The organism is Streptococcus mitis, from assembly GCF_946190065.1.
GTDB classification, from domain to species: Bacteria; Bacillota; Bacilli; order Lactobacillales; family Streptococcaceae; genus Streptococcus; species Streptococcus mitis_DE.
This window is the reverse complement of the sequence record NZ_CAMHZD010000002.1, coordinates 113,290-170,960: the sequence shown is the minus strand read 5'-3', so window position 1 is coordinate 170,960 and position 57,671 is coordinate 113,290. Positions and strand designations below refer to the sequence as shown.

Annotated in this window: 53 protein-coding genes, 3 pseudogenes and 1 other annotated feature (3 of these 57 cut by a window edge); of the genes and pseudogenes, 50 read left to right on the top strand and 6 right to left on the bottom strand. The window is 39.9% G+C overall.

Features of this window, described 5'->3' with window-relative positions:
- Nucleotides 1–3, top strand: partial view of a phosphate ABC transporter permease subunit PstC gene (gene pstC, locus OCF96_RS01945; protein WP_001070903.1) — the 3' portion only. It extends 915 nt beyond the left edge of the window; only the last 3 of its 918 coding nucleotides appear in the window; the start codon falls outside the window, past its left edge; it ends in the stop codon at nucleotides 1–3.
- Nucleotides 1–877, top strand: the 3' portion of a protein-coding gene (gene pstA, locus OCF96_RS01940; protein ID WP_000543046.1) for a phosphate ABC transporter permease PstA. Its footprint begins 8 nt before the window's first position; 877 of the gene's 885 nt are visible here — the last part of the coding sequence; its start codon lies beyond the left edge, outside the window; it ends in the stop codon at nucleotides 875–877. The genes pstC and pstA overlap by 11 nt, the downstream gene beginning before the upstream one ends.
- Before the next feature lie 10 nt (nucleotides 878–887).
- Nucleotides 888–1,691 (top strand): phosphate ABC transporter ATP-binding protein PstB, encoded by an 804-nt coding sequence (gene pstB, locus OCF96_RS01935; protein WP_020900241.1) that lies wholly within the window; start codon nucleotides 888–890, stop codon nucleotides 1,689–1,691.
- A gap of 12 nt (nucleotides 1,692–1,703) precedes the next feature.
- The gene (pstB, locus tag OCF96_RS01930; protein WP_000133484.1) at nucleotides 1,704–2,462 is read left to right on the top strand and encodes a phosphate ABC transporter ATP-binding protein PstB; all 759 of its coding nucleotides are present in this window, start codon (nucleotides 1,704–1,706) and stop codon (nucleotides 2,460–2,462) included.
- Nucleotides 2,463–2,473: 11 nt separating this feature from the next.
- Nucleotides 2,474–3,127, top strand: coding sequence for a phosphate signaling complex protein PhoU (gene phoU, locus OCF96_RS01925; RefSeq protein ID WP_000946458.1), 654 nt, complete (start codon nucleotides 2,474–2,476; stop codon nucleotides 3,125–3,127).
- 158 nt (nucleotides 3,128–3,285) lie between these two features.
- The gene (locus OCF96_RS01920; RefSeq protein ID WP_261445610.1) at nucleotides 3,286–4,101 is read left to right on the top strand and encodes an ABC transporter substrate-binding protein; all 816 of its coding nucleotides are present in this window, start codon (nucleotides 3,286–3,288) and stop codon (nucleotides 4,099–4,101) included.
- Between the two features lie 174 nt (nucleotides 4,102–4,275).
- On the opposite strand, the gene OCF96_RS01915 is transcribed toward OCF96_RS01920, so the two are convergent.
- The gene (locus OCF96_RS01915) at nucleotides 4,276–5,547 is read right to left on the bottom strand and encodes an aminotransferase-like domain-containing protein (protein WP_261445609.1); all 1,272 of its coding nucleotides are present in this window, start codon (nucleotides 5,545–5,547) and stop codon (nucleotides 4,276–4,278) included.
- A 141-nt stretch (nucleotides 5,548–5,688) separates the two neighbouring features.
- Here OCF96_RS01915 and budA point away from each other — a divergent pair, with 141 nt between their 5' ends.
- From budA to alaS, 10 genes are all read left to right on the top strand, one after another.
- The gene (gene budA, locus OCF96_RS01910) at nucleotides 5,689–6,420 is read left to right on the top strand and encodes an acetolactate decarboxylase (RefSeq protein WP_261445604.1); all 732 of its coding nucleotides are present in this window, start codon (nucleotides 5,689–5,691) and stop codon (nucleotides 6,418–6,420) included.
- A 9-nt stretch (nucleotides 6,421–6,429) separates the two neighbouring features.
- On the top strand, nucleotides 6,430–7,182 hold the full coding sequence (locus OCF96_RS01905) for a YhfC family intramembrane metalloprotease (RefSeq protein ID WP_261445602.1): 753 nt from the start codon (nucleotides 6,430–6,432) through the stop codon (nucleotides 7,180–7,182).
- Nucleotides 7,183–7,294: 112 nt separating this feature from the next.
- A complete protein-coding gene (gene murB / locus OCF96_RS01900; protein WP_261445600.1) occupies nucleotides 7,295–8,200 on the top strand; it encodes a UDP-N-acetylmuramate dehydrogenase in 906 nt (301 codons plus the stop codon).
- 159 nt (nucleotides 8,201–8,359) lie between these two features.
- A complete protein-coding gene (locus OCF96_RS01895; protein WP_020903185.1) occupies nucleotides 8,360–9,517 on the top strand; it encodes an ABC transporter ATP-binding protein in 1,158 nt (385 codons plus the stop codon).
- Nucleotides 9,498–10,304, top strand: a complete 807-nt coding sequence (locus tag OCF96_RS01890) for an ABC transporter permease (RefSeq protein ID WP_261445598.1) — start codon at nucleotides 9,498–9,500, stop codon at nucleotides 10,302–10,304. Before OCF96_RS01895 ends, OCF96_RS01890 begins: the two co-directional genes overlap by 20 nt.
- Nucleotides 10,301–11,074, top strand: a complete 774-nt coding sequence (locus tag OCF96_RS01885) for an ABC transporter permease (RefSeq protein ID WP_000712740.1) — start codon at nucleotides 10,301–10,303, stop codon at nucleotides 11,072–11,074. The genes OCF96_RS01890 and OCF96_RS01885 overlap by 4 nt, the downstream gene beginning before the upstream one ends.
- Nucleotides 11,071–12,141 (top strand): ABC transporter substrate-binding protein, encoded by a 1,071-nt coding sequence (locus OCF96_RS01880; protein ID WP_261445597.1) that lies wholly within the window; start codon nucleotides 11,071–11,073, stop codon nucleotides 12,139–12,141. The genes OCF96_RS01885 and OCF96_RS01880 overlap by 4 nt, the downstream gene beginning before the upstream one ends.
- A gap of 147 nt (nucleotides 12,142–12,288) precedes the next feature.
- Nucleotides 12,289–12,540 carry a hypothetical protein gene (locus tag OCF96_RS01875; protein WP_261445596.1) on the top strand — a complete coding sequence of 84 codons (252 nt, stop codon included), beginning with the start codon at nucleotides 12,289–12,291 and terminating at the stop codon, nucleotides 12,538–12,540.
- A gap of 273 nt (nucleotides 12,541–12,813) precedes the next feature.
- Complete coding sequence (locus OCF96_RS01870; RefSeq protein ID WP_261445594.1) at nucleotides 12,814–13,299, top strand: LURP-one-related/scramblase family protein; 486 nt, start codon at nucleotides 12,814–12,816, stop codon at nucleotides 13,297–13,299.
- 21 nt (nucleotides 13,300–13,320) lie between these two features.
- The gene (gene alaS / locus OCF96_RS01865) at nucleotides 13,321–15,939 is read left to right on the top strand and encodes an alanine--tRNA ligase (RefSeq protein WP_261445592.1); all 2,619 of its coding nucleotides are present in this window, start codon (nucleotides 13,321–13,323) and stop codon (nucleotides 15,937–15,939) included.
- A 196-nt stretch (nucleotides 15,940–16,135) separates the two neighbouring features.
- Here alaS and OCF96_RS01860 read toward each other — a convergent pair whose 3' ends face one another.
- Nucleotides 16,136–17,590 carry an alpha-amylase gene (locus OCF96_RS01860; protein WP_261445591.1) on the bottom strand — a complete coding sequence of 485 codons (1,455 nt, stop codon included), beginning with the start codon at nucleotides 17,588–17,590 and terminating at the stop codon, nucleotides 16,136–16,138.
- 178 nt (nucleotides 17,591–17,768) lie between these two features.
- On the opposite strand from OCF96_RS01860, the gene OCF96_RS01855 reads away from it, so the two are divergent.
- Both OCF96_RS01855 and OCF96_RS01850 read left to right on the top strand, forming a co-directional pair.
- Nucleotides 17,769–18,518: an ABC transporter ATP-binding protein gene (locus OCF96_RS01855; RefSeq protein ID WP_261445587.1), complete on the top strand. Its 750-nt coding sequence runs from the start codon at nucleotides 17,769–17,771 to the stop codon at nucleotides 18,516–18,518.
- Complete coding sequence (locus OCF96_RS01850; protein WP_261445586.1) at nucleotides 18,499–20,133, top strand: hypothetical protein; 1,635 nt, start codon at nucleotides 18,499–18,501, stop codon at nucleotides 20,131–20,133. The genes OCF96_RS01855 and OCF96_RS01850 overlap by 20 nt, the downstream gene beginning before the upstream one ends.
- A 69-nt stretch (nucleotides 20,134–20,202) precedes the next feature.
- Here the strand turns inward: OCF96_RS01850 and OCF96_RS01845 are convergent, their stop codons facing one another.
- On the bottom strand, nucleotides 20,203–22,320 hold the full coding sequence (locus OCF96_RS01845) for an LTA synthase family protein (protein ID WP_261445671.1): 2,118 nt from the start codon (nucleotides 22,318–22,320) through the stop codon (nucleotides 20,203–20,205).
- Between the two features lie 150 nt (nucleotides 22,321–22,470).
- On the opposite strand from OCF96_RS01845, the gene OCF96_RS01840 reads away from it, so the two are divergent.
- The 18 genes and pseudogenes from OCF96_RS01840 (at nucleotide 22,471) to tarQ (ending at nucleotide 40,298) form a co-directional block, all read left to right on the top strand.
- On the top strand, nucleotides 22,471–23,634 hold the full coding sequence (locus OCF96_RS01840; RefSeq protein ID WP_261445582.1) for a class I SAM-dependent rRNA methyltransferase: 1,164 nt from the start codon (nucleotides 22,471–22,473) through the stop codon (nucleotides 23,632–23,634).
- Nucleotides 23,631–24,308 (top strand): type I 3-dehydroquinate dehydratase, encoded by a 678-nt coding sequence (aroD, locus tag OCF96_RS01835; protein WP_175880859.1) that lies wholly within the window; start codon nucleotides 23,631–23,633, stop codon nucleotides 24,306–24,308. The genes OCF96_RS01840 and aroD overlap by 4 nt, the downstream gene beginning before the upstream one ends.
- Nucleotides 24,298–25,152, top strand: coding sequence for a shikimate dehydrogenase (locus OCF96_RS01830; RefSeq protein ID WP_261445574.1), 855 nt, complete (start codon nucleotides 24,298–24,300; stop codon nucleotides 25,150–25,152). The genes aroD and OCF96_RS01830 overlap by 11 nt, the downstream gene beginning before the upstream one ends.
- Nucleotides 25,153–25,170: 18 nt before the next feature.
- On the top strand, nucleotides 25,171–26,238 hold the full coding sequence (aroB, locus tag OCF96_RS01825; RefSeq protein WP_261042325.1) for a 3-dehydroquinate synthase: 1,068 nt from the start codon (nucleotides 25,171–25,173) through the stop codon (nucleotides 26,236–26,238).
- A 9-nt stretch (nucleotides 26,239–26,247) separates the two neighbouring features.
- Nucleotides 26,248–27,414 carry a chorismate synthase gene (gene aroC / locus OCF96_RS01820; protein ID WP_101784628.1) on the top strand — a complete coding sequence of 389 codons (1,167 nt, stop codon included), beginning with the start codon at nucleotides 26,248–26,250 and terminating at the stop codon, nucleotides 27,412–27,414.
- Between the two features lie 9 nt (nucleotides 27,415–27,423).
- Nucleotides 27,424–28,527 (top strand): prephenate dehydrogenase, encoded by a 1,104-nt coding sequence (locus OCF96_RS01815; RefSeq protein ID WP_261042343.1) that lies wholly within the window; start codon nucleotides 27,424–27,426, stop codon nucleotides 28,525–28,527.
- 10 nt (nucleotides 28,528–28,537) lie between these two features.
- Complete coding sequence (locus tag OCF96_RS01810; RefSeq protein ID WP_261445569.1) at nucleotides 28,538–28,876, top strand: YlbF/YmcA family competence regulator; 339 nt, start codon at nucleotides 28,538–28,540, stop codon at nucleotides 28,874–28,876.
- A gap of 91 nt (nucleotides 28,877–28,967) precedes the next feature.
- On the top strand, nucleotides 28,968–30,251 hold the full coding sequence (gene aroA / locus OCF96_RS01805) for a 3-phosphoshikimate 1-carboxyvinyltransferase (RefSeq protein ID WP_261445566.1): 1,284 nt from the start codon (nucleotides 28,968–28,970) through the stop codon (nucleotides 30,249–30,251).
- Entirely contained in the window at nucleotides 30,244–30,720 is a 477-nt protein-coding gene (locus tag OCF96_RS01800; RefSeq protein ID WP_261445561.1) for a shikimate kinase, read from the top strand. The genes aroA and OCF96_RS01800 overlap by 8 nt, the downstream gene beginning before the upstream one ends.
- The gene (gene pheA, locus OCF96_RS01795) at nucleotides 30,717–31,565 is read left to right on the top strand and encodes a prephenate dehydratase (protein ID WP_261445560.1); all 849 of its coding nucleotides are present in this window, start codon (nucleotides 30,717–30,719) and stop codon (nucleotides 31,563–31,565) included. Before OCF96_RS01800 ends, pheA begins: the two co-directional genes overlap by 4 nt.
- On the top strand, nucleotides 31,562–32,857 hold the full coding sequence (locus tag OCF96_RS01790) for an LCP family protein (RefSeq protein ID WP_261445554.1): 1,296 nt from the start codon (nucleotides 31,562–31,564) through the stop codon (nucleotides 32,855–32,857). The genes pheA and OCF96_RS01790 overlap by 4 nt, the downstream gene beginning before the upstream one ends.
- A 125-nt stretch (nucleotides 32,858–32,982) precedes the next feature.
- A pseudogene (locus tag OCF96_RS01785) lies at nucleotides 32,983–33,315 on the top strand (LicD family protein); the annotation flags it as partial.
- 141 nt (nucleotides 33,316–33,456) lie between these two features.
- Nucleotides 33,457–34,668 carry a CDP-glycerol glycerophosphotransferase family protein gene (locus OCF96_RS01780; protein ID WP_261445548.1) on the top strand — a complete coding sequence of 404 codons (1,212 nt, stop codon included), beginning with the start codon at nucleotides 33,457–33,459 and terminating at the stop codon, nucleotides 34,666–34,668.
- Nucleotides 34,668–35,633, top strand: coding sequence for a glycosyltransferase (locus OCF96_RS01775; protein WP_261445546.1), 966 nt, complete (start codon nucleotides 34,668–34,670; stop codon nucleotides 35,631–35,633). The genes OCF96_RS01780 and OCF96_RS01775 overlap by 1 nt, the downstream gene beginning before the upstream one ends.
- Nucleotides 35,634–35,640: 7 nt before the next feature.
- On the top strand, nucleotides 35,641–36,744 hold the full coding sequence (locus tag OCF96_RS01770) for a glycosyltransferase (protein ID WP_261445541.1): 1,104 nt from the start codon (nucleotides 35,641–35,643) through the stop codon (nucleotides 36,742–36,744).
- A gap of 11 nt (nucleotides 36,745–36,755) precedes the next feature.
- Nucleotides 36,756–37,775 carry a hypothetical protein gene (locus OCF96_RS01765; protein ID WP_261445538.1) on the top strand — a complete coding sequence of 340 codons (1,020 nt, stop codon included), beginning with the start codon at nucleotides 36,756–36,758 and terminating at the stop codon, nucleotides 37,773–37,775.
- A 31-nt stretch (nucleotides 37,776–37,806) separates the two neighbouring features.
- The gene (locus tag OCF96_RS01760; protein ID WP_261445669.1) at nucleotides 37,807–39,261 is read left to right on the top strand and encodes an O-antigen polysaccharide polymerase Wzy family protein; all 1,455 of its coding nucleotides are present in this window, start codon (nucleotides 37,807–37,809) and stop codon (nucleotides 39,259–39,261) included.
- Complete coding sequence (gene tarQ / locus OCF96_RS01755; RefSeq protein ID WP_261445531.1) at nucleotides 39,261–40,298, top strand: teichoic acid biosynthesis protein TarQ; 1,038 nt, start codon at nucleotides 39,261–39,263, stop codon at nucleotides 40,296–40,298. Before OCF96_RS01760 ends, tarQ begins: the two co-directional genes overlap by 1 nt.
- A 73-nt stretch (nucleotides 40,299–40,371) precedes the next feature.
- Here tarQ and OCF96_RS01750 read toward each other — a convergent pair.
- Nucleotides 40,372–40,722, bottom strand: a pseudogene (locus OCF96_RS01750) (transposase); the annotation flags it as partial.
- Between OCF96_RS01750 and OCF96_RS01745 the strand changes: the two are divergent.
- Nucleotides 40,705–41,311: pseudogene (locus tag OCF96_RS01745) on the top strand (transposase); the annotation flags it as partial. The pseudogenes OCF96_RS01750 and OCF96_RS01745 sit on opposite strands and share 18 nt — an antisense overlap.
- 78 nt (nucleotides 41,312–41,389) lie before the next feature.
- On the opposite strand, the gene OCF96_RS01740 reads toward OCF96_RS01745, so the two are convergent.
- Entirely contained in the window at nucleotides 41,390–42,874 is a 1,485-nt protein-coding gene (locus tag OCF96_RS01740) for an oligosaccharide flippase family protein (RefSeq protein ID WP_261445526.1), read from the bottom strand.
- A 124-nt stretch (nucleotides 42,875–42,998) separates the two neighbouring features.
- Here OCF96_RS01740 and mecA point away from each other — a divergent pair, with 124 nt between their 5' ends.
- The 12 genes from mecA to OCF96_RS01680 all read left to right on the top strand — a co-directional run bounded on the left by mecA (nucleotide 42,999) and on the right by OCF96_RS01680 (nucleotide 55,276).
- Nucleotides 42,999–43,736 carry an adaptor protein MecA gene (gene mecA, locus OCF96_RS01735; RefSeq protein ID WP_261445518.1) on the top strand — a complete coding sequence of 246 codons (738 nt, stop codon included), beginning with the start codon at nucleotides 42,999–43,001 and terminating at the stop codon, nucleotides 43,734–43,736.
- A gap of 150 nt (nucleotides 43,737–43,886) precedes the next feature.
- The gene (locus tag OCF96_RS01730; protein WP_261445517.1) at nucleotides 43,887–45,173 is read left to right on the top strand and encodes a homoserine dehydrogenase; all 1,287 of its coding nucleotides are present in this window, start codon (nucleotides 43,887–43,889) and stop codon (nucleotides 45,171–45,173) included.
- A 1-nt stretch (nucleotide 45,174) separates the two neighbouring features.
- Nucleotides 45,175–46,044 (top strand): homoserine kinase, encoded by an 870-nt coding sequence (gene thrB, locus OCF96_RS01725; RefSeq protein WP_261445516.1) that lies wholly within the window; start codon nucleotides 45,175–45,177, stop codon nucleotides 46,042–46,044.
- Between the two features lie 75 nt (nucleotides 46,045–46,119).
- On the top strand, nucleotides 46,120–46,266 hold the full coding sequence (locus tag OCF96_RS01720; RefSeq protein WP_261445513.1) for a hypothetical protein: 147 nt from the start codon (nucleotides 46,120–46,122) through the stop codon (nucleotides 46,264–46,266).
- Between the two features lie 28 nt (nucleotides 46,267–46,294).
- On the top strand, nucleotides 46,295–47,233 hold the full coding sequence (gene msrB, locus OCF96_RS01715; RefSeq protein WP_261445509.1) for a peptide-methionine (R)-S-oxide reductase MsrB: 939 nt from the start codon (nucleotides 46,295–46,297) through the stop codon (nucleotides 47,231–47,233).
- 60 nt (nucleotides 47,234–47,293) lie between these two features.
- Nucleotides 47,294–49,018: an ABC transporter ATP-binding protein gene (locus OCF96_RS01710; RefSeq protein WP_261445495.1), complete on the top strand. Its 1,725-nt coding sequence runs from the start codon at nucleotides 47,294–47,296 to the stop codon at nucleotides 49,016–49,018.
- 1 nt (nucleotide 49,019) lies between these two features.
- On the top strand, nucleotides 49,020–50,768 hold the full coding sequence (locus tag OCF96_RS01705) for an ABC transporter ATP-binding protein (protein ID WP_261445491.1): 1,749 nt from the start codon (nucleotides 49,020–49,022) through the stop codon (nucleotides 50,766–50,768).
- A gap of 113 nt (nucleotides 50,769–50,881) precedes the next feature.
- The gene (locus tag OCF96_RS01700; protein ID WP_261445488.1) at nucleotides 50,882–52,141 is read left to right on the top strand and encodes a TRZ/ATZ family protein; all 1,260 of its coding nucleotides are present in this window, start codon (nucleotides 50,882–50,884) and stop codon (nucleotides 52,139–52,141) included.
- Nucleotides 52,142–52,215: 74 nt separating this feature from the next.
- Nucleotides 52,216–52,351 (top strand) — a sequence feature (ribosomal protein L10 leader region).
- Nucleotides 52,352–52,389: 38 nt separating this feature from the next.
- A complete protein-coding gene (gene rplJ, locus OCF96_RS01695; protein ID WP_001287277.1) occupies nucleotides 52,390–52,890 on the top strand; it encodes a 50S ribosomal protein L10 in 501 nt (166 codons plus the stop codon).
- 72 nt (nucleotides 52,891–52,962) lie between these two features.
- Nucleotides 52,963–53,331, top strand: a complete 369-nt coding sequence (rplL, locus tag OCF96_RS01690) for a 50S ribosomal protein L7/L12 (protein ID WP_001196965.1) — start codon at nucleotides 52,963–52,965, stop codon at nucleotides 53,329–53,331.
- Between the two features lie 279 nt (nucleotides 53,332–53,610).
- A complete protein-coding gene (locus OCF96_RS01685; RefSeq protein ID WP_261445486.1) occupies nucleotides 53,611–54,615 on the top strand; it encodes an NADP-dependent oxidoreductase in 1,005 nt (334 codons plus the stop codon).
- 16 nt (nucleotides 54,616–54,631) lie between these two features.
- The gene (locus OCF96_RS01680; protein ID WP_020901488.1) at nucleotides 54,632–55,276 is read left to right on the top strand and encodes a TetR/AcrR family transcriptional regulator; all 645 of its coding nucleotides are present in this window, start codon (nucleotides 54,632–54,634) and stop codon (nucleotides 55,274–55,276) included.
- Between the two features lie 93 nt (nucleotides 55,277–55,369).
- Here OCF96_RS01680 and gdhA read toward each other — a convergent pair whose 3' ends face one another.
- A complete protein-coding gene (gene gdhA, locus OCF96_RS01675) occupies nucleotides 55,370–56,716 on the bottom strand; it encodes an NADP-specific glutamate dehydrogenase (protein WP_050108763.1) in 1,347 nt (448 codons plus the stop codon).
- Nucleotides 56,717–56,960: 244 nt separating this feature from the next.
- Here gdhA and OCF96_RS01670 point away from each other — a divergent pair, with 244 nt between their 5' ends.
- Nucleotides 56,961–57,671: the 5' portion of a dihydroorotate oxidase gene (locus OCF96_RS01670; protein ID WP_261445479.1), read on the top strand. 225 nt of this gene lie beyond the right edge of the window; 711 of the gene's 936 nt are visible here — the first part of the coding sequence; it begins with the start codon at nucleotides 56,961–56,963; its stop codon lies beyond the right edge, outside the window.

Genomic DNA, 57,671 nt, shown 5'->3' with positions numbered 1-57,671 from the left:
TAAGAAATTAGATAAAATTGCAACAGCTGTCCTCTACTCGATTGCAGGGATTATTGTGGCCATCTTGGCATCCTTGATTCTCTATATCTTGGTTCGTGGTTTGCCCCACATCTCTTGGTCTTTCTTGACTGGCAAATCATCTTCCTACCAAGCAGGCGGAGGGATTGGAATTCAGCTTTATAATTCCTTCTTCCTCTTAGTTATTACCTTGATTATCTCTGTGCCCTTGTCTATGGGAGCTGGGATTTTCCTAGCTGAATACGCCAAAAAAGGTCCTGTGACCAACTTTGTCAGAACTTGTATTGAAATCTTGTCTTCACTCCCATCAGTGGTTGTGGGTCTCTTTGGTTACTTGATCTTTGTAGTTCAGTTTGAGTATGGATTTTCAATCATTTCAGGTGCCTTGGCCTTGACAGTCTTTAACTTGCCTCAGATGACTCGAAATGTTGAGGACAGTTTGAAACACGTTCACCATACGCAGCGTGAGGCTGGTTTGGCCCTTGGGATTTCTCGTTGGGAGACAGTTGTCCATGTGGTCATTCCAGAAGCCCTACCAGGTATTGTGACGGGGGTTGTCTTGGCCTCTGGTCGTATCTTTGGTGAGGCGGCTGCTTTGATCTATACAGCAGGACAATCTGCTCCAGCCCTTGACTGGTCTAACTGGAATATTCTCAGTGTGACCAGCCCAATCTCTATCTTCCGTCAAGCAGAAACCTTGGCTGTCCACATCTGGAAAGTCAATAGTGAAGGTACTATTCCTGATGGAACCATCGTGTCAGCAGGTTCTGCGGCCGTGCTCCTCATCTTTATTCTCATCTTTAACTTTGGAGCTCGTAAACTCGGAAGTTACCTACATAAGAAATTAACCGCTGCCTAAAGGAGAAGCCATGTCAAAATATAATTGGGATGAAAAGCATATCATCACCTTTCCTGAAGAGAAAGTGGCCCTCTCTACTAAGGATTTACATGTTTACTACGGTAAAAAAGAATCCATCAAGGGCATCGATATGCAATTTGAAAAAAATAAAATTACGGCCTTAATTGGCCCTTCTGGTTCAGGTAAATCAACCTACCTCCGCAGTCTAAATCGTATGAATGATACCATTGATATTGCCAAGGTAACAGGTCAAATCCTCTATCAAGGGATTGATGTTAACCGTCCAGAAATCAACGTTTATGAAATGCGCAAGCACATCGGAATGGTCTTCCAACGCCCAAATCCCTTTGCCAAGTCTATCTACCGCAACATCACTTTTGCTCATGAACGTGCAGGGGTTAAGGACAAGCAAGTCTTGGATGAAATTGTGGAAACCTCTCTTCGTCAGGCTGCCCTTTGGGACCAGGTCAAAGACGATTTGCACAAGTCAGCCTTGACCCTATCAGGTGGTCAGCAGCAACGTCTTTGTATTGCTCGTGCTATCTCTGTTAAACCAGATATCCTCTTGATGGATGAGCCAGCGTCTGCCTTGGATCCGATTGCGACAGCCCAGCTGGAAGAAACTATGTTGGAACTGAAGAAGGACTTTACTATCATCATCGTGACCCACAGTATGCAGCAGGCTGCGCGTGCTAGTGACTACACAGGCTTTTTCTACTTGGGTGACTTGATTGAGTACGATAAGACCTCTAATATTTTCCAAAATGCCAAACTACAGTCAACCAATGACTACGTAACAGGACACTTTGGATAGAAAGGAAACAGTATGACAGAAGCGATTTTACAGGTGTCAGACCTGTCCGTTTACTACAATCAAAAAAAGGCCTTGAATAGTGTTTCCCTATCTTTCCAACCTAAGGAAATTACAGCCTTAATCGGTCCATCTGGATCAGGGAAATCAACCCTCCTAAAGGCTATCAACCGCATGGGGGATCTCAATCCAGAGGTGACCACAACTGGTTCGGTGGTTTACAACGGTCACAATATTTATAGCCCGCGTACAGATACAGTTGAATTGCGTAAAGAAATCGGTATGGTTTTCCAACAGCCCAACCCCTTCCCTATGTCTATCTACGAAAATGTTGTTTACGGGCTTCGTATCAATGGAGTTAAGGACAAACAGGTTCTGGACGAGGCAGTAGAAAAAGCCTTGCAGCGTGCTTCTATCTGGGATGAGGTCAAGGATCGCCTACATGATTCAGCTATCGGGCTTTCAGGCGGACAACAGCAACGTGTCTGTGTTGCCCGTGTCTTGGCAACTAGTCCTAAAATCATTCTCTTGGATGAACCGACTTCAGCCTTGGACCCTATCTCAGCTGGTAAGATTGAAGAAACCTTGTATGGTCTAAAAGATAAATACACCATGCTCTTGGTTACGCGTTCTATGCAACAAGCCTCTCGTATCTCTGACAAGACAGGATTTTTCCTAGATGGAGATTTGATTGAGTTTAACGATACCAAGAAGATGTTCCTAAACCCACAACACAAGGAAACAGAAGATTATATTTCAGGAAAATTTGGATAAGGAGATAAATGATGTTACGTTCTCAATTTGAAGAAGATTTAGAGAAATTGCACAACCAGTTCTATGCCATGGGACAAGAAGTGCTATCCCAAATCAATCGTACAGTGCGTGCCTTTGTCACGCATGACCGTGATTTGGCCAAAGAAGTCATCGAAGACGATGCAGAAGTAAACGAATACGAAGTGAAATTGGAGAAGAAATCATTTGAAATGATTGCCCTCCAACAACCGGTTTCTCAGGACTTGCGTACAGTTCTAACAGTCTTGAAGGCTGTATCTGACTTGGAACGTATGGGTGACCATGCCGTTTCCATTGCCAAAGCGGCAATTCGTATGAAGGGTGAGCAACGTATCCCAGCTGTTGAAGAAGAAATCAAGAGAATGGGGCGCGATGTCAAGAACTTTGTCGAAGCAGCCCTTGAACTCTATCTCAATGGTTCAGTAGACCAGGCCTATGAAGTAGCAGCTATGGATGAAAAAATCAACCATTACTTTGATAGCATTCGTGACTTGGCTACGGAAGAAATCAAGAAAAATCCAGATGCCATCGTTACGGGTCGTGATTACTTCCAAGTGATTGCCTTCTTGGAACGTATTGGAGACTATGCAAAAAATATCTGTGAATGGGTTGTTTACTTTGAAACAGGTAAGATTGTCGAACTATAAAATAGGTTCATTCTGTATAAAAAGGAGCTTGAAATCAACTGGAAGCTCCTTTTCTTGAATGAAAAAAATATTTTTAAGATAAAAATTCAAAAAAACACTTGACAAGTATCTTGAATAGCGTTATAATTATACAAAATTAACAGAGAGGTTGTTTATTTATGAAATCAAAAAAATGGATATTTGTTTTATGTAGCTTTCTTGCAAGTTTCTTCTTAGTGGCTTGCCAGTCGGGTTCTAATGGTTCTCAGTCAGCTGTTGAGGCCATTAAGCAAAAGGGGAAATTAGTTGTGGCGACTAGTCCTGACTATGCACCTTTTGAATTCCAATCCTTAGTTGACGGAAAAAACCAGGTAGTCGGTGCGGATATTGATATGGCCCAAGCTATCGCTGATGAACTTGGGGTGAAGTTGGAAATTTCAAGCATGAGTTTTGACAATGTTTTGACCAGTCTTCAAACAGGTAAGGCTGATCTAGCGGTTGCGGGAATTAGCGCTACTGACGAAAGAAAAGAAGTCTTTGATTTTTCAATCCCTTACTATGAAAACAAGATTAGTTTCTTGGTTCGTAAGGCTGATGTAGAAAAATACAAGGATTTAACTAGTCTAGAAAGTGCCAATATTGCAGCACAAAAAGGGACTGTTCCAGAATCTATGGTCAAGGAACAATTGCCAAAAGCTCAATTAACTTCCCTAACCAATATGGGTGAAGCAGTCAATGAATTGCAGGCTGGAAAAGTAGATGCTGTTCACATGGATGAGCCTGTTGCCCTTAGCTATGCTGCTAAAAATGCAGACCTAGCTGTTGCAACTGTCAGCTTGAAGATGAAGGACGGCGAAGCCAATGCAGTTGCCCTTAGAAAAAATAGTACTGATTTGAAAGAAGTGGTGGACAAGGTTATCCAAAAACTCAAGGATGACGGTACCTACCAAAGCTATCTTGAAAAAGCGGCAAGTCTAACTGAAGTTGAAGAATAATACTCAATGAAAATCAAAGAGCAAACTAGGAAGCTAGCCGCAGGTTGCTCAAAGCAGTGCTTTGAGGTTGTAGATAAGACTGACGAAGTCAGTTACATATATCTACGGTAAGGCGACGCTGACGTGGTTTGAATTTGATTTTCGAAGAGTATAAGAAAAAAGCAGAGTTGGAAGTCAATCCAATTCTGCTTTTAAATAGTTTAAAACATTTTCCAGGTTTTCTAAGGACACCTTGGCAAATTGATAAGGGCAGGCATCCAAGTAAGCCTTCTCAAAGAAGTCCAATTTCAGCTGACTGTGTTTGAGACTAGCAATTTTAGGATACTGTCTGAGGTCTAGCAATAAACCATCATGAAGCGGAAAGTGAGGAAGGGGACAAGGTGTTTTAGCTAGTCTTTCCTCAATCTGTTTTTGGTAAGCTTCCTGATTGGATAAGCGAGCTAGCCGGTTTTTCTCAAACAGTTGACTATCAATATAAAGTGACAGGGCCTTTTGCATGATAAGGTTGCTATCGTAATCTAGGATATTTTTGTAGGCGACAAAGGCTTCTTTGATAGCATTTGGAAGGATGAGTGCCGTTATCCGCAGGGCTGGAAAGAGGCTGGTTGAGAAGGATTTGATATAAATGACGCGCTCCTCTGTATCTAGATAGTGGAAGGTCTGGCCCTTCTTGGAGTCTAAATCACCTAGATAGTCGTCCTCTACGATATAGACACCATACTTGGCAGCTAAGTCAAGAATAGCCCGTTTGTCCTGCTCTGAATAGGAATGCCCCAGAGGATAGTGAAAACGAGGAATGGTGTAGAAAAACTTAATTTTTCCTGTTTTGAAGTGACCTTCCAGCTCCTCCAAGTCAATCCCATCAATGCCTCGTTCAATCGTTTGATAGTCTAATCCTTGAGCAATCAAGAGACGATTCATCCGATGGTAGGTCGGCTGTTCCACCAAGATTTCCTTGGCTTGGCTAGGAAAGGAAATTTGAGAGAGGATAAAAAGAGCTTGCTGGGTTCCAGAAGTCAGTACTAGTTGGTCAGCCTTGCAGTAGAGAGCTTGGTCAAAGAGAAGTTTATGAATAGACTGTCTTAGGTCTTCTAAACCTTCTTGGTTGTCATAGTAGTTAAAAAGGTAGTTTTCTCGTCCAATCAAGGTTTCATTGACACAGAGTCGGAAATCGTCATAGGCACTGGCATGTTCGTCCGTAACCTCGATTTCTAGGTCTTGGTGTTGCCCTTGTTCTAAGACATAGTAGCCACTCTGGGGCTTGGCATAGAGGTATTGTTCGTGTCGTAATTCCAGCAGGGCTCGTTGAATGGTATCTTTGCTACAGTGGAAGTCAAGGCTCAGTTGACGGATAGAAGGCAGGCGGCTACCCGTTGGAAAGCGTCCAGACTCGATACTGTTTTTCAGATAGGAAACAACCTCTTGGTACTTGCTTTGTTTCTTCATTCCATACCTCCCTTGATTTTGTTACATTGTACCTTTTTTTTTCCTTCTTGGCAATGTCTATAGTGTTTCTCTCGTTCACATCTAGGGGCAAATGTGGTATACTTAGGAGTAAGATTTATAGAATAACAGACAAGAAAGTGAATGGATAAGAACGTGCAGGAACCAGTGAAATTATTTCAATACAATACCCTTGGAGCCTTGATGGCTGGCCTTTATGGTGGGACCATGACAGTAGGAGAATTGCTAGAGCATGGTGACCTTGGTTTGGGAACCTTGGATTCTATTGATGGGGAATTGATTGTCTTAGATGGCAAGGCTTATCAGGCAAAAGGGTCTGGAGACAAGCCAGAGATTGTGGAAGTGTCACCAGATGCCCTTATTCCTTACGCAGCAGTAGTACCGCATCAGGCAGAGGTTATTTTCCGCCAGAGATTTGAGATGACAGATAAGGAATTGGAAGAGCGAATTGAGTCTTATTATGATGGGGAAAATCTTTTCCGCTCTATCAAGATTCGTGGGGAATTTTCGCATATGCATGTGCGCATGATTCCCAAGTCGACACCAGATACCAAGTTTGCTGATGTCGCAACCCATCAACCGGAATATAGTCGTGACAATGTGGCGGGAACTATCGTTGGTTTCTGGACTCCTGAGATTTTCCATGGGGTCAGTGTGGCAGGCTACCATCTGCACTTCATATCAGATGACTTGACCTTCGGTGGGCATGTCATGGACTTTGTCATCAAGGAAGGCATTATCGAGGTGGGAGCAGTTGACCAGTTGGATCAACGTTTCCCAGTCCAAGACCGTCAATACTTGTTTGCTAAGTTCAATGTTGACGAGATGAAAAAAGATATTGAAAAGGCAGAATAGGAGAAGAAAATGACCATTCATATCATTATTACCATGGTGCTGTTGCTAGCTTTCTTGATAGGGAGCATTTGGTATGCCAAAAAGAAATACCAGATTAATTTAGCTGTCTTGGGCTTGGGGGCTGTTGCCTTCTTTGTCTCTTCGCAGATTTTAGAAAAACTAGTGCATATCTTGGTTTTGCATCCTCAAAAAGACGGCAGTATTGCCCTCTTGCAGGATCATCCACTTGTCTATATCATCTATGGCCTAGCCATGGCAGCCTTTTTTGAGGAAACAGCTCGTCTTGTTTTTTTCAAATGGTTGGAGAAAAAGAGAAATTTGGAAAAGGCAGACGCCTTGGCCTATGGACTGGGGCATGGTGGCTTGGAATTGATTTTCCTAGGCCTTACCAGTTTGATTAATCTCTATATCGTGCTTTCGGCAGTTCAAACTCAGAATCCACAGGTTATGCAATTGCTGTCTGAAAATATGTTAAAAACCATTCAGTCACTTTCTGTCTGGCAGATTTATTTGCTTGGTTTTGAGCGAATTTTGGCTCTAGGTTTCCAATTGCTTTTGACTGTTTGGGTTTACCAAGCTGTTCGCCAGAAGAAATGGATTTATCTCCTAGCGGCCTATGGACTACATGCCTTCTTTGACCTGGCACCATCTCTAGCCCAAGTTGGCTGGCTGACAAGTCCAGTCTTAGTCGAAGTCATTCTACTAGTTGAACTGATCCTAGTTGCCTATGGAACAAAGGCAATCTTTTGTAAAAAATCATAAGAAAAGGGGGGAAACCTCTTTTTTGTTTAAAATAAGCCCAAGGTCTTTTTAGGGTCGTCAAATGGTCATAAAAATGGTATAATGGAATGAATTTTGTAAAAGGAAGAGTACCATGTCAGTAAGAGAAAAAATACTTGAAATTTTAGAAGGAATTGATATCCGTTTTAAAGAACCCTTGCATAGCTATAGTTATACAAAAGTAGGTGGAGAGGCTGATTATCTGGTCTTTCCACGAAATCGTTTTGAGTTGGCTCGCCTTGTTAAATTTGCTAATCAAGAAAAGATCCCTTGGATGGTGCTTGGAAATGCCAGCAACATCATCGTTCGTGATGGTGGAATTCGTGGATTTGTCATCTTATGTGACAAGCTTAATAACGTTTCCGTTGATGGCTATACCATTGAAGCAGAAGCTGGTGCCAACTTGATTGAAACAACTCGCATTGCCCTTCGTCATAGTTTGACTGGCTTTGAGTTTGCTTGTGGCATTCCAGGAAGTGTTGGTGGTGCTGTCTTTATGAATGCGGGCGCTTATGGTGGCGAGATTTCCCATATCTTACAGTCTTGTAAGGTCTTGACCAAGGATGGAGAAATCGAGACTCTGTCTGCCAAGGACCTGGCTTTTGGTTACCGCCACTCAGTCATTCAAGAGTCTGGTGCAATTGTCTTGTCAGCTAAATTTGCCCTTGCTCCAGGAAACCATCAGGTTATCAAGCAAGAAATGGACCGCTTGACGCATCTACGTGAACTCAAGCAACCTTTAGAATATCCATCTTGTGGTTCGGTCTTTAAGCGTCCAGTCGGGCATTTTGCAGGTCAATTAATTTCAGAAGCTGGCTTGAAAGGCTATCGTATCGGTGGTGTTGAAGTGTCTGAAAAGCACGCAGGATTTATGATCAATGTTGCTGACGGAACGGCTAAAGACTACGAGGACTTGATTGAGTCTGTGATTGAAAAAGTCAAGGAACACTCTGGCGTCACTCTTGAGAGAGAAGTCCGTATTTTAGGTGAAAGCAAGTAGGAAGCGGTATTTGAAAAGCTGCTACTATGTCATGGAAAGGGGGTGAAAGCCTATCGTTAGTGCAGAAGAATGTAGGCAGTTCAATCTCCTACACGAGGTAGTAGCGGCCTGACAGAGCCTTGATCTGTTAATCTATGAAAAAGAAGGAATAAATGACAATTGAAAAAACCAATTATTGAATTCAAAAACGTCTCTAAAGTTTTTGAAGACAGCAACACCAAGGTTCTCAAAGACATCAACTTTGAGTTGGAAGAAGGGAAATTCTATACCCTTCTAGGCGCATCAGGTTCAGGAAAATCAACCATCCTAAACATCATTGCAGGTTTACTGGATGCGACGACAGGAGATATTTTACTGGACGGTGTCCGCATCAATGACATCCCAACCAACAAGCGAGATGTCCATACGGTCTTCCAATCCTATGCCTTGTTCCCACATATGAATGTGTTTGAAAATGTTGCTTTTCCACTTCGCTTGCGTAAAATTGACAAGAAAGAAATTGAGCAACGCGTTACTGAAGTTCTCAAGATGGTTCAGTTGGAAGGTTATGAAAAACGTTCCATCCGCAAACTTTCTGGAGGACAACGTCAGCGTGTGGCCATTGCCCGTGCTATCATCAACCAACCCCGTGTGGTTTTGTTGGATGAGCCCTTGTCAGCGCTGGACTTGAAATTGCGAACAGACATGCAGTATGAACTGCGTGAACTGCAACAACGATTGGGCATTACCTTTGTCTTTGTCACTCACGATCAGGAAGAAGCTCTTGCCATGAGTGACTGGATTTTCGTCATGAATGATGGCGAGATTGTCCAGTCTGGAACACCTGTGGACATCTACGATGAGCCGATCAATCACTTTGTTGCCACCTTTATCGGTGAGTCAAATATCTTGCCAGGTACCATGATTGAGGACTACTTGGTTGAGTTTAACGGCAAACGATTTGAAGCGGTCGATGGTGGGATGAAGCCAAATGAACCAGTCGAAGTCGTGATTCGTCCAGAGGACTTGCGTATTACCCTTCCTGAAGAAGGCAAGCTACAAGTTAAGGTTGATACTCAGCTCTTCCGTGGGGTGCACTATGAAATTATCGCTTATGACGAACTTGGAAATGAATGGATGATCCACTCGACTCGTAAGGCCATCGTGGGTGAGGAAATCGGTCTGGACTTTGAACCAGAAGACATCCACATCATGCGTCTCAACGAAACTGAAGAAGAGTTTGATGCTCGTATCGAAGAATACGTGGAAATCGAAGAGCAAGAAGCAGGTCTAATCAATGCAATCGAGGAGGAAAGAGATGAAGAAAACAAGCTCTAAACTCTTTGTAGTGCCCTACATGCTTTGGATTGCCCTCTTTGTCTTTGCACCCTTGGTATTGATTTTCGGTCAATCCTTTTTCAACATTGAAGGCCAGTTCAGTTTAGAAAATTATAAGTCCTACTTTGCGTCACAAAACTTGACTTATCTCAAAATGAGTTTTAACTCAGTGCTTTATGCAGGTATTGTGACCTTTGTGACCCTGCTCATCAGCTATCCGACAGCCCTCTTCTTAACCCGTCTCAAGCACCGTCAACTCTGGCTCATGCTGATTATCCTGCCGACTTGGATCAATTTGCTCCTCAAGGCCTATGCTTTTATCGGGATTTTTGGTCAAAATGGCTCTATCAACCAATTTTTGGAATTTATCGGAATCGGTTCGCAACAGTTACTCTTTACCGATTTCTCCTTTATCTTTGTCGCAAGTTATATCGAGCTTCCCTTTATGATTTTGCCCATTTTCAATGTCTTGGACGATATGGATAACAATCTTATCAATGCCAGCTATGACTTGGGTGCGACCAAGTGGGAGACCTTCCGTCATGTCATCTTCCCTCTGTCTATGAATGGTGTGAGAAGTGGGGTTCAATCCGTCTTTATCCCTAGCTTAAGTCTCTTCATGCTGACACGCTTGATTGGTGGGAACCGTGTTATCACCTTGGGGACAGCCATTGAGCAGAACTTCCTGACCAATGACAACTACGGTATGGGTTCTACCATCGGTGTAATTCTCATCCTGACCATGTTCATCACCATGTGGGTGACCAAGGAAAGGAGAGAACGATGAAAAAATTTGCCAACCTTTATCTGGGACTGGTCTTTCTTGTCCTCTACCTGCCGATTTTTTACTTGATTGGCTACGCCTTTAATGCAGGCAACGACATGAACAGCTTTACAGGCTTTAGCTTGAGCCATTTTAAAACCATGTTTGGCGATGGTCGCCTTATGTTGATTGTGACTCAGACCTTTTTCTTGGCCTTTCTGTCAGCCTTGATTGCGACCATTATCGGGACTTTCGGTGCCATTTACATTTACCAGTCTCGTAAGAAATACCAAGAAGCCTTTCTATCACTCAATAATATCCTCATGGTTGCGCCTGATGTTATGATTGGTGCGAGCTTCTTGATTCTTTTTACTCAACTCAAGTTTTCGCTTGGCTTTTTGACCGTTCTATCTAGTCATGTGGCCTTTTCCATCCCTATCGTGGTCTTGATGGTCTTGCCTCGACTCAAGGAAATGAATGGGGACATGATTCATGCGGCCTATGACTTGGGAGCCAGTCAATTTCAGATGTTCAAGGAAATCATGCTTCCTTACCTGACTCCATCTATCATTGCAGGTTATTTCATGGCCTTCACCTATTCGCTAGATGACTTTGCTGTGACCTTCTTTGTAACGGGAAATGGCTTTTCAACGCTGTCAGTCGAGATTTACTCTCGTGCTCGCAAGGGGATTTCGCTAGAAATCAATGCCCTGTCTGCCCTCGTCTTTCTCTTTAGTATTATCCTAGTTGTTGGTTATTACTTTATCTCACGTGAGAAGGAGGAGCAAGCATGAAAAAACTCTATTCATTTTTAGCAGGAATTGCAGCCATTATCCTGGTCTTGTGGGGAATTGCGACGCATCTAGATAGTAAAATCAATAGCCGAGATAGTCAAAAATTGGTTATCTACAACTGGGGAGACTATATCGATCCAGAACTCTTGACTCAGTTTACAGAAGAGACAGGAATCCAAGTCCAGTATGAGACCTTTGACTCCAACGAAGCCATGTATACAAAGATTAAGCAGGGTGGAACGACCTATGATATTGCCATTCCTAGTGAATACATGATTAACAAGATGAAGGACGAAGATCTCTTGGTTCCGCTTGACTATTCAAAACTTGAAGGTCTTGAAAATATCGGACCAGAGTTTCTCAACCAGTCCTTTGACCCAGGCAATAAATTCTCCATTCCTTACTTCTGGGGAACCTTGGGAATTGTCTACAATGAAACCATGGTAGAGGAAGCGCCTGAGCATTGGGATGACCTCTGGAAGCCAGAGTATAAGAACTCTATCATGCTCTTTGATGGGGCGCGTGAGGTGCTGGGACTCGGACTAAATTCCCTCGGCTACAGCCTCAACTCCAAGGATACCCAGCAGTTGGAAGAGACAGTTGATAAGCTCTACAAACTGACTCCAAATATCAAGGCTATTGTGGCGGATGAGATGAAGGGCTACATGATCCAGAACAACGCTGCTATCGGTGTGACCTTCTCTGGTGAAGCCAGCCAAATGCTAGAAAAAAACGAAAATCTACGCTATGTGGTACCGACAGAAGCCAGCAACCTTTGGTTTGATAATATGGTCATTCCCAAAACAGTCAAAAACCAAGATGCCGCCTATGCCTTTATCAACTTTATGTTGAAACCTGAAAATGCTCTTAAAAATGCAGAGTATGTCGGTTATTCAACACCAAACCTACCAGCTAAGGAATTGCTCCCAGAGGAGAAAAAAGAAGACAAAGCCTTCTATCCAGATGCTGAAACCATGAAACACCTAGAAGTTTATGAGAAATTTGATCATAAATGGACAGGAAAATATAGCGACCTTTTCCTACAATTTAAAATGTATCGGAAGTAGGAGAACGTAAGAAAACGAATCAGTCAAGCTGGTTCGTTTTTTTATGTAAAAGTCGATTTTTGTAACTGTATGTTTTTCTATGATAGTTGCTTATTTGCTTACCTAGTAGTATACTAAGCTTAACCTTACAGAAAGCGGTAACAAACAATGAAAGTGTCTACTTTTTTCAAAAAAAGTTTCTGGCCAACCTTTTTGACTGTTCAGCAAACATATATACTATTTTATCTAAAGGATGGTTTGGATCGACAATACCTAACAACTGAGTCTATATATTTGGTGATAGGAAACTTTATATTTGCAAATATTTGCGTAGCTATCTTTAACAATTCAAAACTTTTGGATAAAAGTTGGGATAAAAAGAGTGATAGCAGTAAGAAAAAATATATTCTGAAAAAGTAATCTGAGATGTAGGTAATGGGTTATTTAAATAGGAATCATTCCCAGTTGACGCAGACTTAAAAAAACGATATAATAATAAAGTTGAGAATTGATTTTCAATCATCTTAGTCCAGAGAAATGGCGGTGCTGCGAGCCATCTAAGCGAGGAAGTCATGCTACTCAATTTAACAATTGCATAAGAACAAGAGAATGACAAGTTCATTGAATGAAGGTGGTACCGCGGTTTTTCGCCCTTCGTGATATGAGCTTGTCTTTTGATTTTTGGAGGTGTTGATGAAAACATTTCTTGTCAAACAAAAATTTCGTCTTGGAGGCGAACGCTTCGCTATCAAGGATGACAGGGGAGAAATCGCCTATCAGGTGGAGGGATCATTTTTTAAGATTCCTAAAACTTTTACTATTTATGACGCTAATGGAGAACAGGTCAGTCAGATTAGTAAAGAAATCTTGACCTTGCTTCCTCGTTTTGAGATTCAGCTTAGGGATGGCTCGAGTTTTGTCATTCGTAAGAAGTTGACCTTCTGGCGAGATAAGTATGAGTTTGATAATCTGGGTCTTCGTATCGAGGGCAATATCTGGGATTTGAATTTCAAATTGCTGGATGATCGTGATCAGATGATTGCAGAAATTAAGAAGGAACTCTTCCATCTGACCTCTACCTATACCGTAACGGTTCAGGAGGACGCTTATGCAGACCTAGTCATTTCCCTCTGTGTCGCGATTGACTATGTGGAAATGCTGGAAAGCCAATCACATTAAACAAGTAAATAAGGAGACAACATGAAACAACTATCTAGTGCACAAGTACGCCAAATGTGGCTTGATTTCTGGGCGACCAAAGGTCACTCTGTAGAACCATCAGTGAGCTTGGTTCCTGTAAATGACCCAACTCTTTTGTGGATCAACTCTGGGGTAGCAACCCTTAAGAAATACTTTGACGGAACTATTATCCCTGAAAATCCACGTATTACTAATGCGCAAAAGGCTATCCGTACCAACGATATCGAAAACGTAGGGAAAACTGCTCGTCACCATACCATGTTTGAAATGTTGGGGAACTTCTCTATCGGGGATTACTTCCGTGACGAAGCGATTACTTGGGCTTATGAGCTTTTGACAAGCCCAGAATGGTTTGACTTTCCAGCTGAGAAACTTTACATGACCTACTATCCAGATGATAAAGATTCATACAACCGTTGGATTGAAGTAGGAGTGGATCCCAGTCACTTGATTCCAATAGAGGACAACTTCTGGGAAATCGGTGCGGGGCCTTCTGGACCTGATACAGAGATTTTCTTTGATCGTGGAGAAGCTTTTGACCCAGAAAATATTGGTATTCGTCTTCTTGCAGAAGATATTGAGAACGACCGCTATATCGAAATCTGGAACATCGTTTTGTCACAATTTAACGCAGACCCTGCTGTTCCTCGTAGCGAATACAAGGAATTGCCACACAAGAACATTGATACGGGCGCTGGTTTGGAGCGTTTGGTGGCAGTTATCCAAGGGGCTAAGACAAACTTTGAAACAGACCTCTTCATGCCAATCATTCGTGAAGTGGAGAAATTGTCTGGTAAGGTCTATGATCAAGATGGTGATAACATGAGCTTCAAGGTCATCGCAGACCACATCCGTTCATTGTCATTTGCCATCGGTGATGGTGCCCTTCCAGGAAATGAGGGTCGTGGTTATGTCCTTCGCCGTCTTCTCCGCCGTGCCTCTATGCATGGTCAAAAATTGGGAATCAACGAGCCTTTCCTTTACAAATTGGTTCCAACTGTTGGTAAAATCATGGAAAGCTACTACCCAGAAGTGCTTGAAAAACGTGACTTTATCGAAAAAATCGTTAAGAGCGAAGAAGAATCATTTGCTCGTACCCTTCACTCAGGTCAACACTTTGCCCAAGGTATTGTAGCAGACTTGAAAGAAAAAGGTCAAACGGTTATCGCTGGTTCAGATGTATTCAAACTCTATGACACTTATGGATTCCCAGTTGAATTGACTGAAGAAATCGCTGAAGAAGCTGGTATGAGTGTGGACCGTGAAGGCTTTGAAGCAGCCATGAAAGAACAGCAAGAGCGAGCGCGTGCCTCAGCTGTCAAGGGTGGCTCAATGGGTATGCAAAATGAAACCCTTCAAAACATCACTGTAGAAAGTGTCTTCAACTACAATGCTAGCCAATTGTCTTCTAAATTGGTGGCTATCGTGGCTGACAATGCAGAAGTAGAAGCTGTATCAGAAGGAACTGCCTCTCTTATCTTTGCGGAAACGCCATTCTATGCTGAAATGGGTGGACAGGTCGCTGACCACGGACAAATCTTGGATGAGTCAGGTAAGGTTGTGGCTACTGTGACCAATGTTCAAAAAGCACCAAACGGACAAGCTCTTCATACAGTTGAAGTCCTTGCACCACTTGCTTTGAACCAAGAATACACTTTGGCAATTGATACAAATCGTCGTCACCGTGTTATGAAAAACCACACTGCGACTCACTTGCTTCACGCTACCCTTCACAATATCCTTGGAAACCACGCAACACAAGCAGGATCTCTTAATGAAGTCGAATTCCTTCGCTTTGACTTTACCCATTTCCAAGCAGTAACTGCAGAAGAATTGCGTGCGATTGAACAGCAAGTCAACGAAAAAATCTGGGAAGCTCTTGAAGTGAAGACAGTTGAAACGGATATTGATACTGCTAAAGAAATGGGAGCTATGGCCCTCTTTGGTGAGAAATACGGTAAGGAAGTCCGTGTTGTTACTATCGGTGACTACTCTATCGAGCTTTGTGGTGGTACCCACGTTGGCAACACTTCTGAGATTGGTCTCTTCAAGATTGTCAAAGAAGAAGGTATCGGATCAGGAACTCGTCGTATCTTGGCAGTGACTGGTAAGGAAGCCTTTGAAGCCTACCGTGAACAAGAAGACGCTCTTAAAGCTGTCGCAGCAACCTTGAAAGCACCTCAAGTCAAGGAAGTCCCTCACAAGGTAGAAGGACTACAAGAACAACTTCGTCAACTTCAAAAAGAAAATGCTGAGTTGAAAGAAAAAGCCGCAGCTGCAGCTGCAGGCGACATCTTCAAGGATGTTAAGGAAGTCAACGGTCACCGTTATATCGCTAGCCAAGTATCTGTATCAGATGCTGGTGCCCTTCGTACTTTTGCAGATAACTGGAAACAAAAAGACTACTCTGATCTTCTTGTCCTAGTTGCCGCTATCGGTGACAAAGTCAATGTCCTTGTAGCAAGCAAAACAAAAGACCTTCATGCAGGAAACCTTGTCAAAGAATTGGCACCAATCGTCGATGGACGTGGTGGTGGTAAACCAGACATGGCCATGGCAGGAGGAAGCAATCAAGCTAAGATCCAAGAATTGTTGGATGCAGTAGCAGGTAAATTGTAATCAAGTAATACTCTTCGAAAATCAAATTCAAACAATGTCAGCTTCACCTTGCCGTACTCAAGTACAGCCTGCGGCTAGCTTCCTAGTTTGCTCTTTGATTTTCATTGAGTATAAAGATCTATCCATTTGGGTAGGTCTTTTTTGTGAATAGAAAAAAGCCCAATCCGATTGGATCTGGCTTAATAATCATTGGCAATTAGATTGTATTGGCTGCCCAGACACTTACCGAAGCAGCTGAGACTGGGAATTGTCCATAACCTTCCTCATCAATTGTAACTTGACCTTGGTGTTTTTCAAGTAAATCTACAAAGGTTTGGTTAGCCCATTCTTGGCCGACAAACATTGACTTGCTGTTTTCTTGGTCATTTGAAATCAAGACTGCGATTGGAGATTGATTTTCAGCACCTGAACGTACCCAACCGATGCAGTTAGGATCATCAAAGTAGTCATTTTGTTCTCCATAGGCCAAATCTTTTCGGATGGTTAGGAGGCGGTCAAGGACTTCTTTGAAATCTTGTTGAGCATACTGCCCTGAAATTCCATAGTAGTCTCCGTAAAAGACACATGGAAGGCCGTCTTGGCGTAATAGAATGAGGGCATAGGCTGCTGGTTTGAACCATTCTTCAACGGTAGACTCAAGAGCTTGTCCTCGTTGGGTATCGTGGTTGTCGACAAAGGTTACAGCCTTATCAGGCTTGAGTTCAACCAAGCTATCTGTGAAAATACCACGAAGGTCATAGTTTGCGCCAGCTTGACTAGCTTCAAAGAGATTCTGGTGGAGACGAACATCGACAAGGTCAAAGCGTTCTTCCGTTTTTTCAAGATAGTCCAGATTGGCTTCCTTGTCTGGATTCCAAAATTCACCAAAAACATAGAAATCCTCACCGTATTTTTCCTTCATATCGCGGATAAAATTGCTCATGAAGAAAGAGTCAATGTGCTTAACGGCATCCAAACGGAAACCAGCAATACCAGTCGTCTCCATGAACCAGTCAGCCCAGTCATAGATATTTTGGATGACTTCAGGATGCTTAAAGTCTAGGTCGGCATACATGAGGTAGTCATAGTTACCGTTTTCATTATCGACCAATTCCTCATTTGCCCAACCCTTGTTGTCCCCTTGAATCAGATAAATCCCAGACTTACGGCGTTTTGCATCGTAGTCTGTACCTGTGAAGTGGTACCAGTGCCAGTGGAAGTCATTGTAGGTATCTTGGCGACCATCGAAGGTAAAGCTAGTCCAGCCATTGATGGTGAAGGGTTCCCCAAGTTCAACTGTACGGTCTACAGGATCCACTTCAATAACCTGAAAGGCTTCCATGTGATCAGCAGCAGCCTTGTGGTTGAGAACTACATCGGCCATAGGTTGAATTCCCTGTGCTTTTAGAGCTTGAATGGCTTGAAGATAGTCTTCTTTAAAACCATACTTGGTGCGGACAGTTCCTTTTTGATTAAACTCTCCTAAGTCGAATAAGTCATAGACCCCATAGCCGACATCTTTTTCATTGGTAGCCTTGAAAGCTGGTGGCATCCAGACATGACTGATACCGAGATCAGCTAGGTGTGGAGCATCTTCAGCCAGACGCGTCCAGTGCTGACCGTCGTGGGGCAGATACCATTCAAAGTATTGCATGAGTGTTTGATTTTGCATGATGTTTCCTCTTACTTGTCAATCTTGTTCTTTATTCTATCATAAAGTATTGGTTAGCGCCAACGTTTGCATAAGATAGAAGGAAACTATTTTAACTACTTAAAATAAAGTATTGATTTTTTTGTATCAAAGTGCTAGTATAATAGTATGTAATATAGATAAAGATAGGAGTCATCCCATGATTGAATTTCAAAATGTTAGTAAGTTGTATGGTGATAAAGAGGCTTTGAGCAATCTCAATCTGCAGATTGAAAATGGAGAGATTATGGGTCTGATTGGCCATAATGGTGCTGGAAAATCGACCACCATAAAGTCTCTAGTCAGTATCATTTCGCCCAGCAGTGGTCGTATCTTGGTAGATGGTTTAGATTTATCGGAAAATCGCTTGGCTATTAAACGAAAGATTGGTTACGTTGCAGACTCGCCTGACTTATTTTTACGCTTAACAGCCAATGAATTTTGGGAATTGATTGCTTCATCCTATGATCTGACTAGCTCTGACTTGGAGGCTAGTCTAGCTAGGCTATTGAGTGTTTTTGACTTTGCTGAAAATCGCTATCAGGTTATTGAAACCCTTTCTCACGGAATGCGTCAGAAAGTCTTTGTCATCGGGGCACTCTTGTCTGATCCTGATATTTGGGTCTTGGACGAACCCTTGACTGGTTTGGATCCCCAGGCTGCCTTTGATTTGAAGCAAATGATGAAGGAACATGCACAAAAAGGCAAGACGGTCTTGTTTTCAACCCATGTCCTAGAGGTGGCAGAGCAAGTCTGTGATCGGATTGCCATTTTGAAAAAGGGGCATTTGATTTATTGTGGTAGTGTAGAGGGCTTGAGAAAAGACCACCCAGACCAGTCTTTGGAAAGTATCTACCTTAGCCTTGCTGGTAGAAAAGAGGAGGTTTCAGATGCGTCTCAAGGTCATTAAAAAATTAGTTGATATCAATATCCTCTATTCATCTAAGGAAGCTAATCTGGCTAACCTACGAAAGAAGCAGGCTAAGAATCCTGGGAAAAAAGTAAATGTTTCCGCTAGAGTCCTAAGTTCTTACATTTTTTCCAGTCTTTTATTACTTATCTTTTTTAGTAATATAGCCTTTCGTTTTCCTTTTGAGGAAAGTCCTGTTCATTTTAGTTTCATGGTTGCTATTTTTCTAGTGCTTGCCTTTTCAACTTCTTTCACTGCATTTTACAATGTCTTTTATGAGAGTAAGGACTTGGCATCTTATAGGCCCTATGCTTTTAAAGAATCAGAGATTATAATTGCTAAAGGACTGTCTGTTCTCTTGCCAGCTCTAACTGGAATTGTATCAATCCTAGCTTATTTTCTAGCCCTTTACATTAGGCTAGCTCCTTCTCTTTGGCTGGGCTTGCCTTTGATGCTGCTGTCCTTGGCCTTATTATTTGTCTCTGTTACTTTAGTGATGGTAGTGGCAGTACATTTCTTGGCTCAGACTACGGTCTTCAGAAAGTATCAGTCTATTTTTGCGAATGTGATGATTGGGATAGGAGTTCTCATACCTTTAATATTTGTCCTCTTTCTACAGTCGACTTCTGGAAGTATTGTTGACAGAGTTAGAGACATTCCACCTCTTCTTTATCCTATTCATCTCTTTTACAAAATAGCAGTGGAGCCTTTTTCGACAGAAGCCTTAGTGGGTTTGCTCGCTTGGATAACTCTAACTGTCTTCTTGCTTTACCTGACCAAAAAGAAGGTTCTTCCTCATTTTTATGACGTGATTCTGCTTAATAGTGAGGAGAAGGTCAAAAAAGAACGTCGCAGTAAGGAGAGAATTTCAACTACTAAAAAGGGATTTTTCCGCATGGTTTTGCGCTACAACCTCTCCCTCTTGGGACAGGGAACTGGCGTGGTTACAGTGCTTTTTACAAGTGCTTTCCTTCCTTATCTCATGATGATTGGTCTGATTTCCAAAATCCGAGATTCTCAGATAGTTCCAGACATTCATCCTCCATACTGGTTACCCTTGTTTTTTATAGCTCTCTTTATAGCAGTTGTCAATAACAATATCACCAGCCTGCATTCAATTGCCTTGTCCTTGGAGAGGGAAAATGTTGATTTTCTTAAGAGTTTACCCTTTGACTTTGCTCGTTATGTGAAAGTGAAATTTTGGATTATATTTGTTGTCCAGTCTTTTTTACCAGTTCTGACTTTACTTGGCCTTTCTCTATATCTAGGCTTGCCCATCCTTTCGATGATTTACCTTCTTGTAGTCTGGATCCTTGCCAGTGTCATCCTTTCTTGCCACCATTACCTTAAGGACGTGAAAAATTTGTCAACCAATTGGAGTAACATTACGGACCTGGTGAACCGTTCAAATGGTATAGTCAAAATTGTTTTACTCTTAATTTATTGTGTTATCTTGTCGATTTCATCTCTTGTGAGCATATTCTTGGTTCAGTCTCTCTCTACTATCCTTGCTATCAGCTTGGGAGTAGGAGCTCTTATCCTTCTACTTGGTCTTGTTATTTTTAGCTATCATTACTACCTATCACGGATATTGGTAGAGATAGAAAAAAGATGAGGTAGTTGGTCGCTTGCTTGATAAATTTTATAAAAAGAAATGCTCCTCCAAGACGGAAGAGCATTTCTTTTATTGTGATTTTGATTCGGTTTCTGAAGACTCGGGGTGGAGTTCTTGGTAACTTGGCGCTTTGAAAAGGTCAGTACTGGTTTTACCTTGTCGTTGGCTAAAGAGGCTAGTTGACTGACTACCTTTTTCCTGCTCAATCTTTTGCAGAATTGGTAATGAATTGAGGTAAGAAATACTTTCTGTATCAACTGTTCCAAGATGATCTTTTTGATAGAAACGTATCAAATCGCCAGTTTGAATCTGGTCGCTGATTTTTAGCTGTTGGCTGGCTGCCTGCCGAACGAGTTCTAGTTCAGTTTGAGCTTGTTCATCAAGATTGCTGATTTCAAGACCACTTTCAGTATAGTAGGTTCGTCCGTCATAACTGGTGTATTTTGGTGTGACGAAGGAATTGGCAGTCCGAAAGGCAACGATTTCTTGATGATCTGGTGATAGTAGATCTTGTCCGACTTGAAGGAAGGAATTGAACTCAATACCAAGGAGGTGTTCGAGAGTCGGTAAGATATCGATTTGTCCACCGTAGGTATTGATGATTTGCCCCTTTTCATAGCCAGGCATGACCACCATAAAAGGTACTCGTTGCAACATGGCATTGTCGTAATTCGACCAGTTCTCAGAAGTCTTTCCAATCAAAGGTGCCAGGTCAGGATTGCGGGAATTGGAAATGCCATAATGGTCTCCGTAGATGACGATAATGGATTTTTCATAGAGGCCACTTTCTTTGAGATAGTCAAAGAAGGCCTTAATAGCACTATCCAGATAGTTAGCCGTTTGAAAGTAGCCATTGATTGTTTCATCTTTAGTATTGGCCAAGGGGAAACCAAGCTCGTTGCCTGTCAGATTGCTAGCATAGGGATAGTGATTGGACACCGTGATATACTTGGCATAAAAAGGCTGCTGCAAGTGTTCCAGATATTGGATAGAATCTTTCATCATGATTTTATCATTCAAACCATATTGGAAAGAATTGCTACTGTCTTGCTTAGTAAAATAGGAAGCATCAAAGAAGTACTGGTAACCCCATTGTTTGTAGGTTGTATTTCTGTTCCAGAAGGTACCGATATTACCGTGAAAGACAGCACTTGATTGATAGCCGTTTTTTGATAGGATAAAAGGCGCAGCTTGCTGGGTATTGGTACCTCCATAGTTGACCATAAAGGAACCTTGGTTAAGTCCAAATAAACCAGTTTCCAACATAGTTTCTGCATCAGAAGTTTTACCAGCCTTGACTTGGTTAAAGATATTAGAAAAGGCTAGGGTTGATTGCGAATGGTAGAGGGAATTAAGGAAGGGAGTGACTTCGTGCTCAGTTCCATCTATGTTGAGTTTATAGTCAAGTAGGAACTGCTGGAAACTCTCCAAGTGGAGATAAATCACATTTTTCCCTTTGGCTAAGCCAAAATAGTCTGGATTGGGCTTAGCATCATGTTCTTGAATATAATCTGTAATAGGTTGAAGGTCGGTCTCAGAAGCCTTAGCACGTTCTTTGTTGGCGCTGTATAATTGGTTGGCACTATAACCTAAAAAGGCTGGCAAACTAAGGGCACGAACAACATAATAATTAGAAAATCCTCGCGATAGGAGATCGGGACGTTCAATTTCTGCTAAAAAAAGATTAGCTGAAAAGAGGAGGGCTGAAAGAGCAGTGATAGCAACACTCGAGCGGAATTTGAAAGGTCTCCTATCCAACTGGATGAATTTTTTAAAGAAAAGGAAAGCCAGCACTGGGAAATCCATAAAATAGAGAAAATCCCAAGGACGCAGTAACTCTAGTTCTGCAGTACCAACAGACACCTTGCTGGCGACCTTCATGGTATTAGCCGTGATAAAGTCACTAAATTCTCGATAGTAAAAGACATTGGAATAGAGCCAAATGAATAAAAGGCTATAAATAACTATACTAATACTATAAAAAATCTTGGTTGACCGAGCATAGAGGGCTAGAGCCAGCAGGAGGAGCCCCAAAGGAAGGGGGTTGAAAAAGGCGATAAAGGCAAGGTAATTTCCTTGCAGCTTGCCCAATTGAATATCTAAATTAAAGTCAACGGTATAGGCTAATAAGGTTTTGAGCCAATAGAGGATTAAGAGGGTTAGGACAAAACCCAGTCTGGTACCCATGGCTTTTTGGATTTTGTTAAAATTGATTCTCACACAATTACTTCCTAAGTTTTTATTAGTATTAGTATACCATTTTTTAAAACTAGAGTAAAAAAGCAAGGGTAGTTTCTTTTTTTGAGAATTGTCTAAAAATTTGATATAATAGTAGTCATGAATAGAATAAGAGTCAGCAAAAGGGTTGAAAAGAAGCTTGCAAAGGGGCTTGTTTTACTAGAAGCCAGCGATCTTGCAGATGTTCAGCTTAAGGATCAGGAAGTAGAAGTTCATAGTCAAGGTGGAAACTTTCTTGGGACTGCTTACCTTTCTCAGCAAAACAAGGGCTTGGGCTGGTTTGTTAGCACAGATAAGATTACCTTTAATCAAGCTTTCTTTGAAACACTCTTTAGACAAGCTAAAGAAAAGAGGAAAGCCTACTATCAAGATGATTTGACAACTGCCTTTCGTCTCTTCAACCAAGAGGGAGATGGCTTTGGCGGTCTGACAGTGGACCTTTATGGCGACTATGCTGTCTTTTCTTGGTATAATTCTTATGTATATCAGATTCGCAAGGTTATCTCAGAAGCTTTTAGACAGGTTTTTCCTGAGGTTTTAGGGATATATGAGAAGATCCGTTTTAAGGGTTTGGACTATGAATCTGCCCATGTTTATGGTCAAGAAGCACCTGACTTCTTCACTGTTTTGGAAAATGGTGTCATGTATCAAGTCTTTATGAACGATGGCTTGATGACAGGGATTTTCCTAGACCAGCATGAAGTTCGCGGTAGTTTAGTGGATGGATTGGCTATGGGTAAATCCTTGCTCAATATGTTTTCCTACACAGCAGCCTTTTCAGTAGCTGCGGCCATGGGAGGAGCAAGCCAGACAACTTCGGTTGACCTAGCCAAACGTTCACGAGAATTGTCTCAAGCGCATTTTCAGGCAAATGGAATCAGCACAGAGGCCCATCGTTTTATAGTCATGGATGTTTTTGAGTATTTCAAATATGCCAAACGAAAAGGCTTAACCTATGATGTTATTGTCCTAGATCCGCCTAGCTTTGCTCGGAACAAAAAACAAACATTTTCTGTGGCTAAGGACTATCACAAGTTGATTTCCCAGAGTCTTGAGATTTTAAATCCGGGAGGGATTATCGTTGCTAGTACCAATGCTGCCAATGTTTCCCGTCAGAAATTTACAGAACAAATTGATAAAGGCTTTGCAGGAAGAAGTTACCAGATTTTAAACAAATACGGTCTTCCAGCAGATTTTGCCTATAATAAAAAAGATGAAAGTAGTAATTACCTCAAGGTGATTAGTATGAAGGTTAGTAAATGAAATTAATCGTTTCAGTAATGCCAAGAAGTTTAGAGGAGGCCCAGGCTCTGGATGCCACGAGGTATCAAGATGCTGATATTATTGAATGGCGTGCCGACTATCTGCCTAAGGAAGCGATTTTGCAGGTAGCTCCAGCTATTTTTGAAAAATTCGCAGGCCGTGAGTTGGTTTTCACTCTGCGAACTCGTTCTGAAGGGGGAGAAATTGACCTTTCTCCAGAAGAATATATCCATCTAATCAAGGAAGTGGCGCAACTCTATCAACCAGATTATATTGATTTTGAGTACTATAGCTACAAGGATGTTTTTGAAGAAATGCTGGACTTCCCAAATCTCGTTTTGAGTTACCACAATTTCCAAGAAACACCTGAAAATATGATGGAGATCTTGTCAGAGTTGACGAGCTTAAATCCAAAACTTGTCAAGGTTGCGGTGATGGCTCATACGGAGCAGGATGTGCTAGACTTGATGAACTATACACGAGGCTTTAAAACCCTCAATCCTGAGCAGGAATATGTGACCATTTCTATGGGCAAGGTGGGCAAGGTCTCTCGTATAACTGCAGATGTGACAGGTTCGAGCTGGTCCTTTGCTAGTCTAGATGAGGCCAGTGCCCCAGGTCAGATTTCTCTAGCTAACATGAAAAAAATCAGGGAGATTTTGGATGAAGCTTGATGGCTATACACGTTTAGCTGCCGTTGTTGCCAATCCTATTAAGCACTCTATTTCCCCCTTTATCCATAATAGGGCCTTTGAGGCGACAGCTACCAACGGTGCTTATGTTGCTTGGGAGATTAAAGCGGATGACTTGGAAGTCACAGTCGCTAATATTCGTCGCTACCAGATGTTTGGTATCAACCTTTCCATGCCCTATAAGGAGCAGGTGATTCCTTACTTGGATGAGCTGAGCGATGAAGCACGCTTGATTGGTGCGGTTAATACGGTTGTCAATGAGAATGGCAATTTAATTGGATATAATACAGATGGCAAGGGATTTTTTAAGAGCTTGCCTTCTTTTACAATTATAGGTAAGAAGATGACCCTGCTGGGTGCAGGTGGTGCGGCTAAATCCATTCTGGCACAAGCTATTTTGGATGGCGTCAGTCAGATTTCGCTCTTTGTTCGTTCAGTTTCTATGGAAAAAACAAGACCTTACCTAGACAAGTTACAGGAGCATACAAGCTTTAAGGTGGACTTGTATGCTTTAGAAGATGTTTCTGAACTGCAAGCAAGGATTGCTGAGTCTGATTTACTGGTCAATGCGACAAGTGTAGGAATGGACGGTCAATCATCTCCAGTTCCTGAAAGCATTGTCCTATCAGAAACTCTTTTAGTAGCAGATATCATTTACCAACCCTTTGAAACACCATTTTTGAAATGGGCTAGAAGTCAGGGCAATCCAGCGGTTAATGGTCTGGGAATGTTGCTCTATCAAGCTGCAGAAGCTTTTCAATTGTGGACAGGCAAGGAGATGCCGACAGAAGAGATTTGGCAGTCCTTAACAGAAAAATACCAATAAAGAAAAGGAGACTCTCCTATGAAAATCAGAATCGATATTCCTCATCATCCTTATGATATTCAGATTGAAAAAGGTTGTCTGGCTCAGGCTGGCCAATGGTTGCGAGAACTTTGGCAACCACAAAAAGTGGTCATTGTAACAGACAACCATGTAGCTTCTCTTTATGCAGAGAAGGTCAAGCTCAGCCTAGAAGATGCTGGTTTTCAGGTAGCTATTTTTGACTTTTTAGAAGGTGAAGAAAGAAAGAATTTAACCACTGTTCAGAAAGTCTATGAATTTTTGGTCAAGCAAGGTCTGACCCGCAGTGATGGGATTGTAGCCCTAGGTGGTGGTGTCGTTGGGGATCTGGCAGGCTTTGTAGCCTCTACCTATATGCGGGGTATTCATTTTGTTCAGATTCCGACTAGTTTGACTGCCCAGGTGGATTCTTCAATCGGTGGAAAGACAGGCGTCAATACTCCATTTGCTAAAAATATGGTGGGTACCTTTGCCCAACCAGATGGGGTTCTGATTGATCCGCTTGTCCTTGAAACACTTGGAAAGAGAGAGTTGATTGAAGGAATGGGGGAGGTCATCAAGTATGGCTTGATTGAGGACCCAGAACTGTGGGCTCTCTTGACGGAGCTGGATGGTTCTGTAGAGAGCATTCTGGAATATGCAGAGACCTTGATTGAACATTCTTGTCAGGTTAAGCGCAAGATGGTGGTTGAGGATGAGCTGGACAATGGTGTACGCCTTTACCTCAATTTTGGCCACACTATTGGTCATGCTATTGAAGCGACTGCCGGTTATGGCAAGGTCATGCATGGAGAGGCTGTAGCCATGGGAATGGTGCAGATTTCCAAGGTTGCTGAGGAAAAGGGACTCATGCCAGCTGGCATTACGCAATCTATCACAAAGATGTGTCAGAAATTTGGACTACCTGTTGACTATGAAAACTGGGATGTTGACAAGCTTTATCAGGCTTTGACACATGACAAGAAAGCGCGTGGCAATACCTTGAAATTGGTCTTGGTGCCAGAGCTTGGCTCAGCGACCATTCACCCAGTTTCTCTGGAAGAGATGAAAGACTACTTGGTAAAATAAGGAGAGCGTATGAGATATTTAACTGCAGGAGAATCACACGGCCCTCGTCTGACGGCTATCATTGAAGGAATTCCAGCTGGACTTCCTTTGACAGCAGAGGACATCAATGAGGATTTGAAACGTCGTCAGGGTGGATATGGCCGCGGTGGTCGTATGAAGATTGAGAGTGACCAGGTTGTCTTTACTTCGGGCGTTCGTCACGGGAAGACGACAGGGGCTCCTATTACCATGGATGTCATCAATAAGGACCACCAAAAATGGCTGGATATCATGTCTGCGGAAGACATTGAAGAGCGACTTAAAAGCAAACGAAAAATCACCCATCCTCGCCCAGGACATGCCGATTTGGTTGGGGGCATCAAGTACCGTTTTGATGATTTGCGTAATTCCTTGGAGCGTTCATCAGCTCGTGAAACCACCATGCGGGTGGCAGTTGGCGCAGTAGCCAAGCGCCTCTTGGCTGAGCTGGATATGGAGATTGCCAACCATGTCGTAGTCTTTGGTGGCAAGGAAATCGATGTTCCTGAGAATCTCACAGTCGCTGAGATTAAGGAAAGAGCTGCCCAGTCTGAAGTTTCTATTGTCAACCAAGAACGGGAACAGGAAATCAAGGATTATATTGACCAAATAAAGCGTGACGGTGATACCATCGGTGGGGTTGTGGAGACAGTCGTCGGAGGTGTTCCAGTTGGTCTTGGTTCCTATGTTCAATGGGACAGAAAATTGGATGCCAGACTTGCCCAAGCAGTTGTCTCTATCAATGCCTTTAAAGGGGTGGAATTTGGTCTAGGATTTGAGGCTGGTTACCGCAAAGGTAGCCAAGTCATGGATGAAATTCTCTGGTCTAAAGAAGACGGCTATACTCGCCGTACTAATAATCTGGGCGGCTTTGAAGGTGGTATGACCAATGGGCAACCCATCGTTGTTCGAGGCGTCATGAAACCTATTCCTACTCTTTATAAGCCTCTTATGAGTGTGGATATCGAAACCCACGAACCCTACAAGGCAACAGTCGAAAGAAGTGATCCGACCGCTCTTCCAGCAGCCGGTGTAGTTATGGAAGCCGTTGTGGCAACGGTTCTGGCACAAGAAATCCTTGAAAAATTCTCATCAGACAATCTAGAGGAATTAAAAGAAGCGGTAGCCCAACACCGAGACTATACAAAGAACTATTAAGGAGTTCCTATGGCAAAAACAGTCTATATCGCAGGTCTTGGTCTGATTGGTGCCTCTATGGCACTTGGTATCAAACGCGATCACCCAGATTATGAAATTTTAGGCTATAATCGCAGTCAAGCTTCGAGAGATATCGCCTTGAAAGAAGGCATGATTGACCGTGCAACGGATGATTTTGCCAGTTTTGCTCCTTTGGCAGATATCATTATCCTCAGCTTGCCAATCAAACAAACCGTTGCTTTTATTAAGGAATTGGCCAACTTGGACTTGAAAGAAGGCGTCATTATTTCAGATGCTGGTTCGACCAAGTCAGCTATTGTGGATGCGGCGGAGCAGTATTTGGCTGGCAAACCTGTTCGCTTTGTCGGGGCCCATCCTATGGCTGGTAGTCATAAGACAGGGGCTGCTTCTGCGGACGTCAATCTTTTTGAAAATGCCTATTATATCTTTACACCTTCGAGCCTGACAGGTCAGGATACGCTTGAGGAAATGAAGGATTTGCTTTCAGGTCTTCATGCTCGCTTTATCGAGATTGATGCTAAGGAGCATGATCGAGTCACTTCTCAGATTAGCCATTTTCCTCATATTCTGGCTTCTAGTCTCATGGAGCAGACCGTGGTTTATGCTCAAGAACATGAGATGGCAAGGCGCTTTGCGGCCGGTGGTTTTCGAGATATGACTCGAATTGCGGAAAGTGAGCCAGGTATGTGGACGTCCATTCTCTTATCCAATCGTGAGACTATTCTAGACCGAATTGCGGATTTCAAGGAGCGCTTAGACGAGGTTGGACAAGCTATCAGTAAGGGAGATGAAGAGCGAATCTGGAATTTTTTCAATCAAGCGCGTGAGCAACGTCAGGCTATGGAAATCCATAAGCGTGGTGGTGTGGATAGCTCTTATGACCTCTATGTCGACGTTCCCGATGAGGAAGACGTTATTTTACGAATCTTGGAATTACTACGTGGAACTTCCTTGGTCAATATTCACATCAATGAGGAAAACCGTGAGGATATTCACGGGATCCTACAAATTTCATTTAAAAATGCTCAAGACTTGGAACGAGCCGAGCATCTCATAACAGAAAATACCGACTATACAGTAGTCATCAAATAAGGAGAAAATAATGTCAAATATTTACGATAGTGCAAACGAACTCAGTCGCGGTTTACGCGAATTACCAGAATACAAGGCTGTCAAAGCAGCTAAAGATGCGATTTCAGCAGATGCTGAGGCAAGCAAAATCTTTACAGAATATGTTACTTTCCAAGAGGAAATTCAAAGACTAGCGCAGACAGGTCAAATGCCCGATGCTTCCTTTCAAGCGAAAATGGAAGGCTTTGGCAAGCAGATTCAGGGGAACAGCCTTTTGTCAGAATTCTTTACCAAGCAACAACAATTGGCAATTTATCTTTCTGACATTGAAAAAATTGTTTTTGAACCAGTTTCAGAATTGCTAAAATAAGAAAATAACTATCATAAAGTCAGAAATTTTTAAGGAATTTCTGGCTTTTTATGATAAAATAGGTAAAAGTATTGCAAGTATGAGGTCCAATATGAAACTAAAAACAAACATTAGCCACTTACATGGCAGTATCCGAGTTCCAGGTGATAAGTCTATCAGCCACCGTTCCATTATCTTTGGGAGTTTGGCTGAGGGTGAAACCAAGGTTTATGATATTCTGCGAGGTGAAGACGTTCTTTCGACCATGCAGGTTTTTCGTGACCTTGGTGTTGATATTGAGGATAAAGATGGGGTTATTACCATTCAAGGTGTCGGTATGGACGGCCTAAAAGCTCCGCAAAATGCCCTTGATATGGGGAATTCTGGTACCTCGATTCGCCTGATTTCAGGTGTCCTTGCTGGGGCCGACTTCGAAGTAGAAATGTTTGGAGATGATAGTCTTTCCAAACGTCCTATGGACCGCGTGACGATTCCATTGAAAAAAATGGGCGTCAGCATTTCAGGGCAAACTGAGCGAGATCTGCCTCCCCTTTATTTAAAAGGGACGAAAAACCTAGCACCTATTCAGTATGAGTTGCCGATTGCCTCAGCCCAAGTCAAGTCAGCCTTGATGTTTGCGGCCTTGCAAGCTCAGGGGGAGTCCGTTATTATCGAAAAAGAGTGTACCCGTAATCATACTGAAGATATGTTGCAACAATTTGGCGGCCGTTTAAGTGTGGATGGTAAAAAAATCACAGTCCAAGGGCCGCAAAAACTGACTGGACAAAAGGTGGTCGTACCAGGAGATATTTCCAGTGCAGCCTTTTGGTTAGTTGCTGGTTTGATTGTTCCAAACTCTCGTTTGGTGCTTAAGAATGTGGGCATCAACGAAACGCGTACCGGTATTATAGATGTCATTCGTGCCATGGGTGGAAAATTAGAAGTAACTGAAATTGACCCAGTGGCTAAATCTGCAACCTTGACTGTTGAGTCTTCTGACTTGAAAGGAACAGAGATTGGTGGTGCCTTGATTCCACGCTTGATTGATGAATTGCCTATTATTGCCCTTCTTGCTACCCAAGCACATGGTGTAACAGTTATCAAGGATGCTGAGGAGCTCAAGGTCAAGGAAACAGACCGTATTCAGGTTGTGGCAGACGCTTTAAATAGCATGGGTGCGAATATTACTCCTACAGCAGATGGAATGATTATCAAAGGAAAATCAGCCCTTCACGGTGCAAGAGTCAATACTTTTGGAGACCACCGTATCGGCATGATGACAGCTATCGCAGCTCTCTTGGTTGCAGATGGAGAAGTGGAGCTTGACCGTGCTGAAGCCATCAATACCAGCTATCCTAGCTTCTTTGATGATTTGGAGAGCTTGATTCATGGCTAAGGTATTACTAGGATTTATGGGGGCTGGTAAATCCACAATTGCTAGAGGATTGGACCCTAATTACCTTGATATGGATGCTCTGATTGAGAAACGCTTAGGTATGTCCATTGCGGAATTTTTCGCTGAAAAGGGAGAATCAGCCTTTCGTCAGATAGAGTCTGAAGTCCTAGCTGAGTTACTAAAAACGGACCAAGTTGTGTCAACTGGTGGGGGCGTGGTCATTTCTAAGCGAAATCGTGACTTACTCAAGACAAATTTTGATAACATCTACCTGAAAGCTGATTTTGAAACGCTTTATCAACGTATCGCAGCTGATAAGGACAATCAGCGTCCGCTTTTTCTAAAGAATAGCAAGGAAAAACTTGCAGCTATTTTTCAAGAAAGACAGGCTTGGTATGAGGAAGTGGCCAGTCGGGTTTTGGATGTGACCAAGCTAAGCCCAGAGGAAATTATAGAGGAACTGAGATGAAAATTGCTTATCTAGGTCCCAAGGGATCATTTTCACACCACGTTGTGCAGACTGCTTTTCCTCATGAGGAATTGCAGGCTTTCGCCAATATTACGGATGTCATCAAGGCCTATGAGCAAGGTTTGGTGGACTATTCTGTGGTGCCAGTTGAAAATTCTATCGAGGGTAGTGTGCATGAAACCTTGGACTACCTTTTTCATCAGGCTCGCATCCAAGCAGTAGCAGAAATCGTTCAGCCCATTCACCAGCAGTTGATGGTGGTTCCAGGTCACACTAAGATTGAAAAGATTTTTTCTCACCCACAGGCTTTGGCTCAAGGAAAGAAATTCATCAATGAACAGTATCCAGAGGCCCAAATCGAGATAACAGCCAGTACAGCCTATGCGGCCCGCTTTATTTCCGAACATCCTGACCAGCCTTTTGCGGCCATTGCTCCTAGAAGTTCTGCAGAAGAATATGGCTTAGAACTGATTGCTGAAGATATTCAAGAAATGGAAGCTAATTTCACACGTTTCTGGGTTCTAGGAGCTGAAAAGCCTAGTATGCCCTTACAAGCACAAAGTGAAAAAATGAGTTTGGCCTTGACCTTACCTGATAACCTTCCGGGAGCACTTTATAAGGCTCTGTCGACCTTTGCTTGGCGGGGAATTGACCTGACAAAAATTGAAAGCCGTCCACTCAAGACAGCACTGGGTGAATACTTTTTCATTATCGATGTTGATTATGCCGATAGGGACTTGGTTAACTTTGCCCAAAAAGAATTAGAAGCGATTGGAATCCAGTATAAAGTACTGGGAGCCTATCCTATTTATCCAATATCAGACCATGGAAAGGAGAGAAGATGAGTAAAGAAAATCCCTTAAGCCACCACGAGCAGTTGCGCTATGACTATCTCTTTAAGAATATTCATTATCTCAATGAGCGAGAGAAAAAAGAGTTTGCTTACTTGCAAGACAAATTAAATAGGGAAAGTAGTGATGCTCCCTCAGAAAGTCAGGAATTGGCAGAGGATTATAGAAAGACAAGTGCTAATACTTCGATTCCTTCTTATAATAGCCGTAGTCGTTCTGAGAGATACCAGAAAATCAATTCTCTTCCAAAGGTTAAGTCCAAAAAACGCAAGATTCGTTTGGGGCGCATTTTTGCTGGACTGCTTGCCCTTCTAGCCTGTGTCGGTTTTGGCATGATTTTTATGTTCCTAAAAGGCTATTCAAATGCGGATCCAAATAAACCTGCCAATGCTAAGGCGGCTCAAGTAGAAGTTTTTCATGGTCAAGATACCAAGGATGGAGTTAATATTTTGATTATGGGGACGGATGGGCGAATCGGTCAAAATAGTGCTGAGACGAGAACAGACTCTATTATGGTACTAAATGTTGGTGGCTCAGATAAGAAAATTAAGCTAGTCAGCTTTATGCGTGACAATTTGGTTTATATAGACGGTTATAGCCAAGTCATTAACGGTAGAAAGCAGTCCGATAATAAGTTGAATGTGGCCTATGAACTAGGGGAACAAGAGGGGCAAAAAGGGGCTGAAATGGTTCGGAAAGTCCTAAAAGATAATTTTGACTTGGACATTAAGTACTACGCCTTGGTAGACTTCCAGGCCTTCGCAACTGCTATTGACACTCTATTCCCTGATGGCGTGACGATTGATGCAAAATTCTCAACCTTAGAAGGTCAACCTTTAACTGAAGCTACAGTCGGAGATGATTTACATGCTACAGAAACAGAGTCTCCAACCCAGACAATTAAAGTCGGGAAGCAGCAGATGAACGGTTCAACCTTGCTCAATTATGCACGCTTCCGTGATGATGACGAAGGTGATTATGGTCGTACCAAGAGACAACAGCAAGTGCTGACAGCTGTTCTACAGCAACTCAAGGATCCAACCAAACTCTTTACTGGATCAGAAGCACTTGGTAAGGTCTTTGGGATGACCTCTACGAATGTTCCTTATAGTTTCTTATTGACCAATGGTTTATCCTTCCTAGATGGAGCGCAAAATGGTATTGAGAGATTAACAGTTCCAGAACTAGGTGATTGGGTCGATGCCTATGATGTCTATGGAGGTTTAGCTCTCCAAGTTGATCAAAATAAATATCAAACTAAGCTATCTCAAATGGGAATGAGATAAGATAAGACAGAAAAATCAAAGTTTGAAGGCTATTTATCTAGCAGTCAAGCTTTGATTTTTTACAGTCTGCAATAGCTTTTCACCCCTTATTTGTGGTATAATGAAGCGATACGATAGAAAGAATAATGAAAAATATGACTGATTTAAAAGCAATTCAGGCTCGAAGTCTGGAGATGGCTGAATATTTTGTGGCTTTTTGCAAGGAACATGATTTGCTTTGTTATCTCTGTGGAGGAGGTGCTATTGGCGCCCTTCGAAACAAGGGGTTTATTCCTTGGGACGACGACCTAGACTTTTTTATGCCCCGTAAGGACTATGAAAAATTAGCAGAATTATGGCCTCGTTATGCAGATGAACGTTATTTTTTGTCAAAGAGTAACAAGGATTTTGTCGACCGCAATCTTTTTATTACCATTCGTGACAAGGAAACCACCTGTATCAAGCCTTATCAGCAGGATTATAAATCACACCTGTTACTTTGTCCATGAAAGCAATCCCCTGCAAATAATATCACAACTATCAACAGTTTATTAAATGAAAAAAGCAAACAAGGTGGAAAGTTTGACCAAACTTCACAAAGATTCTAAGGAGGTATACAGATGAATAGAAATTTTATAGAAAAACTAAGATTAATTTCTATAAGAGATATTATTTCGCTTATATTTATTTTTCCTATAGCCTATGTTATTTCTCTATTCTTCAGACGCAAGAATAAGAATCTAATACTAATATGCGAAAGTGAAAAAGAAGCTAGAGATAATGGATATTGGTTGTTTAAATATATTAGAAAAAATCACCCAGAGGAAAATGTAATATATGTTATTGATTTTAAATCTCCTGATGCTCATAAAGTAAAAGAGTTAGGAGAATGTATTCAGTATTGGTCTTTTAAACACTGGGTTTATTATCTTAGTGCAGGAGTGAATGTAAGTACACAAAAAGCAGGAAACCCTAATGCAGCTGTATTTAATTTTATGGAAGTATATTTAGGATTAAAAACCAATAAAGTATTTTTACAACATGGAATAACGGTTTCTGATGCTAAATGGCTATATTATGAAAATACAAAGATGCGTGGCTTTATATGTGGAGCAGAACAAGAGTACAAAGAAATAAAGGAAAAGTTTGGTTACCCTAGTGGATATGTACAATATTTAGGTTTTCCTAGATTTGACAACCTCCATAATACCATTGTAAAAAATAATCAAATTCTTGTAATGCCTACATGGAGAGAATGGTTGAACTTTAATACTAAAGCTAGAACTAACTTTAATGAAGGTAGTACTTTTACAGAAAGTGAATATTTTAAAAAATGGAATGAGTTTTTATTGAATAAGGACCTAAAAGCTTTTTTAGAAGTAAATGACTTAACTTTAATTTTTTATCCGCATAGGAATATGCAAAACAATCTACAAGAATTTAAAACTTCTTCGGATAATATAATATTGGCAGATTGGAAAAAATATGATATACAAGAACTATTAAAAGAGTCAGCTTTCTTAATTACAGATTATTCAAGTGTATTTATGGACTTTGCTTATATGAGAAAGCCAGTTTTGTTTTATCAATTTGATTATAAAAAATTTAGGGAGGGTCAGTACGAAGAAGGATACTATGACTATAAAGATGGCTTCGGAAAATCAATAGATACCCTAGATGAATTAATATCAGATATTCAAAAACAATTTAATAATAAGTGGATCTTGGAAGATAGATACAAAGAAAAAATTGAAAAGTTTTTTAGAATATATGATAATCAGAATTCTAAGAGAGTATATTCGTTTATAAAAGAAATAATAGGAAAAAAATAATGAAATTAACGATAGGCATACCAGTATACAACGGAGAAAAGTACATATCTCGTTGTATAGATTCTATACTCAAAGAGTATGAGAAAGCAAAAGAAAACATAGAGTTAGAATTGTTAATAGTAAACGATGGTTCAAAAGATAATAGTAAAACAATATTAAAAGAATATAGTGATAAATTATCATTTATAAAAGTTGTAACTCAAGATAATGCAGGAATTGCTCATGTAAGAAAAGTAATTTTAGAAGAGGCTAGTGGAGATTATCTATGGTTTGTTGATGTAGATGATGAGATAGATGAAGGAGCAATAGAATTTATAGCTAATCAAAAACTAGAAGAAGTAAATATATTTGATTATCGAGTAGGATATGAGGACAGTAAATTAGAGACTATAAGTATGGAAATACAAGAAAATACTATACTTATTCCTAATAAAGAAAAGAAACTTTTCACTCTGACGAATGCTGTCTGGCATTATATATATGATTTAGAATTTTTAAGAAGAACTAAACTAACCTTTAAAAGTGGTTATTTATATGAAGATTTTGAGTTTGTGGCAAAATTATGGCCTAATGTAAGTAGGGCTAAATATTTTAATTTTAGCATATACAAATATTATTTAACAGAAGGTTCTATTATGCGTGGCGGAACTCCTATTAATAAAATAAGAGATATAGAAGTAATGTTAAACAGTGTAGAAGCCTATTATACAGAAAATTATCCAGGGGAATATAAAGAAGAGTTAGAATATTATAACTGGTACCATATGTTGTATGGTGGATACGCTAATATTTTAAGAATTGATAAAAAATCTCCCCTATTAAAAGAGTACCTTGAAAAAATAAATAAAAAATATCCTAATTGGATACACAATCAGTATTTAAAGAGTCAACCATTGAAGAGAAAATTACTTATGTATTTAATTAAATTTAATCAAAAAAGTATAGTGAAAAAGTTATTGAAATAGGTGAAATATGAGTAAAAAGAAAATTTTATTTATCACATGGTCTTTTAGTTTGGGGGGCGGAGCCGAAAAAATTTTGGAAAACATTTCCAATGGATTAAGTGATGAGTATGATATTGATGTTTTAGAGATAAATCATCGTGGTATTGGAGAAAGTAACACTAGAAAAGTCAATGTATTAAAACCTATATTCAAAAACCTAGAAAATTCCAGTTTTTTTAATAAAATTAAGTGGAAGCTATTTTTGTTTTTCCCAAAATTATTTAGATATCTAGTAACGAGTAAAAAATATGATTATGAAATAGCTTTTAATTATTTATATCCAGTTTACTTACTTAGTAATGATGTGAAAACAATATCTTGGAATCATGGAACAGTCTATAATCTAAAAAACCATAAATTTTCTAGAATTAGACAAGGAAAAAAATTAAAATATGTTAACAAAATAATAAGTATATCAGAAAAAACATCGGAGTCTATCAAAGAAATTTATCCTGAATATGATAAAAAAATGGAACTAGTATATAATGGATATGATTTTCAAAATATTCACACTAAATCTCTTGAAGATGTAAATATTAAATTTGAAGAGGACAGTCTCATTTATTTAGGACGTATAGAGGAAGCTAAAGGGATTAAGAGATTGTTAGAAGTTTTCAAGAATGTGGTTGAGAAAATACCTGATAAAAAATTATATTTATTAGGGAAAGGTGATTTAGAGGAATACGTTAGTAAATTTGTAGTTGACAATCATTTAGAAAAAAATGTATTTATGTTAGGATATGTTGACAATCCATATCCATACATAAAAAAAGCATCTTATGTTGTTTTATTATCAGAAGCAGAAGGATTTCCTACAGTTTTGGTGGAAGCGTTAGCGTTAGGAAAGGGATTTATTAGTACTCCTGTAGGAGGGACGAAAGAATTATATAATAATCAAAAATGTGGATTTGTTTCTGATGATAATGAAGAAATTTGTAACTATCTTATAGAAGAGCTTAGTAAAAAGAAGGAAGATAGATTCATTAATTCGGAAGTATGTAAGAAGTATGTTGATAAATATTCCTTAGATAAACAGATTGTCAGTATCAAAAAAATAATTAATGAACTATAGGTGAACAAATTATGGATAAAATAATAATTCCTATGAGCTATATGGGAAGTGGATCCTCAGCTGTGACAGATTTATTAAGAGAATATGAAGGAATAAACACGAAAAATTCAGACTTTGAATATGTATTTTTACATGCACCTGATGGATTATTTGATTTAGAGTATAAATTGCTTTATAATAACAATGCTATTAGGAGTGATGAAGCTGTAAAGAGTTTCAGAAAACTTATGAAAAAATTGTATATTTATGGTGGTTGGGGGATTGCTAATTATAAAGAAAAAATTTCTCAAAATTTCATGAATATAGTAGATAGTTATTTAGATTCGATAATAACAAGTAAATATCGTGGAGTATGGTACTATCATCAAAAACCATCAAAAATAGCTTGGTTTATAAGAATTATAAAGAGAGTTATATTTAAAAAAACTGCAAAATTAAAACAAGTACAATTAGAAATGAGTATGGTATCTTCGGATGACTTTTATGAAAAAAGTAGACAGTTTATTGTTGATGTTATAAAACAAATATCCGATACAGAAGAGAATATAGTACTAGACCAACTTTTATTACCTCATAATCTTAATTTAATAGATAATTATAAAATGGATGGATTGCTTCCAATAATTGTTTCAAGAGATCCCAGAGATGTATTTATCATGAATAAATACTTTTGGAAGCCAAGAAATCAAGAGGTACCATACCCAACAGATGTTAAGACATTTTGTAATTATTACAAAATGATGAGAGAAAATGAGAAAAAAACAGAGACTTTAACATTAAGATTAAATTTTGAAGATTTAGTTTTACATTATGAAGAAACAAAAGAAAAAATAGAAAACTTCATAGGTATAGATTGTATCCATCACAAAGAAAAATTTAGGTATTTCAATCCGAATATATCTGTGAATAATTTGCAAGTTTACAATAGGGATGTTAAATACAAAGCTGAAGTAGAAATCATAGAGTTAGAATTATCAGAGTACCTATATAATTTTAAGAAACGTATTGTTTCTACTGGGGATGTTTTTTAATTACCGTGTAGAGGAATGAGGTGAGTATTTGATATTAGATTGGAAAAGAGTGTATTATCTAATTACGCTATTTAGCTATGTTATAACTATTTTTTTAGGTATTGCATATATATATAACAATTCGATTATTACGTTATTGATAACTTTAGTTATGCTTATTATAAGTAGTATCCTATACTGTTTTAACAATATAAAGTATTATATAATCCACCTTATTTTTTACATTACAATTTTTCTATTTTTAGTGTCTAGACCAACAATTGATTATTTTAAATATGGACTAATAAATACTTATCAAGAAGATGTTTATAGATTTTCATTTTTAGCTGTTATAATTTCTATTATTGGCATAACTATAGGAGGTCTTTTAGTTTCTAAAAGAGAAAACAAATTAAAAGAAGAGATTAAAGCCCTTAAAAATAAGCGATTTATAGATAGTGTACGGAAAGTATCGTTATCAGTATTTTTGTTCTCGTATCCATTTTACTTAGTAAGAATAATCGAAAGATTAATGTACAGATTAAATGTTTCATATTATGAATATTATGCTGATTTCAAAAGTGAGCTACCTTATTTCACCTATACATTATCAACGTTTGTAGTTTATGCTATGTGTATATATCTAGCTACAAAACCAAATAAACGCCATTCTACGATAGTGTTAGGCCTCTTTGTTACTGCAAATGTATTCAATCTTTTAATAGGAACAAGAAATCCATTTGTACTAAGTTTGATTTTTTCATTTGTTTATTTTTTTGTGAGAAATCAGACAGAAAAAGGTGTTTGGATAGGTGTAAAAGAAAAATCTATGCTCTATATAGGGACACCTATCATGATGCTTATTATGGGCTTCTTGAATTATGCCCGTGATGGACAAGGTATTGGGAATATGAGTATAGCTGAGTTATTGGTGGATTTTATCTACAAACAAGGTACAAGTTTTGGTGTTTTAGCCAGAGGATACTTGTATGGAAGTAATTTACCGATAAAAGAGTTTAGAAATTATACATTTAGTCCTATAATTGAGTATATCACCAGAGGGAATTTAGGAATTTTATTTGGTGGAACTCCCTTTACTAGTGCTAATAATAGTCTAGAATTAGCTCTTGAAAGTGACAGATACGCTCACAATATTTCGTATATTGTTTTGAAACAGGATTATTTGGCAGGTCATGGCATAGGTGGAAGCTATATAATGGAAATGTATACTGATTATGGAATGCTTGGACTATTTCTGTTGAGTATTCTAATGGGGATAGGTTTCATATTTATGATAAAATCAGCTTATAAATCTGGAGTACTATTATTCAGTATTACGTTATTAATTTTAAATAATCTATTCTTTATGCCGAGAGGAGGCTTTACAGAGAGTTTCTTTAATTTAGTTACATTGCAATATTGGGGAATTGTTTTTGTTATATTTTTTGCAGCAACCCTAATAGAAAGAAAAGTAAAATACACAGTTAATAATAAAGGAGATATATAATGTTTGATAATTATTCGATTGCAGATTTATTTGCAAATATTTATAAGAGAAGAGTATTAAATCTAGTTTCACTAATAGTTTTATTTCTTTGTTTAGCTATTCCATACTCTTATAAAGTACTTACAACAAAGTCTGTTGTAAAGGATACTAGTAACTATTCTAGTTATCTTTCGTATAAAATCATAGCGCCAGAAGTTGAAACTAAAACTCCTAATAGTAATACAGTAGGAGGCTATAGTGATTTCTACGGTCGTTTAATTCAATCCAATTTAAATGGAGCTTATTTATTCAATGACCAGTCAGAATCAGATATGAAAAAAATTGCATCAGAATTAATGACATCTGAGGTTACACTTAAAAACTCAAATTTTGATTTTTGGAACAAAAAGATAGAAGTAAATTATTTATTAAATAATGCAGGGATTACAGTGAAAATATTAACACCAAGTAAATTGGCGAATGATATTATTGAACAGAAATTGGATTATTTGATTGATAAATATAAACAGACATACTCTGGTGTCACAATTGAAAAATTGGGGACAGTTTATTCAAAAGAACTTGAAAAAAATGACATAGAATCTGGAGTAAATAAAGTTACGTTATTCATTCGTGTGATTATACTCGGAATTGGGGCTCTGTTTTTAGTAATATTTGTTAACGTAGTAGCGTATATCTTTAATCCAACTATTAATAGAGCTGGAGATTATGAAAAATATGGTATAGATTTTGTAGTGAAATTAGATACTGTAGCTAATTTTAAAGATGTTATACAATATAAGAATGGAAATAAGAACTTATTAGTGATAGCAACAAATAAAAATGTTTTTGATAAATTTTCTAAGCAATATGCTAAAGCCTTGCCAGAAAATATTGTCATTGGAAATATAAATAACATTAAGTCTGTATTAGATTCTGACAACATTTTATTTGTAGAAGAGTATGGTATAACTAGATATAAAAACTTTGAAGAACAGCTCCAAGTAATTAAAAACCTAAACAAAAATGTTCTAGGTGTGGCCACATATAATTTGTAGATTATGTCAAATTAAAGGAAAGTATGACCTTGAATTGTCAGCTCTATGCTATTTGTAGTGGGTTGAAGAAAAACTAAAATCGAGAAAGGACACATTTCGTCCTTTCTTTTTTGATATTCAGATCGATAATAATCCGTTTTTTGAATTTGTAAAAGTTCCGAAAACCAAAAGCATTTCGTTTGATAAGTTTGATGAGATTATTGGTCGCTTCTAATTTAGCGTTGGAATAAGGTAATTGGAGTGCGTTGACAATCTTCTCTTTGTCCTTGAGAAAGGTTTTAAAGACAGTCTGAAAAAGAGTATGAACCTGTTTTAGCTTGTCCTCAATAAGTCCAAAAAATTCCTTATTCTGAAAGTGAAAAAGTAAGAGCTGATAGACATTGTAGTGGTGTTTCAAGTCTTCTGAATAGCTCAACAGCTTTTCCCAAATGAAAAAATTGTACTTGATCGCTTTCACATTGTACAACATCTCGTACATGCTATGAGTCGTGTCCGTGTTCAAATCATGAACCAATTCGATAGAAAATCCCATGAATACAAGGCTGTCAAGCACTACTGGAAGCTCATCCAGCAGGATAGTCGTAAACTGAGTGATAAACGATTTTATCGCCCTACTTTTCGCTCACACTGGACTAATAATGAGATTCTCGAAAAGCTCCCTGCATACTCTCAAGAACATAGAGAGAAGTATGAACTCTATCAACTATTACTGTTTCATTCCCAAGAGAAATAAACAAACCATTTTTTTGAATTGATTGAAGAAACGATTTCTTGTGTAAATCCTATTTTTCAAACTGTTTTTAAAACCTTTTTGAAAGATAAGGACAAAATCATGAACGCACTGGAGCTGCACTACTCAAACGCGAAACTAGAGGCTACTAATAACATCATTAAGGTCATCAAGTGCAATACTTTTGGCTTCCGGAACTTTAAAAACTTCAATTAAAACTAGAATCCTCATCGCTTTGAACATCAAAAAAGAGAGAACCAAGTTGGTCCTCTCCAGATTATAACTTTTCATCAACCCACTACAGTTGACAAAGAGCCAAAAGAAGTCGCTTTTATTGAAAATTTACTAATAACAATAATGATTAGTTGGTTGTTTTTTTAATCTTACTTAGTATAAGATTTAGGGCATAGTGGAGTGTTTTATCTTTTGTGATAAAGAGTGTTAAGAGGTAGTAAATAGTACAACCTACAATGGTAGAGAGAACCATGAAAATCATGTTCAAAGTTACTGTATAAGACGTTATTTGAAAGAGCGTTTTAAAAGTTAGGTAAATGGGAATAAATCCTAGTGAGACAATGCTATAGCGCATAAGAAATGTGAAAATTTCTTTCAATTTAAGTAACTGATATTTTTTGATAAAGTGAATTTCAAGTAGAACGACTATGATTTCTGCACTTATAGTAGTGACGAGATAGTATACTGGTGAAAATATATTATTGAAATACAAGAAGCAGTTGAGTAGGAAATTTAATCCACCACCAATAAAGTAAAAGGCAGTTAGACGATTTTCGTGATTATTCATAAATATAATTTGTCTACCCAGAATCAACTCAATGGCCCAGATAACACTTCGAAAAGCAAAAATGCTAGTAATGATTCCCGCCTCAAGATATTTTTCAGAAGAATAAATAACGGTTGCATAACTTCCTAAAATCATAATTCCAATACTTGTTGGAATTATGAGGAAATAGAAAAATGATGCTGTTTGATTCACAAGAGTTCTATAGGAATTGTAATCTTTTTTTCCAAGATAGTAGCTGAGACGTGGAACACTTACGTTTATAGCTCCACCTAGGACACCAGCAATTAACATAACGATGTTGGAAGCGATCGCATAATAAGAAATGTAGTTTTCATCAGGTCCATTGGTTATGAATATTCTATCGAGCAGGCCATAGAGCATACTGGAATTTGCTAATAGCAGCATAGTAAAGAGAGACTTAGATTCTTTGGTTAATTCCACAAAACTAATATTAACGAATGAAACTTTTCTCTTGATCCAAAGAAAACTAAGTAGATAATTTAGAATAGTGGTGGCACTCATGACAATGGCATAAGGAACAATATCATCTGCTGTTTTTACAAAGGTGAAGATTCCAACTAACATAGAAATCCGGATAATTAAGGTCTTATATAGGATGAAGGCATAGTTTTCATAAGCTTCGTTCATCCATTCGATATTGAGGAATTGGAAGAGTGCCTGTGCACCTAAGATATAGTAGAGAACTTTAAGATTTTCAATGCTGGTGTCAAAAAAGATAATAAGGAAGTAGATACCAGTTGTCAGGATAGAAGTGAAAACAGAAATATAAAACAACTTAGAAAAGACATAGTTGATTTTATTCTTATCGTCCTTGACATTACTGATAGCACGAATCCCATAGTTGTATATTCCAAAGGCGGCTAAAGGAATGACAAAGCTAGCCCAGGTATTGGCAGTATTGAAATAACCGTAGTTGGATTTGCTGAGAATCCGCGTCAGATAGGGATTGGTTATTAGCGGAAAAACGATATTGAGAACATTGACTAGCAAGCTAGCCAGTGCATTAACTTTTATATTTTTCATTGTACTTTCTTTCTTGTATTGTAAAATGGTCTCTAGTATTATATCACATTCTCGCTTCATTCTTTTGATAAAATCTTAAAAATCTAGTATAATAGATAGAACTGAAAGTATGAGGTTACTAGCAATGAAAATGAAACAAATTAGTGATACAACTTTGAAAATCACGATGTCTTTAGAGGATTTGATGGATCGTGGAATGGAGATTGCTGACTTTCTCGTTCCTCAAGAAAAAACAGAAGAGTTCTTTTATGCTATCTTGGATGAGTTAGAGATGCCTGAGAGCTTTTTGGATACAGGTATGTTGAGCTTCCGTGTGACTCCAAAACCTGATAAGGTAGATGTCTTTGTGACCAAGTCAAAGATTGACCAAAATCTAGATTTTGAAGACTTATCGGATTTACCAGATATGGAAGAATTGGCTCAAATGTCGCCAGATGAATTTATCAAAACCTTGGAAAAGAGCATTGCAGAAAAGACTAAAGATGATATTGAAGCGATTCAATCTTTAGAGCAAGTCGAAGCCAAGGAAGAAGAGCAGGAGCAAGCTGAACAAGAAGTTGAGAACAAGAAAGAGCCCTACATCTATTACATCCTTTCTTTTTCTAAGTTAGCTGATTTGGTGGCTTTTTCAAAGACAGTGACTTTTGAGATGGAAACTTCTGAACTCTACAAAATGAACGAGCGCTATTATTTGACCATTCTAGTGGATATTGAAAATCATCCAAGTCCATATCCAGCTTGGCTTTTGGCCCGTATGCGCGAGTTTGCGGACGATAGTGACATCAGTCGCTCGGTCTTGCAAGAGTATGGTCAAGTCTTGATGAATCACGATGCAGTACTTAATCTGCAAAAGATTGGATAATACTTTCTGGAAAATTATTTCTAGATTTTAGGAAGAGCGAATCATCTGATTCGTTTTTTCTTTTTATACTGAAATAGTGATTTACTATAATAGGAATTTTCACAAAATTCTGTTATAATGGCTATATTAGAAAATTTCGAGGAGACAAACATGACAGTTAAAATTGCTTTACTAGGATTTGGTACCGTTGCAAGTGGCGTGCCTTTCCTTCTAAAGGAAAATGGAGAAAAAATCAATCAATCAGCACATTCAGATATCGAAGTTGCTAAGGTATTGGTCAAGGATGAAGAAGAAAAGAATCGCTTGCTTGTAGCAGGGAATGACTTTAACTTTGTAACCAATGTGGATGATATTTTATCAGACCAAGATATTACCATCGTAGTGGAATTGATGGGACGTATCGAACCTGCTAAGACCTTTATCACTCGTGCCTTGGAAGCTGGAAAACACGTTGTTACTGCTAACAAGGACCTTTTGGCTGTCCATGGTGCAGAATTGTTAGAAATCGCTAAAGCTAATAAGGTAGCACTTTACTACGAAGCAGCAGTTGCTGGTGGGATTCCAATTCTTCGTACTTTGGCAAATTCCTTGGCTTCTGATAAAATCACGCGCGTGCTTGGTGTAGTCAACGGAACTTCTAACTTCATGATGACCAAGATGGTCGAAGAAGGCTGGTCTTACGATGATGCTCTTGCGGAAGCACAAAGACTTGGATTTGCAGAAAGTGACCCTACAAATGATGTAGATGGAATTGATGCAGCCTACAAGATGGTGATTTTGAGCCAATTTGCCTTTGGCATGAAGGTTGCATTTGACGACGTGGCCCACAAGGGAATCCGCAACATTACACCAGAAGACGTAGCTGTAGCCCAAGAACTTGGCTATGTAGTGAAATTGGTTGGTTCTATCGAGGAAACTCCTTCAGGAATTGCTGCAGAAGTAACTCCAACCTTCCTTCCTAAAGCGCACCCACTTGCCAGTGTAAATGGGGTAATGAACGCTGTCTTTGTGGAATCTATCGGTATCGGTGAGTCTATGTACTACGGACCAGGTGCGGGTCAAAAACCAACTGCAACAAGTGTTGTAGCAGATATTGTCCGTATCGTTCGTCGCCTGAATGATGGAACCATCGGCAAAGACTTCAACGAATACAGTCGTGACTTGGTCTTGGCTAATCCAGAGGATGTCAAAGCTAATTACTACTTCTCAATCTTGGCTCCAGACTCAAAAGGTCAGGTCTTGAAACTTGCTGAAATCTTCAATGCACAAGATATATCCTTCAAACAAATCCTCCAAGATGGAAAAGAAGGTGACAAGGCGCGTGTCGTGATCATCACACACAAGATTAATAAAGCCCAGCTTGAAAATGTCTCGGCTGAATTGAAGAAGGTTTCAGAATTCGATCTCTTGAATACCTTCAAGGTGCTAGGAGAATAAGATGAAAATTATTGTACCTGCAACCAGTGCCAATATCGGGCCAGGATTTGACTCGGTCGGTGTAGCTGTAACCAAGTATCTTCAAATTGAGGTCTGCGAAGAACGAGAAGAGTGGTTGATTGAACACCAGATTGGCAAATGGATTCCCCATGATGAGCGTAATCTCTTGCTCAAAATCGCTTTGCAAATTGTACCGGACTTGCAACCAAGACGTTTGAAAATGACCAGTGATGTTCCCTTGGCGCGTGGTTTGGGTTCTTCTAGCTCGGTTATTGTTGCTGGAATTGAACTAGCCAACCAACTGGGCCAGCTCAACTTGTCAGACCATGAAAAATTGCAGTTAGCGACCAAGATTGAAGGACATCCTGACAATGTGGCTCCAGCCATTTATGGTAATCTCGTTATTGCAAGCTCCGTTGAAGGACAAGTCTCTGCTATCGTAGCAGATTTCCCAGAGTGTGATTTCCTAGCCTACATTCCTAACTATGAATTGCGTACTCGAGACAGCCGTGGTGTCTTACCTAAGAAATTGTCTTACAAAGAAGCTGTTGCAGCTAGTTCTATCGCCAATGTGGCGGTTGCAGCCTTGTTGGCAGGAGACATGGTGACCGCTGGGCAAGCAATTGAGGGAGACCTCTTCCACGAGCGCTATCGTCAGGACTTGGTGAGAGAATTTGCGACGATTAAGCAAGTGGCCAAAGAAAATGGTGCCTATGCAACCTACCTTTCTGGTGCTGGGCCGACAGTTATGGTCTTGGCTTCTCATGACAAGATGCCAGCGATTAAGGCAGAATTGGAAAAGCAACCCTTCAAAGGCAAACTGCATGACTTGAAGGTTGATACCCAAGGTGTCCGTGTCGAAGCAAAATAAAGAATAGATGATAGGATGGGGAAACTCTCGACCAGAGGGCTTCCTATCCTTTTTTTGAAAAGAAGTTTATACTCAATGAAAATCAAAGAGCAAACTAGGAAGCTAGCCGCAGGCTGCTCAAAACAGTGTTTTGAGGTTGTGGATAGAACTGACGAAGTCAGTAACCATACCTACGGTAAGGTGACGCTGGCGTGGTTTGAAGAGATTTTCGAAGAGTATTAGTTAGAAACTTGATAAAGGAGAAATAAAGATGGCAGAAATTTATCTAGCAGGCGGTTGTTTTTGGGGTCTAGAGGAGTATTTTTCACGCATTTATGGAGTTCTAGCAACCAGTGTCGGCTACGCTAATGGGCAAGTCGAAACGACCAATTACCAATTGATCAAGGAAACAGACCATGCAGAAACGGTCCAAGTGATTTACGATGAGAAAGCAGTCTCACTCAGAGAGATTTTGCTCTATTATTTTCGAGTCATCGATCCCTTATCCATCAATCAACAAGGGAATGACCGTGGTCGCCAATATCGAACTGGAATTTACTACCAAGATGAAGCAGACTTGCCAGCTATCTACACAGTGGTGCAGGAGCAGGAGCGCATGCTTGGTCGAAAGATTGCAGTAGAGGTGGAGAAACTTCGCCACTATATTTTAGCTGAAGATTACCACCAAGACTATCTTAAGAAAAATCCTTCAGGTTACTGTCATATCGATGTGAGCGATGCTGAGAAGCCATTGATTGATGCAGCAAACTATGAAAAGCCTAGTCAAGAAGTGTTGAAGGAAAGTTTAACTGAAGAGTCCTATCGTGTTACCCAAGAAGCTGCGACAGAGGCTCCATTTAGCAATGCCTATGATCAAACCTTTGAAGAAGGGATTTATGTAGACATCACGACTGGTGAGCCACTCTTTTTTGCTAAGGATAAGTTTGCCTCAGGATGTGGTTGGCCAAGTTTTAGCCGTCCAATTTCTAAGGAATTGATTCACTACTACAAGGATTTGAGCCATGGAATGGAGCGAATAGAAGTTCGTTCTCGGTCAGGCAATGCTCACTTGGGGCATGTTTTCACAGATGGACCTCGGGAGTTAGGTGGCCTCCGTTACTGTATTAATTCTGCTTCCTTGCGCTTTGTGGCCAAGGATGAGATGGAAGAGGAAGGATATGGCTATCTACTGCCTTACTTAAACAAATAAAACAGAGAGGGTGGGTACTTCCCACTTTCTTCATTTCTAGAATACGAATAGAAGGGATTTATGAAACACCTATTATCTTACTTCAAACCTTACATCAAGGAATCAATTTTAGCACCCTTGTTCAAGCTACTTGAAGCTGTGTTTGAGCTCTTAGTTCCTATGGTGATTGCTGGGATTGTTGACCAATCATTGCCCCAGAGGGATCAAGGTCATCTCTGGATGCAGATTGGCCTGCTCCTTATCTTTGCAGTGATTGGCGTTTTAGTGGCCTTAATAGCCCAGTTCTACTCAGCTAAGGCCGCGGTTGGATTTGCCAAAGGACTGACAGATGATTTCTATCGTCATATTCTTTCCTTGCCTAAGGACAGCAGAGACCGTTTGACAACTTCTAGCTTGGTCACTCGCTTGACTTCGGACACTTACCAGATTCAGACTGGTATCAATCAATTCCTGCGTCTCTTTTTGCGAGCGCCTATTATCGTTTTTGGTGCCATTTTTATGGCTTATCGCATCTCAGCTGAGCTGACTTTCTGGTTCTTGGTCATGGTTGTCATTTTGACCATTGTTATTGTAGGGCTCTCTAGACTGATTAATCCTCTCTACAGTGTTCTCAGAAAGAAAACGGACCAACTGGTTCAAGAAACGCGCCAGCAATTACAAGGTATGCGGGTTATTCGTGCTTTTGGACAAGAAAAACGAGAGTTACAGATTTTTCAAACCCTTAACAAAGTCTATGCAAGTTTACAAGAAAAGACGGGTTTCTGGTCCAGTTTATTAACACCCCTGACCTATCTGATTGTAAATGGAACTCTCCTAGTCATTATCTGGCAAGGCTATATTTCTATTCAAGGAGGATTGCTAAGTCAAGGTACTCTCATTGCACTTATCAACTATCTCCTACAGATTTTGGTGGAATTGGTCAAGCTCGCCATGCTGATAAATTCTCTCAACCAGTCCTACATCTCAGCCAAGCGAATCGAGGAAGTCTTTGCTGAGGCTCCAGAAGATATCCATTCAGAATTAGAACAAAAGCAAGCTACCAGTAATCAGGTTTTACAAGTCCAAGAATTGACCTTTACCTATCCTGATGCGGCCCAGCCTTCTTTGAGAGACATTTCCTTTGATATGCAGCAAAGGCAAATCCTTGGTATCATTGGGGGAACAGGTTCTGGTAAATCAAGTTTGGTGCAACTCATCCTTGGACTTTATCCAGCAGACAAGGGGAGCATTGACCTTTATCGAGATGGATCTAGTCCTAGTAATTTAGAGGAGTGGCGGTCTTGGATTGCCTATGTGCCCCAAAAAGTCGAACTCTTTAAAGGAACCATTCGTTCCAACTTGACTCTAGGTTTACATCAAGAAGTAAGAGACCAAGAACTCTGGCAGGCCTTGGAAATTGCGCAAGCAAAGGATTTTGTCAGTGAAAAGGAAGGACTCTTGGATGCCATAGTTGAGGCAGGAGGGCGAAATTTCTCGGGCGGTCAAAAACAAAGGCTGTCCATCGCACGAGCAGTTTTGCGCCAGACTCCGTTTCTCATCCTAGATGATGCGACCTCAGCACTGGACACTATTACTGAGTCTAAGCTCTTGAAAGCTATCCGAGAAAACCTGCCAAATACAAGTTTAATCTTGATTTCTCAACGGACTTCGACGCTTCAGATGGCAGACAAGATTCTCCTCTTGGAAAAAGGGGAGCTCCTAGCTATCGGCAAGCACGAGGACTTGATGAAATCCAGTCAAGTCTATCGAGAAATCAATGCATCCCAACATGGAAAGGAGGACTAGCATGAGACGACAAACTGCAAACCAGACGCTCAAACGTTTGGCCAAAGATTTAGCAAGCCATCCTTTCCTCCTTTTCTTAGCCTTTCTAGGAATTATTGCTCAGGTTGGTTTATCAATCTACCTACCTATCTTGATTGGGCAGGTCATCGACCAAGTCCTAGTGACGGGCTCTTCACCAGTTTTTTGGCAGATTTTTCTCCAAATGATCTTGGTGGTCATAGGAAATACCCTTGTACAGTGGGTCAATCCTCTTCTCTATAATCGCCTAATCTTCTCTTATACCAGAGACTTGCGAGAGCGAATCATACATAAGCTTCATCGGTTACCGATTGCTTTTGTGGATCGTCAAGGAAGTGGAGAGATGGTCAGTCGTGTGACCACAGACATCGAGCAGTTAGCAGCTGGTTTGACCATGATATTTAACCAATTTTTTATTGGTGTCTTGATGATTTTAGTCAGCATTCTAGCCATGATTCAAATTCATCTCCTCATGACTCTTTTGGTCTTGCTGTTGACGCCACTGTCTATGGTAATTTCACGCTTTATTGCCAAGAGATCCTATCATCTCTTCCAGAAGCAAACAGAGACGAGGGGGATTCAGACACAATTAATTGAAGAATCGTTGAGCCAGCAGACCATTATCCAGTCCTTTAATGCTCAGGAAGAGTTTATCCAAAGGCTGCACGAGGCTAATGCCAATTATGCAGGTTATTCTCAGTCAGCTATCTTTTATTCTTCAACAGTTAATCCTTCGACTCGCTTTGTAAATGCGCTCATTTATGCGCTTCTAGCTGGAGTGGGAGCTTATCGTATAATGATAGGCTCTACCTTGACTATCGGGCGTTTAGTGACTTTTTTGAATTATGTCCAACAGTACACTAAGCCCTTTAACGATATTTCCTCAGTTCTAGCCGAATTGCAAAGTGCTCTTGCTTGCGCAGAGCGTGTCTATGCTGTCTTAGATAGCACTGAGCTGGCTGAAACTGGTAAGGAAGTCTTGACCAGTGACCAAGTTAAAGGAGCTATTTCCTTTAAACATGTCTCTTTTGGTTACCATCCTGAAAAGATTTTGATTAAGGATTTATCTATTGATATTCCAGCTGGTAGCAAGGTGGCTATTGTTGGTCCGACAGGTGCTGGAAAATCAACCCTTATCAATCTCCTCATGCGTTTTTATCCCATTAACTCGGGAGATATCTTGCTGGATGGGAAATCCATTTACAACTATACCCGAGCGTCATTGAGACAGCAGTTTGGCATGGTGCTCCAAGAAACCTGGCTCAAGCAAGGAACTATTCATGATAATATTGCCTTTGGAAATCCTGAAGCCAGTCGGGAACAAGTGATTGCTGCTGCAAAAGCAGCTAATGCAGACTTTTTCATCCAACAGTTGCCACAGGGATACGATACCAAGTTGGAAAATGCGGGAGAATCTCTCTCTGTTGGTCAAGCTCAGCTCTTGACCATCGCCCGAGTCTTTCTAGCTATCCCTAAGATTCTTATCTTAGACGAGGCGACTTCTTCCATCGATACGCGGACAGAAGTGCTGGTACAGGATGCCTTTGCTAAACTCATGAAGGGGCGCACAAGTTTTATCATCGCCCACCGCTTGTCAACCATTCAGGATGCGGATTTGATTCTAGTCTTAGTGGATGGTGACATCGTGGAATACGGTAACCATCAGAAACTCATGGCTAGAAAGGGCAAGTATTACCAAATGCAGCAAGCTGCCGCTTTTAGCTCTGAATAATCCTTTCTACTTTTAAATCTTATGGACAAAAAAAGTTGCCTTTGGGTGACTTTTTTGTTACAATAGCTAGAAAAATTGTTCACTGTAATTGTCTTTTAGAAAAGGAGCCTAGAATGAAAGTCTTTCAGCATGTAAATATCGTGACTTGTGACAAAGATTTCCATGTTTATCTAGATGGAATCTTAGCCGTTAAGGATTCTCAAATCGTCTATGTTGGTCAAGAACAGTCAGAGATTTTAGAGCAAGCTGAGCAGATTATAGACTATCAGGGAGCCTGGATTATGCCTGGTTTGGTTAATTGCCACACACATTCTGCTATGACAGGCTTGCGAGGAATTCGAGATGATAGCAATCTCCATGAATGGCTTAATGACTATATCTGGCCAGCAGAAGCAGGATTTACTCCAGACATGACTACCAAAGCGGTTAAAGAAGCTATGATAGAGATGCTCCAGTCGGGAACAACAACCTTTAACGATATGTATAATCCCAATGGTGTGGATATTGAACGGATTTATAAGGCAGTGAAAACTTCCAAGATGCGTTGTTATTTCTCACCGACTCTTTTTTCTTCAGAGGCAGAGACAACTGCTGAGACCATAAGCAGAACTCGAGCAATCATTGAGGAAATTATTGGATATAAAAATCCAAATTTCAAGGTGATGGTAGCCCCACATTCTCCCTACAGCTGTGATAGAGACTTGCTGGAAGAAAGTTTAGACATGGCAAAAGAGCTTGCTATTCCAATCCATATCCACGTGGCGGAGACCAAGGAGGAGTCAGGAATTATCCTGAAACGATACGGCAAACGCCCCCTCGCCTTTCTTGAAGAACTGGGTTACTTAGATCATCCGTCTGTCTTTGCTCACGGGGTCGAATTAAACGAGAGAGAAATTGAACGCTTGGCAACTTCTCAAGTGTCTATTGCCCACAATCCTATCAGTAACCTCAAATTGGCATCAGGGATTGCTCCAATCATCCAACTTCAAAAAGCAGGAGTGGCTGTGGGAATTGCGACAGATTCGGTTGCTTCCAATAACAATCTAGATATGTTTGAGGAAGGACGGACTGCAGCCCTTCTTCAGAAGATGAAAAGTGGGGATGCCAGCCAATTCCCTATCGAAACAGCTCTCAAAGCTCTAACGATAGAAGGTGCTAAGGTTCTTGGAATGGACGAACAGATAGGAAGTTTGGAAGTCGGCAAGCAAGCAGATTTTCTGGTCATCCAACCACAAGGGAAAATCCATCTTCAACCCCAAGAAAATATGCTCTCTCACCTAGTTTATGCTGTCAAGTCCAGTGATGTAGATGATGTCTATATTGCCGGAGAACCAGTAGTTAAGCAAGGTCAAGTTCTGACAGTAGAACTTTAAAAGAAAAATTACAAAAAATTTTAAAAAAGTTTGCAAAAATCTTGCATTCTTTTTTTAACTATGCTATACTTATATACGGTTTGAAAAAACTGCCTAAGACAGTAGGGGAGCTCGACTCATAAGTATCCTACCGAGGACAAAACGTATCATGTAAAAAGAAGCGTATTGTACTTTCGTGTCTAGGTTTGGGCGCGTTTTTCTTTTGGAAAAATTCCCCAAGCAAAATAATAACGGAGGTGAACACACTAATGAGTGAAGCAATTATTGCTAAAAAAGCGGAACTAGTTGACGTAGTAGCTGAAAAAATGAAAGCTGCTGCATCTATCGTCGTTGTAGACGCTCGTGGTTTGACAGTTGAGCAAGATACAGTTCTTCGTCGTGAGCTTCGTGGAAGCGAAGTTGAGTATAAAGTTATTAAAAACTCAATCTTGCGTCGTGCAGCTGAAAAAGCTGGTCTTGAAGATCTTGCATCTGTATTTGTTGGACCATCTGCAGTAGCATTTTCTAACGAAGATGTTATCGCACCAGCGAAAATCTTGAACGACTTTTCTAAAAACGCTGAAGCACTTGAAATCAAAGGTGGTGCAATCGAAGGCGCTGTCGCATCTAAAGAAGAGATTCTTGCTCTTGCAACTCTTCCAAACCGCGAAGGACTTCTTTCTATGCTCCTTTCTGTACTTCAAGCGCCAGTGCGCAATGTTGCTCTTGCAGTCAAAGCGGTTGCAGACAACAAAGAAGACGCAGCTTAATCTTAAGCTACGCAGCGTAGCCTAGCTACGAAAATATATTATAAATTTAAAACATATTTGGAGGAAATAACAATGGCATTGAACATTGAAAACATTATTGCTGAAATTAAAGAAGCTTCAATCCTTGAATTGAACGACCTTGTAAAAGCTATCGAAGAAGAATTTGGTGTAACTGCAGCTGCTCCTGTAGCTGTTGCTGCAGCTGGTGCTGCTGACGCTGGTGCTGCTAAAGATTCATTCGACGTTGAATTGACATCTGCAGGCGACAAAAAAGTTGGCGTTATCAAAGTTGTACGTGAAATCACAGGTCTTGGTCTTAAAGAAGCTAAAGAACTTGTTGACGGTGCACCAGCACTTGTTAAAGAAGGCGTTGCAACTGCAGAAGCTGAAGAAATCAAAGCTAAATTGGAAGAAGCTGGAGCTTCAGTTACTCTTAAATAATAGAGCGACTACATTAGTAGCTTAAAAACATGATTAAACCGCTATTCTTAGGACTAGCGGTTTTTATTTTTATGTGCCAGGGGGCAAAAAAGGTAAAGGAATCTTTAAAAGTGAGGAGAGTTAGATTGAAAGAATCATATTGGTAAATCGAAATGATGGATATTTGTATCATGTCATAAATCGTTATCAAACGATAATATTGATTTTCTTACAAATTAAGAGTATAATTTATAAAAATGAGTGTTCACTCAATTTTTGTGAAATTAAGGAGTAAAGAAAATGGTTGTTGAAGCAATAGAGTACAGTCGTTTCGGTAACGAAGAGGTCTTGGATTTGCTAAAGATCGACTCTACAGCCTTGGATGTAAATCAGGTGAGAGTAGAAGTTCATGCTGTTGGTTTAAATCCTATTGATTATAAAACTTTTGAGGGAGCGAAACCCCTTCGATTTCTATCTTTTATAACGAAATTAAGGAAACCAAGTCGTTGGTTTGAATCTAAATCATCTTTATTTCCAAAAGGTGTGGGGAGAGATTTTTCTGGAGTTATTACAGAAGTTGGAAATGAAGTAAGTAGGTTTTCAGTAGGAGATAAGGTGTTTGGAACAATGATTAGCGATCCTGGTTTGGGAACTAAGAGGGGAGCTTTAGCAACAGAAATTTGTGTCAATGAATCAGAAATTGTATTGAAACCAGAGATGATCGACATGACTCACGCAGCTACTATGGGAGTAGCTGCTCTAACTGTAGGTGGGGCTTTTAGAAGAATCGGTTTAAATTCAAGAGATACAGTTGTTATTTCAGCTGCAGCAGGAGGTATTGGAAGTATTGCAGTACAGTATGCAGTTGCTAAGGGGGCGACAGTGATTGGAATAGCAAGTAAGAAAAATGCAGAGTATCTGAAGTCTTTAGGTGCCATACCAGTAAGTTACGAAGAGAATATCAAGAAGGCTCTTCTATCAGCTAGTCCAACGCCTATTACAAAATTTTTGGATTGTTATGGATCTGATTATGTTAGATTGGCTTTTAGTTTAGGCTTGAAAGGGACAGCTATTGGAACATTAGTACCTTCGCCCTATGTTATGATAAAAGGTGCTCAGTTTACTGGTCCGAGACATTCCACATATGATGATTTTAGCACTTTAGCTGAAATGGTCTCAGACGGGAAGGTTCAGCTGAAAATTGATCAAGTGTATGACTTTTCTCTAAAGTCGGTTAGAGAAGCCTATCGTAGTCTGAAAATGGGACACAGTCGAGGCAAAAAAGTCGTAAAAGTAAGAGAGTAGAAGAGAGGTGCTAGCGATGGAAAGTTTAGAACAAAAGTATGCTCAGACGTTAGAAGTTAGCAACTTGAGCTTGAAACAACGTCGAGTGTTATTATCAAGCTTAAAATTATTCTCAGAAATTGGATTTGAGAATACAACGTCCAGCCTTATTGCCGAACGCGCTGGAGTGTCAGAAGGAACTGTTTTTAGTTACTTTAAAACAAAGGAAGGTATTTTAGAAGCCATTTTATCTACTTTTCTAGAACAGGTTATTCCAGAAGTAATTGCGGATTTCTCAGAAAAAAAATTCACAGTAGATCAAGAAACTTTTCCCTTCTTTTTAAAAAGTATTGTTCGAGATAGGCTCTTTTTCATTCAGGAGAATCAAATGCATGTTAAAATTCTCTTGGGGCGTTCTTTTATTGATAAAAATCTTTCTATCCAGTTAGGAAATATTATTGTTCAATCTATAATAGAACCAATTAGCCCGGTTTTAAATCAATTTAAAGAAAAAGGACTTATTCTAAATTGGTCAAATGAAAGAATTGTTCGATACATTTTAGCATTGAGTTTTTCTTATCTTATTCCCATGATGTTGAATGATGAAGGAACTATAAACATAGATGAAGCAGTTGATGAGATTGTTGAATGTTTGTCATCTGCCCTAATGAAAGTAAAATAAATTTAGATGTTAAAACTCACTGTTAATGGTGAGTTTTTTGAATTCAACATAAAAATCCCCAATCGTAGTGATTGAGGATTGAGCAAATAACTCTTAAACAATACCTTGGGCAATCATAGCGTTTGCTACATTTTCAAAGGCAGCAATGTTTGCTCCTGCAAGGTAGTCTTTATCAAGACCGTATGTTTCTGAAGTCGTTTTAGCTGTGTTAAAGATGTTTGTCATAATGTCTTTGAGACGTCCATCAACTTCTTCACGAGTCCATGAGAGGCGAAGACTATTTTGGCTCATTTCAAGAGCTGAAACGGCTACACCACCAGCGTTGGCAGCTTTGGCAGGTCCGTAGAAGATACCATTTTCTTTGTAAACTTTGATAGCATCAAGGTCGCTTGGCATGTTGGCACCTTCAGATACACAGATAACGCCTTGAGCAACCAAACGTTTAGCTGCTTCACCGTTGATTTCGTTTTGAGTCGCACATGGAAGAGCGATGTCATAGTTTCCAGCATAAGTCCATACAGAACCTTCATGATAAGTAGCAGTTGCTTTCTCAGCTGCATACTCAGTCAAACGAGCGCGACGTTTTTCTTTAACATCGACCAAAAGATCGAAGTCGATACCATTTTCATCGATGACATAACCATTCGAATCAGATACAGAGATAACAGTTGCACCAAGTTCAGTTGCTTTTTGAAGAGCGTATTGAGCAACGTTACCAGAACCTGAAATGACCACTTTCTTACCAGCGAAGCTGTTACCGTTGGCTTTAAGCATTTCTTCAGTATAGTAAACCAAACCGTAACCAGTTGCTTCTGGACGAATCAAGCTACCACCAAACCCAAGAGGTTTACCAGTCAAGACACCAGCATCAAATTGGTTAAGGCGTTTGTATTGACCGTAAAGGTAACCAATCTCACGTCCACCAACACCGATATCACCAGCAGGTACGTCTAGTGATGGTCCGATGTGTTTTTGCAACTCAGTCATGAAGCTTTGGCAGAAGCGCATCACTTCAGCATCTGTTTTACCTTTAGGATCGAAGTCTGATCCACCTTTACCTCCACCGATAGGAAGTCCAGTCAAGACGTTTTTAAAGATTTGTTCAAATCCGAGGAATTTCAAGATCCCTTGGTTTACAGTTGGGTGGAAACGAAGTCCGCCTTTGTATGGTCCAACAGCTGAGTTGAATTGAACACGGTAGCCACGGTTTACTTGAATTTTTCCATCACGGTCAACCCAAGGAACACGGAAAGAAATCACGCGTTCTGGCTCAGTAATACGTGCCAAGATATTTTCTTCGATATACTCAGGGTGTTTTTCAAATACAGGTTCTAAAGTGTTGAAAAATTCTTCAACAGCTTGGAGGAACTCAGCCTCGTGCCCGTTACGAGCTTTTACAGTTTCAAACACGCTTTGGATATATTCTTTAGCAGATGTCATATCGTTCTCCTTAAATTCTAATTTAATTATGTGTGTCATTATAGCAGAAATTTTTTTAACTGTAAAGAGAAAAACAAAAATTTTCTAAAAATTCTTTCAATTTGATTTTTGGGATTGTTTGAAATTGGAATTTTTTGAAATTGGATAAAAAACGAACGTTTTTCTTATAAATGACTTTCTTAAAGAGAAAAGCTGAAAATATGGTATAATATTAGCAATAAAAGGAATCTGGAGGATCAGAATCATGGTATCAACGAAAACACAAATAGCTGGCTTTGAGTTTGATAATTGCTTGATGAATGCAGCGGGTGTGGCTTGTATGACGATAGAGGAACTAGAAGGGGTCAAAAACTCAGCAGCAGGTACTTTTGTTACGAAGACTGCGACCTTGGACTTTCGTCAGGGGAATACTGAACCACGTTATCAGGATATTCCACTTGGTTCTATCAACTCCATGGGATTACCAAATAATGGCTTAGACTACTATCTGGACTATCTTTTGGACTTGCAGGAAAAAGAGCCAAACCGAACTTTCTTCTTATCTCTAGTCGGCATGTCTCCAGAAGAAACCCATACTATCTTGAAAAAAGTCCAAGAGAGTGAGTTTCGTGGTCTGACTGAGCTAAACCTTTCCTGTCCAAATGTTCCAGGTAAACCTCAGATTGCTTATGATTTTGAGACAACAGACCGGATTTTGGCAGAAGTATTTGACTACTTTACAAAACCTCTTGGAATTAAATTGCCACCATATTTTGACATTGTTCACTTTGACCAAGCGGCAGCTATTTTCAATAAGTACCCGCTCAAGTTTGTCAACTGCGTCAACTCTATCGGAAACGGCCTTTATATAGAAGATGAGTCTGTTGTTATCCGTCCTAAAAATGGTTTTGGGGGCATTGGTGGGGAGTATATTAAACCAACTGCTCTAGCTAATGTTCATGCCTTCTACCAACGC

Excerpts from the sequence above, each read along its gene's own strand:
- pstB (WP_000133484.1), top strand. The coding sequence starts at position 1,704 with ATGACAGAAGCGATTTTACAGGTGTCAGACCTGTCCGTTTACTACAAT.
- OCF96_RS01810 (WP_261445569.1), top strand. The coding sequence starts at position 28,538 with ATGTCAAATATTTACGATAGTGCAAACGAACTCAGTCGCGGTTTACGC.
- OCF96_RS01770 (WP_261445541.1), top strand. The coding sequence starts at position 35,641 with ATGAGTAAAAAGAAAATTTTATTTATCACATGGTCTTTTAGTTTGGGG.
- rplJ (WP_001287277.1), top strand. The coding sequence starts at position 52,390 with ATGAGTGAAGCAATTATTGCTAAAAAAGCGGAACTAGTTGACGTAGTA.
- OCF96_RS01740 (WP_261445526.1), bottom strand. The coding sequence starts at position 42,874 with ATGAAAAATATAAAAGTTAATGCACTGGCTAGCTTGCTAGTCAATGTT.
- OCF96_RS01815 (WP_261042343.1), top strand. The coding sequence starts at position 27,424 with ATGGCAAAAACAGTCTATATCGCAGGTCTTGGTCTGATTGGTGCCTCT.
- OCF96_RS01830 (WP_261445574.1), top strand. The coding sequence starts at position 24,298 with ATGAAGCTTGATGGCTATACACGTTTAGCTGCCGTTGTTGCCAATCCT.
- OCF96_RS01700 (WP_261445488.1), top strand. The coding sequence starts at position 50,882 with ATGAAAGTCTTTCAGCATGTAAATATCGTGACTTGTGACAAAGATTTC.
- OCF96_RS01800 (WP_261445561.1), top strand. The coding sequence starts at position 30,244 with ATGGCTAAGGTATTACTAGGATTTATGGGGGCTGGTAAATCCACAATT.
- murB (WP_261445600.1), top strand. The coding sequence starts at position 7,295 with ATGTCAGTAAGAGAAAAAATACTTGAAATTTTAGAAGGAATTGATATC.
- OCF96_RS01855 (WP_261445587.1), top strand. The coding sequence starts at position 17,769 with ATGATTGAATTTCAAAATGTTAGTAAGTTGTATGGTGATAAAGAGGCT.
- budA (WP_261445604.1), top strand. The coding sequence starts at position 5,689 with ATGGATAAGAACGTGCAGGAACCAGTGAAATTATTTCAATACAATACC.
- OCF96_RS01720 (WP_261445513.1), top strand. The coding sequence starts at position 46,120 with ATGAAAATCAAAGAGCAAACTAGGAAGCTAGCCGCAGGCTGCTCAAAA.
- thrB (WP_261445516.1), top strand. The coding sequence starts at position 45,175 with ATGAAAATTATTGTACCTGCAACCAGTGCCAATATCGGGCCAGGATTT.
- OCF96_RS01915 (WP_261445609.1), bottom strand. The coding sequence starts at position 5,547 with ATGAAGAAACAAAGCAAGTACCAAGAGGTTGTTTCCTATCTGAAAAAC.
- OCF96_RS01730 (WP_261445517.1), top strand. The coding sequence starts at position 43,887 with ATGACAGTTAAAATTGCTTTACTAGGATTTGGTACCGTTGCAAGTGGC.
- OCF96_RS01710 (WP_261445495.1), top strand. The coding sequence starts at position 47,294 with ATGAAACACCTATTATCTTACTTCAAACCTTACATCAAGGAATCAATT.
- OCF96_RS01790 (WP_261445554.1), top strand. The coding sequence starts at position 31,562 with ATGAGTAAAGAAAATCCCTTAAGCCACCACGAGCAGTTGCGCTATGAC.
- OCF96_RS01890 (WP_261445598.1), top strand. The coding sequence starts at position 9,498 with ATGAAGAAAACAAGCTCTAAACTCTTTGTAGTGCCCTACATGCTTTGG.
- OCF96_RS01880 (WP_261445597.1), top strand. The coding sequence starts at position 11,071 with ATGAAAAAACTCTATTCATTTTTAGCAGGAATTGCAGCCATTATCCTG.
- OCF96_RS01875 (WP_261445596.1), top strand. The coding sequence starts at position 12,289 with ATGAAAGTGTCTACTTTTTTCAAAAAAAGTTTCTGGCCAACCTTTTTG.
- OCF96_RS01920 (WP_261445610.1), top strand. The coding sequence starts at position 3,286 with ATGAAATCAAAAAAATGGATATTTGTTTTATGTAGCTTTCTTGCAAGT.
- OCF96_RS01850 (WP_261445586.1), top strand. The coding sequence starts at position 18,499 with ATGCGTCTCAAGGTCATTAAAAAATTAGTTGATATCAATATCCTCTAT.
- OCF96_RS01765 (WP_261445538.1), top strand. The coding sequence starts at position 36,756 with ATGGATAAAATAATAATTCCTATGAGCTATATGGGAAGTGGATCCTCA.
- msrB (WP_261445509.1), top strand. The coding sequence starts at position 46,295 with ATGGCAGAAATTTATCTAGCAGGCGGTTGTTTTTGGGGTCTAGAGGAG.
- OCF96_RS01840 (WP_261445582.1), top strand. The coding sequence starts at position 22,471 with ATGAATAGAATAAGAGTCAGCAAAAGGGTTGAAAAGAAGCTTGCAAAG.
- OCF96_RS01775 (WP_261445546.1), top strand. The coding sequence starts at position 34,668 with ATGAAATTAACGATAGGCATACCAGTATACAACGGAGAAAAGTACATA.
- OCF96_RS01870 (WP_261445594.1), top strand. The coding sequence starts at position 12,814 with ATGAAAACATTTCTTGTCAAACAAAAATTTCGTCTTGGAGGCGAACGC.
- gdhA (WP_050108763.1), bottom strand. The coding sequence starts at position 56,716 with ATGACATCTGCTAAAGAATATATCCAAAGCGTGTTTGAAACTGTAAAA.
- phoU (WP_000946458.1), top strand. The coding sequence starts at position 2,474 with ATGTTACGTTCTCAATTTGAAGAAGATTTAGAGAAATTGCACAACCAG.
- OCF96_RS01905 (WP_261445602.1), top strand. The coding sequence starts at position 6,430 with ATGACCATTCATATCATTATTACCATGGTGCTGTTGCTAGCTTTCTTG.
- mecA (WP_261445518.1), top strand. The coding sequence starts at position 42,999 with ATGAAAATGAAACAAATTAGTGATACAACTTTGAAAATCACGATGTCT.
- pheA (WP_261445560.1), top strand. The coding sequence starts at position 30,717 with ATGAAAATTGCTTATCTAGGTCCCAAGGGATCATTTTCACACCACGTT.
- OCF96_RS01860 (WP_261445591.1), bottom strand. The coding sequence starts at position 17,590 with ATGCAAAATCAAACACTCATGCAATACTTTGAATGGTATCTGCCCCAC.
- aroC (WP_101784628.1), top strand. The coding sequence starts at position 26,248 with ATGAGATATTTAACTGCAGGAGAATCACACGGCCCTCGTCTGACGGCT.
- alaS (WP_261445592.1), top strand. The coding sequence starts at position 13,321 with ATGAAACAACTATCTAGTGCACAAGTACGCCAAATGTGGCTTGATTTC.
- OCF96_RS01705 (WP_261445491.1), top strand. The coding sequence starts at position 49,020 with ATGAGACGACAAACTGCAAACCAGACGCTCAAACGTTTGGCCAAAGAT.
- rplL (WP_001196965.1), top strand. The coding sequence starts at position 52,963 with ATGGCATTGAACATTGAAAACATTATTGCTGAAATTAAAGAAGCTTCA.
- OCF96_RS01780 (WP_261445548.1), top strand. The coding sequence starts at position 33,457 with ATGAATAGAAATTTTATAGAAAAACTAAGATTAATTTCTATAAGAGAT.
- tarQ (WP_261445531.1), top strand. The coding sequence starts at position 39,261 with ATGTTTGATAATTATTCGATTGCAGATTTATTTGCAAATATTTATAAG.
- pstB (WP_020900241.1), top strand. The coding sequence starts at position 888 with ATGTCAAAATATAATTGGGATGAAAAGCATATCATCACCTTTCCTGAA.
- aroB (WP_261042325.1), top strand. The coding sequence starts at position 25,171 with ATGAAAATCAGAATCGATATTCCTCATCATCCTTATGATATTCAGATT.
- OCF96_RS01685 (WP_261445486.1), top strand. The coding sequence starts at position 53,611 with ATGGTTGTTGAAGCAATAGAGTACAGTCGTTTCGGTAACGAAGAGGTC.
- OCF96_RS01885 (WP_000712740.1), top strand. The coding sequence starts at position 10,301 with ATGAAAAAATTTGCCAACCTTTATCTGGGACTGGTCTTTCTTGTCCTC.
- aroD (WP_175880859.1), top strand. The coding sequence starts at position 23,631 with ATGAAATTAATCGTTTCAGTAATGCCAAGAAGTTTAGAGGAGGCCCAG.
- OCF96_RS01680 (WP_020901488.1), top strand. The coding sequence starts at position 54,632 with ATGGAAAGTTTAGAACAAAAGTATGCTCAGACGTTAGAAGTTAGCAAC.
- aroA (WP_261445566.1), top strand. The coding sequence starts at position 28,968 with ATGAAACTAAAAACAAACATTAGCCACTTACATGGCAGTATCCGAGTT.
- OCF96_RS01845 (WP_261445671.1), bottom strand. The coding sequence starts at position 22,320 with ATGGGTACCAGACTGGGTTTTGTCCTAACCCTCTTAATCCTCTATTGG.